Source organism: Bacillus sp. PDNC022 (assembly GCF_016919285.1).
In the GTDB taxonomy this organism is placed as follows: domain Bacteria; phylum Bacillota; class Bacilli; order Bacillales; family Bacillaceae; genus Bacillus; species Bacillus safensis.
The window spans coordinates 2,300,408-2,358,078 of the sequence record NZ_CP070345.1 but is presented as its reverse complement, the minus strand read 5'-3'; the positions used below and the strand labels follow the sequence as shown (position 1 = coordinate 2,358,078).

The 57,671-nt window shown below is 41.9% G+C and carries 59 protein-coding genes and 2 riboswitches (2 of these 61 running past the window's edge); of the genes, 50 read left to right on the top strand and 9 right to left on the bottom strand.

Annotated elements, in window-relative coordinates; all coding sequences use genetic code 11:
* The 14 genes from JVX94_RS12250 to JVX94_RS12180 form a co-directional block, all read left to right on the top strand.
* Nucleotides 1–124 carry the final stretch of a DMT family transporter gene (locus JVX94_RS12250; RefSeq protein ID WP_205183284.1) on the top strand. 809 nt of this gene lie to the left of the window's left edge, so the window shows 124 of its 933 coding nt (coding positions 810–933); its start codon lies beyond the left edge, outside the window; the stop codon is at nucleotides 122–124.
* Nucleotides 125–224: 100 nt separating this feature from the next.
* The gene (locus JVX94_RS12245; protein WP_205183282.1) at nucleotides 225–1,280 is read left to right on the top strand and encodes a tartrate dehydrogenase; all 1,056 of its coding nucleotides are present in this window, start codon (nucleotides 225–227) and stop codon (nucleotides 1,278–1,280) included.
* Nucleotides 1,281–1,352: 72 nt separating this feature from the next.
* On the top strand, nucleotides 1,353–3,542 hold the full coding sequence (locus JVX94_RS12240; protein ID WP_144472992.1) for a DNA topoisomerase III: 2,190 nt from the start codon (nucleotides 1,353–1,355) through the stop codon (nucleotides 3,540–3,542).
* Between the two features lie 196 nt (nucleotides 3,543–3,738).
* Nucleotides 3,739–4,821 carry a glycosyl hydrolase family 8 gene (locus JVX94_RS12235; protein ID WP_203129299.1) on the top strand — a complete coding sequence of 361 codons (1,083 nt, stop codon included), beginning with the start codon at nucleotides 3,739–3,741 and terminating at the stop codon, nucleotides 4,819–4,821.
* Nucleotides 4,802–5,653: a GGDEF domain-containing protein gene (locus JVX94_RS12230; protein ID WP_095407781.1), complete on the top strand. Its 852-nt coding sequence runs from the start codon at nucleotides 4,802–4,804 to the stop codon at nucleotides 5,651–5,653. Before JVX94_RS12235 ends, JVX94_RS12230 begins: the two co-directional genes overlap by 20 nt.
* Nucleotides 5,643–7,355 (top strand): DUF2334 domain-containing protein, encoded by a 1,713-nt coding sequence (locus tag JVX94_RS12225; RefSeq protein ID WP_205183281.1) that lies wholly within the window; start codon nucleotides 5,643–5,645, stop codon nucleotides 7,353–7,355. The genes JVX94_RS12230 and JVX94_RS12225 overlap by 11 nt, the downstream gene beginning before the upstream one ends.
* Before the next feature lie 37 nt (nucleotides 7,356–7,392).
* Nucleotides 7,393–8,616, top strand: coding sequence for a glycosyltransferase family 2 protein (locus tag JVX94_RS12220; protein WP_411810480.1), 1,224 nt, complete (start codon nucleotides 7,393–7,395; stop codon nucleotides 8,614–8,616).
* A 4-nt stretch (nucleotides 8,617–8,620) separates the two neighbouring features.
* Nucleotides 8,621–10,708: a cellulose biosynthesis cyclic di-GMP-binding regulatory protein BcsB gene (locus JVX94_RS12215; RefSeq protein WP_205183279.1), complete on the top strand. Its 2,088-nt coding sequence runs from the start codon at nucleotides 8,621–8,623 to the stop codon at nucleotides 10,706–10,708.
* A 69-nt stretch (nucleotides 10,709–10,777) separates the two neighbouring features.
* A riboswitch (cyclic di-AMP (ydaO/yuaA leader) is annotated at nucleotides 10,778–10,922 on the top strand.
* Nucleotides 10,923–11,034: 112 nt separating this feature from the next.
* A complete protein-coding gene (locus JVX94_RS12210; protein ID WP_203129302.1) occupies nucleotides 11,035–12,861 on the top strand; it encodes an APC family permease in 1,827 nt (608 codons plus the stop codon).
* Between the two features lie 67 nt (nucleotides 12,862–12,928).
* The gene (locus JVX94_RS12205) at nucleotides 12,929–14,650 is read left to right on the top strand and encodes a pyruvate oxidase (protein ID WP_203129303.1); all 1,722 of its coding nucleotides are present in this window, start codon (nucleotides 12,929–12,931) and stop codon (nucleotides 14,648–14,650) included.
* Between the two features lie 231 nt (nucleotides 14,651–14,881).
* Nucleotides 14,882–16,588, top strand: a complete 1,707-nt coding sequence (locus tag JVX94_RS12200; protein WP_240193758.1) for a T7SS effector LXG polymorphic toxin — start codon at nucleotides 14,882–14,884, stop codon at nucleotides 16,586–16,588.
* The gene (locus JVX94_RS12190) at nucleotides 16,578–17,024 is read left to right on the top strand and encodes a toxin-antitoxin system YwqK family antitoxin (protein ID WP_197197467.1); all 447 of its coding nucleotides are present in this window, start codon (nucleotides 16,578–16,580) and stop codon (nucleotides 17,022–17,024) included. The genes JVX94_RS12200 and JVX94_RS12190 overlap by 11 nt, the downstream gene beginning before the upstream one ends.
* Before the next feature lie 13 nt (nucleotides 17,025–17,037).
* On the top strand, nucleotides 17,038–17,739 hold the full coding sequence (locus JVX94_RS12185; RefSeq protein ID WP_095407851.1) for an endonuclease V: 702 nt from the start codon (nucleotides 17,038–17,040) through the stop codon (nucleotides 17,737–17,739).
* An 82-nt stretch (nucleotides 17,740–17,821) separates the two neighbouring features.
* Nucleotides 17,822–18,046, top strand: coding sequence for a hypothetical protein (locus JVX94_RS12180; protein ID WP_144472972.1), 225 nt, complete (start codon nucleotides 17,822–17,824; stop codon nucleotides 18,044–18,046).
* 40 nt (nucleotides 18,047–18,086) lie between these two features.
* Here the strand turns inward: JVX94_RS12180 and JVX94_RS12175 are convergent, their stop codons facing one another.
* The 4 genes from JVX94_RS12175 to JVX94_RS12160 all read right to left on the bottom strand — a co-directional run bounded on the left by JVX94_RS12175 (nucleotide 18,087) and on the right by JVX94_RS12160 (nucleotide 20,850).
* Complete coding sequence (locus JVX94_RS12175; protein WP_008346966.1) at nucleotides 18,087–18,350, bottom strand: hypothetical protein; 264 nt, start codon at nucleotides 18,348–18,350, stop codon at nucleotides 18,087–18,089.
* A 98-nt stretch (nucleotides 18,351–18,448) separates the two neighbouring features.
* A complete protein-coding gene (locus JVX94_RS12170) occupies nucleotides 18,449–19,018 on the bottom strand; it encodes a GNAT family N-acetyltransferase (protein ID WP_048240316.1) in 570 nt (189 codons plus the stop codon).
* Nucleotides 19,019–19,089: 71 nt separating this feature from the next.
* Nucleotides 19,090–20,367 carry an Nramp family divalent metal transporter gene (locus JVX94_RS12165; protein WP_111927709.1) on the bottom strand — a complete coding sequence of 426 codons (1,278 nt, stop codon included), beginning with the start codon at nucleotides 20,365–20,367 and terminating at the stop codon, nucleotides 19,090–19,092.
* Between the two features lie 222 nt (nucleotides 20,368–20,589).
* Complete coding sequence (locus JVX94_RS12160; RefSeq protein WP_024427360.1) at nucleotides 20,590–20,850, bottom strand: GlsB/YeaQ/YmgE family stress response membrane protein; 261 nt, start codon at nucleotides 20,848–20,850, stop codon at nucleotides 20,590–20,592.
* Between the two features lie 156 nt (nucleotides 20,851–21,006).
* Here JVX94_RS12160 and JVX94_RS12155 point away from each other — a divergent pair, with 156 nt between their 5' ends.
* A complete protein-coding gene (locus JVX94_RS12155; RefSeq protein ID WP_073203922.1) occupies nucleotides 21,007–21,837 on the top strand; it encodes an EcsC family protein in 831 nt (276 codons plus the stop codon).
* Between the two features lie 25 nt (nucleotides 21,838–21,862).
* On the opposite strand, the gene JVX94_RS12150 is transcribed toward JVX94_RS12155, so the two are convergent.
* The gene (locus JVX94_RS12150) at nucleotides 21,863–22,960 is read right to left on the bottom strand and encodes a DctP family TRAP transporter solute-binding subunit (protein ID WP_144472968.1); all 1,098 of its coding nucleotides are present in this window, start codon (nucleotides 22,958–22,960) and stop codon (nucleotides 21,863–21,865) included.
* Between the two features lie 67 nt (nucleotides 22,961–23,027).
* On the opposite strand from JVX94_RS12150, the gene JVX94_RS12145 reads away from it, so the two are divergent.
* From JVX94_RS12145 to JVX94_RS12110, 8 genes are all read left to right on the top strand, one after another.
* Nucleotides 23,028–24,647, top strand: coding sequence for an ATP-binding protein (locus JVX94_RS12145; protein WP_404841150.1), 1,620 nt, complete (start codon nucleotides 23,028–23,030; stop codon nucleotides 24,645–24,647).
* A complete protein-coding gene (locus JVX94_RS12140) occupies nucleotides 24,644–25,327 on the top strand; it encodes a response regulator (RefSeq protein ID WP_197197466.1) in 684 nt (227 codons plus the stop codon). Before JVX94_RS12145 ends, JVX94_RS12140 begins: the two co-directional genes overlap by 4 nt.
* Before the next feature lie 124 nt (nucleotides 25,328–25,451).
* Nucleotides 25,452–26,720, top strand: a complete 1,269-nt coding sequence (gene dctP / locus JVX94_RS12135) for a C4-dicarboxylate transporter DctP (protein ID WP_095407792.1) — start codon at nucleotides 25,452–25,454, stop codon at nucleotides 26,718–26,720.
* A gap of 197 nt (nucleotides 26,721–26,917) precedes the next feature.
* The gene (locus JVX94_RS12130; RefSeq protein WP_024425375.1) at nucleotides 26,918–27,940 is read left to right on the top strand and encodes an AI-2E family transporter; all 1,023 of its coding nucleotides are present in this window, start codon (nucleotides 26,918–26,920) and stop codon (nucleotides 27,938–27,940) included.
* Nucleotides 27,941–28,003: 63 nt separating this feature from the next.
* Nucleotides 28,004–28,137, top strand: a riboswitch (cyclic di-AMP (ydaO/yuaA leader).
* Between the two features lie 76 nt (nucleotides 28,138–28,213).
* On the top strand, nucleotides 28,214–29,455 hold the full coding sequence (locus tag JVX94_RS12125; RefSeq protein ID WP_205183277.1) for a dicarboxylate/amino acid:cation symporter: 1,242 nt from the start codon (nucleotides 28,214–28,216) through the stop codon (nucleotides 29,453–29,455).
* Nucleotides 29,456–29,582: 127 nt separating this feature from the next.
* Entirely contained in the window at nucleotides 29,583–30,494 is a 912-nt protein-coding gene (locus JVX94_RS12120) for an ABC transporter ATP-binding protein (protein WP_144472952.1), read from the top strand.
* Nucleotides 30,487–31,254: an ABC transporter permease gene (locus JVX94_RS12115; protein ID WP_095407795.1), complete on the top strand. Its 768-nt coding sequence runs from the start codon at nucleotides 30,487–30,489 to the stop codon at nucleotides 31,252–31,254. The genes JVX94_RS12120 and JVX94_RS12115 overlap by 8 nt, the downstream gene beginning before the upstream one ends.
* Nucleotides 31,255–31,371: 117 nt before the next feature.
* Entirely contained in the window at nucleotides 31,372–31,707 is a 336-nt protein-coding gene (locus tag JVX94_RS12110) for a hypothetical protein (RefSeq protein WP_024427366.1), read from the top strand.
* A gap of 98 nt (nucleotides 31,708–31,805) precedes the next feature.
* On the opposite strand, the gene fbpB is transcribed toward JVX94_RS12110, so the two are convergent.
* The gene (gene fbpB / locus JVX94_RS12105; protein WP_065215285.1) at nucleotides 31,806–31,955 is read right to left on the bottom strand and encodes a Fur-regulated basic protein FbpB; all 150 of its coding nucleotides are present in this window, start codon (nucleotides 31,953–31,955) and stop codon (nucleotides 31,806–31,808) included.
* A 315-nt stretch (nucleotides 31,956–32,270) separates the two neighbouring features.
* Nucleotides 32,271–32,591: a thioredoxin family protein gene (locus JVX94_RS12100; RefSeq protein ID WP_205183276.1), complete on the bottom strand. Its 321-nt coding sequence runs from the start codon at nucleotides 32,589–32,591 to the stop codon at nucleotides 32,271–32,273.
* Nucleotides 32,592–32,775: 184 nt separating this feature from the next.
* On the opposite strand from JVX94_RS12100, the gene JVX94_RS12095 reads away from it, so the two are divergent.
* The 7 genes from JVX94_RS12095 to JVX94_RS12065 all read left to right on the top strand — a co-directional run bounded on the left by JVX94_RS12095 (nucleotide 32,776) and on the right by JVX94_RS12065 (nucleotide 40,214).
* Nucleotides 32,776–33,858 carry a D-alanine--D-alanine ligase gene (locus tag JVX94_RS12095; protein ID WP_048240325.1) on the top strand — a complete coding sequence of 361 codons (1,083 nt, stop codon included), beginning with the start codon at nucleotides 32,776–32,778 and terminating at the stop codon, nucleotides 33,856–33,858.
* Between the two features lie 80 nt (nucleotides 33,859–33,938).
* Nucleotides 33,939–35,303: a UDP-N-acetylmuramoyl-tripeptide--D-alanyl-D-alanine ligase gene (locus JVX94_RS12090; protein ID WP_205183274.1), complete on the top strand. Its 1,365-nt coding sequence runs from the start codon at nucleotides 33,939–33,941 to the stop codon at nucleotides 35,301–35,303.
* A gap of 18 nt (nucleotides 35,304–35,321) precedes the next feature.
* Nucleotides 35,322–36,014, top strand: coding sequence for an alpha/beta hydrolase (locus JVX94_RS12085; protein ID WP_095407798.1), 693 nt, complete (start codon nucleotides 35,322–35,324; stop codon nucleotides 36,012–36,014).
* Between the two features lie 127 nt (nucleotides 36,015–36,141).
* Nucleotides 36,142–36,480, top strand: a complete 339-nt coding sequence (locus tag JVX94_RS12080; RefSeq protein WP_095407799.1) for an avidin-fold protein — start codon at nucleotides 36,142–36,144, stop codon at nucleotides 36,478–36,480.
* Between the two features lie 165 nt (nucleotides 36,481–36,645).
* Nucleotides 36,646–38,136, top strand: a complete 1,491-nt coding sequence (gene cshA, locus JVX94_RS12075; protein WP_058214406.1) for a degradosome RNA helicase CshA — start codon at nucleotides 36,646–36,648, stop codon at nucleotides 38,134–38,136.
* A 112-nt stretch (nucleotides 38,137–38,248) separates the two neighbouring features.
* Complete coding sequence (locus tag JVX94_RS12070; protein ID WP_024425383.1) at nucleotides 38,249–38,728, top strand: PH domain-containing protein; 480 nt, start codon at nucleotides 38,249–38,251, stop codon at nucleotides 38,726–38,728.
* Nucleotides 38,718–40,214, top strand: coding sequence for a PH domain-containing protein (locus JVX94_RS12065; protein ID WP_205183272.1), 1,497 nt, complete (start codon nucleotides 38,718–38,720; stop codon nucleotides 40,212–40,214). Before JVX94_RS12070 ends, JVX94_RS12065 begins: the two co-directional genes overlap by 11 nt.
* A 53-nt stretch (nucleotides 40,215–40,267) precedes the next feature.
* On the opposite strand, the gene JVX94_RS12060 is transcribed toward JVX94_RS12065, so the two are convergent.
* On the bottom strand, nucleotides 40,268–40,873 hold the full coding sequence (locus JVX94_RS12060) for a rhomboid family intramembrane serine protease (RefSeq protein ID WP_205183270.1): 606 nt from the start codon (nucleotides 40,871–40,873) through the stop codon (nucleotides 40,268–40,270).
* A 94-nt stretch (nucleotides 40,874–40,967) separates the two neighbouring features.
* Here JVX94_RS12060 and acpS point away from each other — a divergent pair, with 94 nt between their 5' ends.
* The 14 genes from acpS to JVX94_RS11990 all read left to right on the top strand — a co-directional run bounded on the left by acpS (nucleotide 40,968) and on the right by JVX94_RS11990 (nucleotide 51,952).
* Nucleotides 40,968–41,333 (top strand): holo-ACP synthase, encoded by a 366-nt coding sequence (gene acpS, locus JVX94_RS12055; RefSeq protein WP_205183266.1) that lies wholly within the window; start codon nucleotides 40,968–40,970, stop codon nucleotides 41,331–41,333.
* 160 nt (nucleotides 41,334–41,493) lie between these two features.
* Complete coding sequence (locus JVX94_RS12050; protein ID WP_095407802.1) at nucleotides 41,494–42,510, top strand: LolA family protein; 1,017 nt, start codon at nucleotides 41,494–41,496, stop codon at nucleotides 42,508–42,510.
* Between the two features lie 139 nt (nucleotides 42,511–42,649).
* Entirely contained in the window at nucleotides 42,650–43,816 is a 1,167-nt protein-coding gene (alr, locus tag JVX94_RS12045) for an alanine racemase (RefSeq protein ID WP_095407803.1), read from the top strand.
* Nucleotides 43,817–44,109: 293 nt separating this feature from the next.
* On the top strand, nucleotides 44,110–44,391 hold the full coding sequence (locus JVX94_RS12040; protein WP_003214273.1) for a hypothetical protein: 282 nt from the start codon (nucleotides 44,110–44,112) through the stop codon (nucleotides 44,389–44,391).
* Nucleotides 44,392–44,395: 4 nt separating this feature from the next.
* Complete coding sequence (gene ndoA, locus JVX94_RS12035; RefSeq protein ID WP_024425388.1) at nucleotides 44,396–44,746, top strand: type II toxin-antitoxin system endoribonuclease NdoA; 351 nt, start codon at nucleotides 44,396–44,398, stop codon at nucleotides 44,744–44,746.
* Between the two features lie 117 nt (nucleotides 44,747–44,863).
* Nucleotides 44,864–45,694 (top strand): RsbT co-antagonist protein RsbRA, encoded by an 831-nt coding sequence (locus JVX94_RS12030; RefSeq protein ID WP_024427375.1) that lies wholly within the window; start codon nucleotides 44,864–44,866, stop codon nucleotides 45,692–45,694.
* A gap of 4 nt (nucleotides 45,695–45,698) precedes the next feature.
* Nucleotides 45,699–46,067 carry an RsbT antagonist protein RsbS gene (rsbS, locus tag JVX94_RS12025; RefSeq protein WP_003214235.1) on the top strand — a complete coding sequence of 123 codons (369 nt, stop codon included), beginning with the start codon at nucleotides 45,699–45,701 and terminating at the stop codon, nucleotides 46,065–46,067.
* 2 nt (nucleotides 46,068–46,069) lie between these two features.
* Nucleotides 46,070–46,471 (top strand): anti-sigma regulatory factor, encoded by a 402-nt coding sequence (locus JVX94_RS12020; protein WP_024427376.1) that lies wholly within the window; start codon nucleotides 46,070–46,072, stop codon nucleotides 46,469–46,471.
* Nucleotides 46,472–46,481: 10 nt separating this feature from the next.
* On the top strand, nucleotides 46,482–47,489 hold the full coding sequence (locus tag JVX94_RS12015; protein ID WP_095407804.1) for a PP2C family protein-serine/threonine phosphatase: 1,008 nt from the start codon (nucleotides 46,482–46,484) through the stop codon (nucleotides 47,487–47,489).
* Nucleotides 47,490–47,548: 59 nt separating this feature from the next.
* Nucleotides 47,549–47,878, top strand: coding sequence for an anti-sigma factor antagonist (locus JVX94_RS12010; RefSeq protein WP_017358393.1), 330 nt, complete (start codon nucleotides 47,549–47,551; stop codon nucleotides 47,876–47,878).
* The gene (gene rsbW / locus JVX94_RS12005) at nucleotides 47,875–48,363 is read left to right on the top strand and encodes an anti-sigma B factor RsbW (protein WP_048240335.1); all 489 of its coding nucleotides are present in this window, start codon (nucleotides 47,875–47,877) and stop codon (nucleotides 48,361–48,363) included. The genes JVX94_RS12010 and rsbW overlap by 4 nt, the downstream gene beginning before the upstream one ends.
* The gene (gene sigB / locus JVX94_RS12000) at nucleotides 48,329–49,117 is read left to right on the top strand and encodes an RNA polymerase sigma factor SigB (RefSeq protein ID WP_024427378.1); all 789 of its coding nucleotides are present in this window, start codon (nucleotides 48,329–48,331) and stop codon (nucleotides 49,115–49,117) included. Before rsbW ends, sigB begins: the two co-directional genes overlap by 35 nt.
* Complete coding sequence (locus JVX94_RS11995; protein ID WP_205183263.1) at nucleotides 49,117–49,716, top strand: PP2C family serine/threonine-protein phosphatase; 600 nt, start codon at nucleotides 49,117–49,119, stop codon at nucleotides 49,714–49,716. Before sigB ends, JVX94_RS11995 begins: the two co-directional genes overlap by 1 nt.
* A gap of 76 nt (nucleotides 49,717–49,792) precedes the next feature.
* Nucleotides 49,793–51,952, top strand: a complete 2,160-nt coding sequence (locus tag JVX94_RS11990; protein WP_144486169.1) for a Tex family protein — start codon at nucleotides 49,793–49,795, stop codon at nucleotides 51,950–51,952.
* A 19-nt stretch (nucleotides 51,953–51,971) separates the two neighbouring features.
* On the opposite strand, the gene cmpA is transcribed toward JVX94_RS11990, so the two are convergent.
* Nucleotides 51,972–52,106 carry a cortex morphogenetic protein CmpA gene (gene cmpA, locus JVX94_RS11985; protein ID WP_008346893.1) on the bottom strand — a complete coding sequence of 45 codons (135 nt, stop codon included), beginning with the start codon at nucleotides 52,104–52,106 and terminating at the stop codon, nucleotides 51,972–51,974.
* A gap of 99 nt (nucleotides 52,107–52,205) precedes the next feature.
* On the opposite strand from cmpA, the gene JVX94_RS11980 reads away from it, so the two are divergent.
* The 6 genes from JVX94_RS11980 to JVX94_RS11955 form a co-directional block, all read left to right on the top strand.
* Nucleotides 52,206–52,679 (top strand): SprT family protein, encoded by a 474-nt coding sequence (locus tag JVX94_RS11980; RefSeq protein WP_111289827.1) that lies wholly within the window; start codon nucleotides 52,206–52,208, stop codon nucleotides 52,677–52,679.
* A gap of 200 nt (nucleotides 52,680–52,879) precedes the next feature.
* Nucleotides 52,880–53,857: a thiamine pyrophosphate-dependent dehydrogenase E1 component subunit alpha gene (locus tag JVX94_RS11975; protein WP_144486171.1), complete on the top strand. Its 978-nt coding sequence runs from the start codon at nucleotides 52,880–52,882 to the stop codon at nucleotides 53,855–53,857.
* 19 nt (nucleotides 53,858–53,876) lie between these two features.
* Nucleotides 53,877–54,914 carry an alpha-ketoacid dehydrogenase subunit beta gene (locus tag JVX94_RS11970; protein ID WP_095407808.1) on the top strand — a complete coding sequence of 346 codons (1,038 nt, stop codon included), beginning with the start codon at nucleotides 53,877–53,879 and terminating at the stop codon, nucleotides 54,912–54,914.
* Nucleotides 54,915–54,931: 17 nt separating this feature from the next.
* Nucleotides 54,932–56,077: a dihydrolipoamide acetyltransferase family protein gene (locus JVX94_RS11965; RefSeq protein ID WP_205183260.1), complete on the top strand. Its 1,146-nt coding sequence runs from the start codon at nucleotides 54,932–54,934 to the stop codon at nucleotides 56,075–56,077.
* Nucleotides 56,078–56,093: 16 nt separating this feature from the next.
* Nucleotides 56,094–57,473 (top strand): dihydrolipoyl dehydrogenase, encoded by a 1,380-nt coding sequence (gene lpdA / locus JVX94_RS11960; protein WP_205183257.1) that lies wholly within the window; start codon nucleotides 56,094–56,096, stop codon nucleotides 57,471–57,473.
* Nucleotides 57,474–57,576: 103 nt separating this feature from the next.
* Nucleotides 57,577–57,671, top strand: the beginning of a protein-coding gene (locus JVX94_RS11955) for a sigma-54-dependent Fis family transcriptional regulator (RefSeq protein WP_205183255.1). The gene runs 1,753 nt beyond the window's last position; 95 of the gene's 1,848 nt are visible here — the first part of the coding sequence; its start codon is at nucleotides 57,577–57,579; its stop codon lies beyond the right edge, outside the window.

The following is a 57,671-nucleotide window of genomic DNA, read 5'->3' as shown; positions in this document are numbered from 1 at the left end:
GACCTTCATGTCTGCGCTTGGAACGGCACTGACCTTAGGAGGTTTGCTGCTTTCAGATAAAAAAGGTGCGGGAAGAAAGAAACAGAAGTCCCCGATACTGGTGCAGGATAAAAAGGCGCTTTGATCAAAAAGCGTCTTTTGTCCATTGTAAGAACAGGCACTCTTTAGTAAACTCAAATTAAATACGGTCGACGGTCGACCGATAACAAAGGGGGAAAAAATCAATGAAGCATGTTTCAATTGCAGCGATACCAGGAGACGGAGTTGGAAAGGAAGTTGTGCCTGAAGCCATTCGAGTTTTGAAAGCGATATCAGAGGTGCATGGCGGTCTATCTTTCACCTTTCAGGATTTTCCGTGGAGCTGTGAATATTATTTAGAGCATGGCGAAATGATGCCAAAGGATGGATTGGAACAACTAAAAGCCTTTGACAGCATTTTCTTAGGGGCCGTCGGAGATGCCAATTTAGTGCCGGATCATGTATCACTTTGGGGATTGCTCATTAAAATTAGACGTGAATTTGAGCAGGTGATTAACGTTAGACCTGCAAAACAGCTGATCGGCATTCGCTCCCCGCTTGCTCAGCCAAAGGATTTCGATCTTCTTGTTGTAAGAGAAAACGGTGAAGGTGAATATAGTGAAATCGGAGGCCGCATCTATCAAGGGGAAGATCAGCTTGCCATTCAAAATGCTGTTTTCTCAAGAAAAGGGACAGAGCGAGCCATGCGTTTTGCCTTTCAATTAGCAGAAAAAAGACGAAAGCATGTGACAAGTGCAACCAAATCAAATGGAATCGTTCATACAATGCCATTTTGGGATGAAGTGTTTCAAGACGTAGCAAAGGATTATCCAGAGGTGACAGCAGACTCGCAGCACATTGATGCGCTCTCGGCCTTCTTTGTGACAAGACCAGAGAAATTCGATGTGATTGTTGCCAGTAATTTATTTGGCGATATTTTAACTGATCTTGGGGCTGCCATTATGGGAAGTATTGGCGTGGCGCCTGCCGCCAACATCAATGTAAATGGCAAATATCCATCCATGTTTGAGCCTGTACACGGATCAGCCCCAGACATTGCAGGAAAAGGAATCGCTAACCCAATCGGTCAAATTTGGACCGCTAAACTCATGCTTGATCATTTCGGAGAGGAAGAACTGGGCACACACCTGCTCGAAATCATCGAGTCAGTCACAGCTGACGGCTTTTTAACGGCAGACATCGGCGGGGCTTATCAAACACAAGAAATCACAAATGAAATCATTAAGCGCTTGAAGAAATAATCCGTCATTAGAACCACATCTCCACGTCTGCTATAATAAAAGGATGGATAGAAGAAAGAGATGTGAAATCTAGTGTCAAAAACAGTTGTATTAGCAGAGAAACCTTCAGTAGGACGTGACTTAGCGCGTGTGCTGAAGTGTCATAAAAAAGGAAATGGTTTTTTAGAAGGAGATCAATACATTGTAACGTGGGCGCTTGGCCATTTGGTCACACTGGCTGATCCAGAAGGCTACGGAAAAGAATTTCAATCCTGGCGTTTAGAAGATTTGCCGATCATTCCAGAGCCGCTCAAGCTTGTCGTCATGAAAAAGACAGGTAAACAATTTCAAGCAGTGAAAGCGCAGCTCGCAAGAAAAGATGTAAAAGACATTGTCATCGCAACAGATGCTGGACGTGAAGGAGAGCTTGTCGCAAGATGGATTCTTGAAAAAGCGCACGTGAAAAAGCCGCTAAAACGACTATGGATCTCATCTGTTACAGATAAAGCCATTCAAGAAGGCTTCAAACGATTAAAAGACGGCAGAGAATATGATAACCTGTATCGCTCGGCAGTTGCACGTGCAGAGGCAGACTGGATTGTAGGGATCAACGCAACAAGAGCGCTGACGACCAAATTCAATGCACAGCTTTCCTGCGGACGGGTACAGACACCAACGATTGCCATGATCGCCAAACGAGAAGAAGACATTCAGCAATTCCAGCCGAAGCCATTCTATGGATTGACTGCACTAGTAGATGGACTTACGTTGACCTGGCAGGATGCCAAAACAAAGCAAAACCGCACATTCCAAGAGAATGTCATAAAAGAGCGCTTAGCAGGCTGCAAAGGAAAACCAGCAGTGATCGATGCATTGAAAAAAACAGCGAAAAAAGCTTTTGCTCCAGGGCTGTACGACCTGACTGAATTGCAGCGTGATGCGCATAAACGCTATGGCTTCTCGGCGAAAGAAACATTATCTACGCTTCAACGGTTGTATGAGCAGCATAAGCTTGTGACATATCCGCGTACAGATTCACGATTTATTTCAGCGGATATCGTTCCTACATTAAAAGATCGATTAAAAGGAATGAACGTCAGACCGTACGCACAGCATGTGAACCGCATTTTACAATCAGGCGTGAAAGCGCACAAAGGGTTCGTCAACGATGCAAAAGTGTCAGATCACCATGCGATCATTCCAACCGAGGAAGAGCTGTATCCTGGTGCATTAAGTGATAAAGAGCGTAAATTATATGATCTAATTGCCAAACGATTCCTTGCTGTACTTATGAATCCTTTTGAATACGAGGAAACCACGGTGATCGCCAAAATAGGCAGTGAAACATTCACAGCAAAAGGAAAAATCGTGCAATCAGCCGGCTGGAAAGCCGTGTATGATGAATCCTATGAAGACGGCGAGGAATCAGGCGAAGCAGATCAGCATCTGCCGGTACTCTCCGAAGGGCAATCACTTGAAGTACGCCAGCTGAAAGAAACAAAAGGAGAAACGAAGCCTCCTGCTCGTTTTAATGAAGCAACGCTGCTATCTGCTATGGAGAACCCAGCGGCATTCATGCAAGATCAGGAAAAGGATTTAGTGAAAACTCTTGGTGAAACAGGCGGACTAGGGACAGTAGCTACAAGAGCCGATATCATTGAAAAACTGTTCAACAGCTTTTTAATCGAGAAAAAGGGCAAAGACATTTTCATCACATCAAAAGGGAAGCAGCTGCTCTCCTTAGTGCCTGAGGACTTAAAGTCTCCAGCGTTAACAGCGGAATGGGAACAAAAGCTTTCTAAAATCGCAAAAGGACAGCTAAAGGCTGCTCAATTCATGAGTGAAATGAAGTCCTATGCAAAACAAGCCGTATCTGAAATCAAACAGACGAACCAAACCTTTAAGCATGACAATGTCACTGGCACCCATTGTCCGGACTGCGGAAAACTTATGCTGAAAGTGAACGGAAAACATGGCACCATGCTTGTGTGCCAAGACCGAGAATGCGGCCACCGTAAAAATGTGGCGAAGAAAACAAACGCACGCTGCCCGAACTGTCATAAAAAGCTCGAGCTGCGCGGAGAAGGCGATGGCAAAATCTTTGCTTGTGTGTGCGGCCATAGAGAAAAACTGTCTGTTTTCGAAAAACGCAAATCACAATCCAATCAAAAGAAAGCCAGTAAGCACGATGTGTCTAAGTATATGAAGAAACAAAAGAAAGTGGAAGAACCAATCAATAACGCACTGGCAGAGCAATTGAAGAAATTAAAATTAGATCAATAGTAGTGTAAAAACCCATGTGGAAACACATGGGTTTTCCAATGCAATCAAGCATATCGGCATACTGTTTTTCTGAAAATGGGAATACCTATGCGAAAAGACTCGTAATTTGGTATAAAATATTTATTTAAATTTAAACAGAAACACTCTATAATAAATCGTTGGATGCAAAGAGCACGGGAGTTGAAAGGGGACACGAATGGATACACCCATACATCGCATGGCTATTGTTTTACTCATTGTCATTCTACTAGGCGGATGTACCTGGAAACAGCAGAAGGAATCAGCTAATCCAGTATCACCACAGCCTGTATTGCCTGGAGAATATTTTATCACTCACGACTTAATGACAGATCAAGGCATGATTCGCACCTCATTTGCAGAGCAGCACATCTACTTATCTGAATCACTTGGACTTTGGATGGATTATCTTGTTCGAAAAAAAGATCAGAACTCTTTTGACCAACAATTTGGTGTCCTGCAAGATCAATTTTTACTAGACGATCATCTTCTCAGCTGGCAAATCGAATCTGATCAAAAAAGTAAGGCCAATGCCTTAGTTGATGATTTACGGGTAGTGGCGGCACTACAAAAAGCAGGTCGTTTATGGAAGAATTCAGCATATCAAACCACAGCAAAAGAAATCGCACAAGCGTTAAAAGACAAAAATATGTATAGAGGCATCTTGTCCGATTATTATGATGCATCAACAAATCGAACTTCACACACAATCACACTCTCATATATAGACCCAAAAGCAATCAAAGAATTGGAATCCCTCAAAATATTCACGAAACAAATGACGAGTAATCAATTGTCCATTCTAAAACAAGCACCGAGAAAAAAAGGATTCTTTCCTAAATCCTATGACATAAAGAAAAAAGCCTATTCATTTGATCGAGAAATCAATATGATTGATCAACTCTATACGGCACTACATGCCGATCGTGCAAAGGTGAATACGTCCGCGATCATGAAATGGCTTAAAACAACTTTTGCAAAAGAAGGAAAATTGTACGGTAGATATAAACTGAGTACATTGCAGCCAGCAGTGACGTATGAATCGCCTTCTGTATATGCACTGGTCATCTTGTATGCTCTTAAACGAAACGAACCGGAATTCGCAAAAGATGTGTATGACCGCATGAAAGAATTACAAATTCAAGATCCTCTCAAGGATTATTATGGAGGGTATATGAATGAAAAAGACACACACTCATTCGATAACTTGTTGCCTCTAATTGCAGAAAGGGAGCTTTTTAATGAATCGGTTATTCAGTAATACGTATCGTTTGTATTATTCTCTGCTCCTCACGTTTGCAGGTCTTATTTTGTTTATGGGCTACCTAAGCGTACAGGATGCGGAGAGCTTTATGATGATCACACTGACTTTTGTCGTGTTAGGATGCGGGATTTTATTTGGCATCTTACCAGCATTAATTTTTACTTTGCTGATGTTGTTCTTTATAGGAAGCACTATGTTCTTTACAGAGCTTGGTCAGACAAACTCTTTCTTTTCCAATCAAACATTGCAAGATGTGGTGATTTGGGCTGTAGCCCTCCTCTTTTTTGCGATTTCAGCAGGAAGCTTGCATGAGCGGATCAAGACGATGCGTCACACCATTGAACAACAAAAGCAGGCTATGAAACAATTTGTGGCGATAGACTCGACAACAGGGTTTGACAATGCAGAGCGGATGAAACTGGAATTGTCCGAGGAAATGAAACGGGCAGAACGCTACAAACAGCCATTTGTTTTTATTCTTCTTCATATCCATTATGCAGCGGAATTCAAATCGTTATATGGAGAAAAAGAAATGAAACACCTATTTCAGCAATTAAGTATCAAGATCCGTGAAAGTGTCAGAGAAACCGATAAGAAATTTCGATTATCTGAAGAACGAATAGGCCTGCTGCTTACTCATACACCAGAAGAGAATGTCTCTGTCGTCCTTGAGAAGCTAAAGGATAAATTGCAAAAGCATGTGCTGTTAAATGGCCGTGAAGTCACCTTGACATTTCATGTCTGTCATTTAACAAGCAGTTCGGATTATCGTACGCCAGAGCAATTTTTAGAAGAACTAGAAAAAGAGATGATGATGAATGAACTTTAATTCTTTAATGAAATGTTGTTTGATGATCGCTCTTTTTTTGATTCTTTCGTTTCAATACATGGCTCCAGCCGACGCTCTTGCTAAGCCAAATACCCTCATCGTTTATTCGACAGAATCGGGAGAAGCGACTCCAGCTGTGCATATGCTGGATCTACTTTCCGGACATTTTTCCAAACAGCCGACGATTGTATCTGATGAACGTTTGGCTGAAAAGAGAATCAGTGAATTTCAGCAAGTCATTTATCTAGGTGAAATGAAGAAAACTTTACCGAAAAAAACAATTCGTGCGATGAACGAATCACAGAAGGTAATAGCCATTGGGTACAATGCGGAACAGCTTCGCCCATTCTCCAAGTTTACTTTTCACAAACAAGATCACACGAGTCAAATCAAATATACAGATGATCAAGCTTACCGTCAGCTAGAGAAAAGGATCAGTGCGTTAACGGTTCAAGGGCCAGACTTGCAAAGTGAATTTCTCTTGAAGAAGCATGAAGCTGATCTTCCATTTGTGGTTCAAACGAAAGAAGGTGCGGCTTATATCGGAATCTTAGATGTTGTTCAGCACAGCGAGCTTCTTGCAGAAGTGCTAGAAAAACACCTGCCTTCTTCTGATCAGCTGACCACAAAATATTTAAAGCTTGGGAACATCAGTCCTGTCACTGACGAGAAGAAGCTGCTTGAGCTTGGACAATACGTATCGACTCGGCATGTTCCGTTTCTAATAGCTGTAACCCCTGTTTGGGTGGATCGAACAACAGGTGATGAAGTGACACTGAGTGACCGCCCGAAGCTCGTAAAAGTGTTAAAACAATTGCAAAGCGATGGAGCCAGCATCATTCTTCATGGATTGAGCCGAACGTATCGAACGGAGGATTCTGGTCAGGACTTTGAGTTCTGGGATGCAAAGAATGATCAGTCCATTACGTCAAATGATCCAAAAAAAGCCGAGAAGAAGCAAAGTGCAAGCCATTTCTCGAATGAAAAAGACTTCCATGCTTATACGAATTCGATTAAGCAGCAAGAAATCATCTACACAGAAGAAAAACTGACAAAAGGCATTGAGCTTCTTGCGCAGCAAGGTCTATATCCACTGGCATTCGAGGTGCCGCATGATGCTATATCTCAACAAGGCTATGAAGTGATATCAAGGCATGTGTCCAGTCTGTTTGGACAGGTACAGCTGTCGGAGCATACTTGGAAAACGGCCGGTGCTCCGCCACTCGTGACGAAACCCGCCATGCTACATGGCATGACCTTATACCCTCAGAAGTCAGTAGTGACAGTAACTGACGAAGAAGGTTCAAATGTTTTAACAGAACAGAAAATTCAATCCATCCAGCATCTTCAATCAGCCGCAATTGGGCTTTCCTATGATGTGGAATCGGGAATAACTGGACTGCAAAATCTGATCACACAGATGGATGCAATTCCTTCTAGTGAATGGCTGGATTTAAAGAAAACAAAACAAACAGTCCAAACATCACATGTACAGATCAAAACATCAGGGAATGGACATATTCAAGTAGAACAATCCAATAGAGCGGAAACCACAACAGTCAAACGAAGCGGTATGGAAAATATGCTGCGAATTCTCACAGTCGTGGTGATGCTGTTTATTGCGGCATTTGCTTTTTACACATTGTATTTAAGACTGACAATGAAAAAACGAATTTTTAAGGAGAGAAAATTAGGTGGCTGATGTCTTATTTTATCTTTCATTAATACTGATTTGGATCATGCTCCTTTACCACATGTTTCTCATGCAGGGCGGCTTTCAGCACTACCTGACCTACGAAAAAGTGCTGCCTGAATGGACGAAACAAGGGAAGGAACTGCCGACCGTCAGCATTCTGATTCCTGCTCATAATGAAGAAGTTGTCATCCGGCAAACGCTAAAAGCGATGGTCCAGCTATCCTATCCTAAACATCTCCTTGAAATCATTGTGATTAATGACAATTCTTCCGATGGCACAGGAGACATCGTGCAGTCTTTCAGTGAGCAATATGATCATGTTCATATGATTGAAACGAAGCCGCCATTTGCAGGAAAGGGAAAATCCACTGCACTGAATGAAGGTTTAAAGGCTTCAACAGGAGAAGTCATCTGCGTATACGATGCAGATAACATGCCTGAACAAAAGGCCGTCTATCATTTGGTTCTTGGTTTATTGAATGACCCAAAGGCAGGCGCTGTTGTCGGGAAATTCAGGGTCATCAATGCAGCCAAAAATCTGCTGACCAAATTTATTAATATTGAGACCATCTGCTTCCAATGGATGGCGCAAGGCGGAAGATGGAAGTGGTTTGGCATTGCAACAATACCAGGCACCAACTTCGCCATCCGCCGGCACATTTTAGAAGAGCTTGGCGGCTGGGATGTTCATGCATTGGCTGAGGATACCGAATTAACGATTCGTGTCTATAACCTTGGCTATGTCATTCGATTTTTCCCGGCTGCGATCACATGGGAACAAGAGCCTGAGACGTGGAAGGTCTGGTGGCGTCAAAGAACGCGCTGGGCTCGAGGCAATCAATATGTTGTGCTCAAATTTTTAAAGCAGTTTATGAAGCTGAAAAGAAAACGAATGATTTTTGATTTGTTTTATTTCTTCTTTACGTATTTCTTATTTTTCTTCGGTGTCCTGCTCTCAAATGGCATCTTTATCGTGAACCTATTTGTTGACCTTCACTTATCTGTAGGAGGTGTTGCGCTGATCCTGTGGGGATTGGCCTTCTTCCTCTTTCTAACAGAAGTGATGATTACATTAAGCATTGAGAAAACAGAGCTCACCAAACAAAATATACTCATTGTGGCACTCATGTACTTCACTTATTCTCAAGTATGGATTGCGCTAGTCGTGTACTCCTTATGTGTAGAGGCAAAGAGCCGATTATTCAAACAAGAAGTGAAGTGGTACAAAACCGAGCGTTACGATCAACAACAAAAGAAAAGCGGGTGACAAATTGAAATCGGTAAAATGGATGATTTTTATATTGGTGATATCCCTTGCCATTCAGCCTTTTTTCATGGCAGGTCAAGCAATGGCGCAATCAAATCGAGTACAGGTGAAAGATGACTGGATTCGCTCATCTAAAGGAAGCCAGACAGAAACGCAGCATTTATCAGAAGATGTAGTGACCTTGTATGGACAAGAAGACCGCACTGAATTTTCCTATCAAATAGAAAAAGAAAAAGTAGAGTCTAGCACCCTTACATTGAATATAGAGGCTTCACCATTACTCATTTCGCCATCTTCGTTCACAGTCATGATCGATGGAGAGATTGAAAAGACCATTCCCGTATCAGGGAAAAACCAAAAGAAATCGATTCAAATCAAATTGAACAAAGCGCAATTGAAAAAAGGATCTCATCAAATTCAGCTCGCTTTTTATGGCGTGTTAAAAGAAGGTGTGTGTATCAACCAAGATACACCTGCCAATTGGCTGAAAGTATACCCTGAAAGTGAGCTGGATTTCAAAGGGACTCAAACGAAAGACGTGACGTTAGACAGCTTTCCTTCACCTTTCATTCAAACAGGTGATCAGAAAGAACAAACAGATATTGTGATTCCAAATTCACCGGAAGCATCTGAATTAGAAGCGGCTATGAAAGTATATCGTACGTTGAAAAACAAAGACCGAGAGGCAGACCTCAAACTTGTCCAAGAAAAGGACCTCAAGCAAATCGCGCATCCAACCATTGCTGTAGGAGCAAAAGGAAACTGGGATGGACGAATGAAATCGATCGAGCAAGCTGCGAAGATGAAAACAGCAAGCAATCAACTCACATTAGCGGTGAGAACCTTGACAGGAAAGAAAAAAGAACAGCCCATTTTATTTGTCACTGCTGAACAGCCCAAAATAATTGCCGAAAAAATCAATGTCTTGACTCAACCAGAACTGACCGATCAGCTCACTGGGACTGATTTACTCCTTCAAAAGGTTACGGCTAAAGCATCAAAACCATCACATCAAATTCGTTTAAAAGATTTTGGTGGTGATGATGTTACGGTTGGAACCAAAAAGACGGCATCTGATCATTACTATTATCCAAAGGCATTGATCGCTAATCAGAAATCAGGTGCAAAACTAAATCTATCATTTAAAAAATCTGATACAGCGAACAAAGCGGAACGCTTAACAGTCATGATCAATAACGAACCACACGATGTACCGTTAACAAAACTAGGAAACAAAGATGGGAATGGATTCTATCATGTGTCAATTCCAGTAGATTCACAAGTACTTCAAAAGAACGAATATATTGATCTACAATTTGTCACTACCGGCTTTAAAAACATGGAAGCCTGCAGACATACGGATGAAGAAGGCTGGATTTACATTGATAAGAACAGCTCTCTTCAAATACCAGAAGGGACGACTAGTGATACACCAGATTTAGCTTCATGGCCGCTTCCTTTCACATCAAAAACGCAGCAAGGAAAAACATTGATCATCTTGCCACATCAAATCAAGCAAGAAACGATCAATCAAATGGCGATGCTGACAGAATCATTTAGTCAGCCGGAAGCTGCTCAATATCAGTTGATCAAAGCATCAAATGTGACAAATGATCAATTGAAAAATCACTCTCTTATTTTCATCGGGGGCATCCATACGTTCTCTCTTTTAAAAGAAAAAGCAGACGATCTCATCGTTCCAGCGAAAAAGGATCAGTATGATGTATCCTCCTTTGGCATGATCAACGAAACGACTGCTCGTATTGTATGGACGCAGCCATCTGTATGGAATAAAGAACAAACAATGACCGTCTTTTCAGGAATGAATGCAGCCGACGCTGATCTTTCACATGAAGTGATTCATTTCCTGCAAACAAATACGGAAACGGCAACAGTTGCAATCGAGAGCAAAAACAAGGACATGTTCTCTAATCATCAAACAGTCAGCAGCACAACAAATGATCTTCAAAAAGGTGAAAAGCAAGGCGTTGGTGATTCTTGGATTTACTTTGCATGTATCGCTGTGCTAATTATTTTTGTGGTCGTGATGATTATTTATTTCGTACGAAAAAACCGCAAAAAGACTGATTGATAAACGATCAAAAGACCTTGAAAAAATGTCTTTACTTTGGTGTCAAACGGGAGTATGATCTCTTTTATAAAAGACCAATCGCTGAATCATTTCGATGAGCGGGGGAACCATTAGTAGTGTAAAGCACTACATGGGGTGAATCCTTTTTAGGTAGGGCAAAATCTCATGCGCCCGAATCCGTCAGCTAACCTCGTAAGCGTTAAAGAGAGCAAAGACCAACCTGTGATCTAAACAATAGACGCAGGGGCATTCTATTGCCTCTGTGTCTTTTTGGCGATCCATCTTTTGTAACTTAAATCGTTTGACACTAAAGGAGCGGGCATCACATGTACAGTTTGATGAAGCGTATTTTAATTGGGAAACCATTAAAATCACAGGCAGCAGGAGAACAAAAACTATCAAAAATCAAAGCGTTGGCATTATTGTCATCAGACGCATTGTCATCCGTTGCATACGGTACGGAACAAATCTTGATTGTTCTTTCAGTCGTTAGTGCAGCAGCATTTTGGTACTCACTCCCGATTGCAGGTTGTGTATTAATTCTTTTAATGGCGTTAATTCTATCTTACCGCCAGATTATTTATGCTTATCCAGAAGGCGGCGGGGCCTATGTCGTCTCTAGCAGAAACTTAGGTGAAAAACCAGGACTGATCGCAGGCGGATCATTGCTTGTAGATTATATTTTGACTGTAGCAGTGAGTATATCAGCGGGTACCGATGCCATCACATCGGCTTTTCCGGCACTATACCCATATCATGTGCTGATTTCAATTGTATTGGTCATTTTAATCATGGTGCTTAACCTTCGTGGATTGACAGAATCGGCATCTATTTTGGCTTATCCCGTATACTTGTTTGTCATATCACTCCTTATTTTAATTGGAGTCGGCGGCTTTAAATTATTAACAGGAGGCGTGCCTCCAGCACCTGAGCATACAGCGATAGGCACACATGTACCTGGCATTACATTATTTCTTTTATTAAAAGCATTTTCGTCTGGCTGTTCTGCACTAACTGGGGTAGAAGCCATTTCTAATACCATTCCATCCTTTAAAAAACCAGCTGCACAAAATGCAGCGAGAACATTATTGATGATGGGTGGATTACTAGCCGTATTATTTGTTGGCGTGACATTGCTTGCGTTTGGTTTTGGCATCTCACCAAAGCCAGAAGAAACGGTAGTATCACAAATTGCATCAGATACATTTGGACGTTCATTTTTCTATTATGTCATTCAGGCTGTCACAGCTTTAATCTTGATATTAGCGGCAAACACCGGCTTTTCCGCCTTTCCTTTATTGGCGGTCAACTTAGCAAAGGATAAATATATGCCGCGCATGTTTACAGTAAGAGGGGATCGACTCGGTTATTCTAATGGCATTATCTTTTTAGGTGTAGCTTCCATGCTGCTCATTTGGTTGTTTGATGGGAAAACGGAACACCTCATCCCGCTATATGCTGTCGGTGTATTTATTCCATTTACCTTGTCACAGACCGGCATGTGTGTGAAATGGATTCGTGAAAAACCGCAGGGCTGGAAAACGAAAATGCCTATCAATATAGTTGGAGCACTGATTTCTTTCACGGTTCTCATGATTCTCATTTTGACCAAGTTTCATCTTGTATGGCCATTATTTGTTTTCATGCCAATTGTGCTATTGATTTTTCATTCCATTAAAAAGCATTATCTGTCTGTTGGAGAACAACTGCGTTTAATGAATGAAACAGAGCCTGTTGAGATTAAAGGAAATGTGGTCATTGTGCCAATTGCTGGTGTAACACGTGTCGTTGAACAATCTGTTCAATATGCAAAATCCTTATCAGAGCAAGTCATAGCAGTTCATGTATCCTTTGATAAAGAAAAAGATAAGAAAATTGAAGCGGATTGGGAAAAATTGAATAGCGGTGTGCGGCTTGTGATGCTGCATTCGTCTTATCGAAGCCTTATTCATCCGCTTGATAAATTTCTTGAAACGGTTGAGGCAAAAGCAAATGCACATCAATATAAAGTGATGGTGCTCGTGCCTCAATTTATCCCTAAAAAAAGATGGCACACGATCTTGCATAACCAATCTGCCTTTTTATTAAGATTCCGTCTATTATGGAAGCGGGATATAGTGGTCGCCACCCTTCCATATCATTTTAAAAAGTAGCAGCAAGTTGAAACGTTTGATCAAAAGGATGCGGTGGTATGGAGTAAGAAAAAAGGAGTTTTCTCACATGCCGCAAAGAACCGCAGGAAAAGAAGTAACAGCGCTACTGGAAGAGTGGGGCGTAAAACATATTTATGGAATGCCCGGCGATAGTATAAACGAATTGATTGAAGAGCTTAGGCATGAATCAAGCCAAATACAATTTATACAAACGAGACATGAAGAAGTGGCGGCACTTTCAGCGGCGGCTGATGCCAAACTAACAGGTAAGCTCGGTGTCTGCTTATCCATCGCTGGACCAGGTGCTGTCCACTTATTAAATGGACTATACGATGCAAAAGCAGATGGGGCACCCGTATTAGCAATTGCAGGGCAGGTTGCGTCGACTGAAGTAGGGAGAGACGCCTTTCAAGAAATCAAATTAGAGCGCATGTTTGACGACGTCGCTGTCTTTAATCAGCAGGTACAAACAGCAGAAGCTCTGCCTGATTTATTGAATCAAGCCATTAAAGCAGCTTATACCCACAAAGGTGTGGCAGTTCTCACCGTATCGGATGACTTATTTTCTCAAAAAATTAAGCGTAAGCCAGTTTATACATCTCCTCTTTATGTTGAGGGAGAAGTACGGCCAAAGAAAGATCAACTGTTAAAAGCGGCACAGCTGATTAACAATGCGAAGAAGCCAGTCATCTTAGCAGGTAAAGGATTAAGAAATGCAAAAGAAGAGCTTCTGTCGTTTGCAGAAAAGGCTGCTGCACCTATTGTTATTACACTTCCTGCAAAAGGGGTTGTGCCAGACAGGCATCCATACTTTTTAGGGAACCTAGGTCAAATTGGAACGAAGCCAGCATATGAAGCGATGGAAGAGTGTGATCTCTTAATTATGCTTGGCACTTCCTTCCCATATAGAGACTACTTACCTGAGGACACACCTGCCATTCAACTGGATATTAAACCAGATCAAATCGGCAAAAGATATCCAGTAGACGTAGGAATCGTGAGTGACAGCAAGAGTGGTTTGCATGAACTGACCTCCTACATTGAATATAAAGAGCAGCGTGGTTTCCTTGAAGCATGTACAGAGCATATGATGAAATGGCGAGAAGAAATGGATAAGGAAAAATCCGTTGCCACATCACCGCTTAAACCTCAGCAAGTCATTGCTAGATTAGAAGAAGCAGTCGAAGACGATGCCATTCTTTCTGTTGATGTAGGGAATGTGACCGTATGGATGGCGCGACATTTCGAAATGAAACAGCAGGATTTCATCATTTCCAGCTGGCTTGCCACAATGGGCTGTGGATTACCTGGAGCGATCTCTGCTAAGTTAAATGAACCGAATCGTCAAGCAATTGCTGTCTGTGGTGATGGTGGCTTCACAATGGTCATGCAAGACTTTGTGACAGCGGTAAAATATAAGCTTCCGATCGTTGTTGTGATCTTAAACAACAGCAACCTTGGAATGATTGAATATGAACAACAAGTAAAAGGAAACATCAATTATGGCATAGAGCTTGAAGATATTGATTTTGCTAAGTTTGCAGAAGCATGTGGCGGCAAAGGAATCTCCGTGTCATCGCATGAAGAACTAGCTCCGGCTTTTGATACAGCCCTTCAATCTGATAAACCCGTCATTATTGATGTTGCTGTCACCAATGAACCGCCGTTACCCGGGAAAATTACGTACACACAAGCAGCTGGTTTTAGTAAGTACTTACTGAAAAAATTCTTTGAAAAAGGCGAGTTGGATATCCCTCCACTCAAGAAAAGTTTAAAACGCTTTTTCTAAGCAAAATGTAGTCGGTCCTCTCAAAAGAGGACTGACTTTTTTTGCTGAAAGGAAAAAATATTTCAATTATCACTTGTTTTATTCCCTCTAAAAATATTTGGAAATCATTTTTGTAACTTAAAGCCTATTTTTCCAATTCGCTGAGAAAGGTAAAATAGACTTTATGATCAATAATGGAGGGAGTGACTTCTTCTGGGTAAGATACTTGATGCAAAAGCACTAACCAGTGCCATGGATACAAGGGCAAAACACTATCAGGAACTCCGCGAACAAATGGTAGATTTAAAAAAGGCATTACAAGGTGTTGCCAATCTTGGTGATGATTTCACTGGGAAAGGTGCCGATAACATTAAAAGCTTTTATAAAGAGCTTGCTGGAAATGTAGACATGTTTATTAGCTTCATTGATAAGCAAAAAGCCTTTCATGAAGGTGTTTCTGGGACACTGGATGATACGAGCTTTGGCGGCGATACCTTTATAGAGGAACACTTTTTAGACAACGCAGTACATATGGGCATCAAAAACGCCAAAAGCATTGTAAAGGATCAAAAAAAGGCACTCAAAACCATTTTTCAAGACATTGATGACCTCATTTCTCTAGAGGTATTTGATAGTCAAACCTTTGATGAAAAAATAGAAGATGCGGAAGATGAACGAAAAAAGACGGTCAAAGATCTAAGAGAGCTTGATCAAAATTTAAAAGATGAATATGCTTTGTCAGAGACGGAACAGCAAGCTACAATGGCATTGTACGCTGAAATGATGAATGCGACAAATGACGGAAAAGCGATTTCGCCTATGAATTTTGACAAGAAAGCGTATCAAAATAGCGAAATCTACAAGGCAAAAAGCGATATTGAGAAGCAAACTTCTGAATATCTGAAAATCAAAAAAGAACAAGAAGAAGCCCGCGAGATCGCAAAGGAACAAGAAGCCCTCGCCAACCGCCCTTGGTATGAAAAAGCGCTCGATTATGGTGGAAACATCGTGAATGAACTGACTGGTGTGAACGATGCAAAACGTGCCGCAACAGGCGTTGATCCAATCACAGGGGAAGAGCTCACGGCAGGACAGAGAGTCGCCGCAGGAGGCATGGCAGCAGCAGGCTACATTCCAATCGTCGGCTGGGCAGGCCGCATTTTCAAAGGCGGAAAAGCTGTCTATAAAACCACCCAAGCCACATCAGCCGCAGTAAGGGCGGTCGATATCTACAAGACATCGCAAAAATCTTTTGACGCCCTGAAAACATCTCAAAAAGGCTTATATGGCCTCACCGCCACCAACGGTTTCAGCGAAGCGATCACAGGCCGAGACATGTTTGGAAATAAGATCTCGAAAGAACAGCAAGAATCGAGTATGAATGCGGCTCTGGGGATGCTTTTGCCGTTTGGGGTGAAAGGGTTTCATGGGAAGATGGGGGTTAAAGAGAACACGAAAAGTCGAATTGATTATTTGAGAAATAAATATGGAAAGATCGATTCAAAAGAATTAAATGAAAGAATTAATTTACGCGGAGAAACGGTGAAAGAACTAAATAAATTAAAAGAAACTGGCATTAGCAAGAAGAAAATGGGTCCTGCCTTTGCTGGAGTTTATGATAAGCAGACTGGAAAATATTCGTATGCAATAAATGATTATGATGGGAAGTTACCAGATTTCCATCCCTTAATAAATGCCAAATATGATAGAATGCCAAAAGAGGTTATAGATTCATATACATTTACAAAAGGTGCGGGGTCACATGCAGAAGTGATCGCCTTGAATAAGGCCTTAAAGGCTAATCCAGGTGCTAGTTTGGATAATTTTATTTTGAATGTTGTTAGGACAGGTCAGAGTAGAGTGAAACCGGCTGGAATGATGTTTCCAAGGTGTCCTCATTGTGCTTATCTTACAGATGGATCTAAAATTATCACGGAGGTTCCTAAAAATGTTAAATGATATATTGCAAAAAGATTTTATTTTAGAGAATGGCACTGAGTTTGAAGAATGTTTAGAATATGGAGGCCCTTACGAACTAGCAATAGTGGAAATTACCGAGGATGGTAAAGAAGAGCTGTTTACGGGATTAGCATATGATATATATGAAAATGGGAATATTGAGAGTTATTTCTATGTTGAACAAGGGGTTAAACAAGGTAAGTATGTTGAATTCTATTCAAATGGAAATATTAAGAAAATAGGTCATATGAGTAAAAATGCAGCCGATGGCTATCAAGTTGAGTTTTTTGAAAATGGAAATAAAAAGTATGAATCTGAATGTGTTGCTGGTCGAGAGATGACTTATATAAAGTATGATGAAAGTGGAAATATTGTAGAGAAAAAGGCAGAACCTAATGAATCCGATTTGAAATATGCCGAAAAATTCAACAGCTAATCGTGTGGATCTTATGAATAATGATGAAATAAATGATTTATTAGAAAAATTTAAAAGTGAACAAAAAGCGCTCTTGCCTAAAGTGCAATTGAAAAATAATTTTCAACTTGAGAACATAAGGTTTATTGCAGGTGTAGATGTAGCTTATTTTGATATGCATGGAAAAACGAGCGGTGTTTGTTGTATCGTCGTCTATGATTTGATAGAAAAAAAAATCATAGAAAAAGTGCATAGCCATGGAGAAATAAGGATTCCTTATATAGCAGGTTTTCTTGCTTTTCGTGAAATGCCATTAATTAAAGATGCAGTAAAAAAACTGACGAGACAAGTAGACGTCTATATGTTTGATGGAAATGGTTATTTACATTATAGACACATGGGCATTGCTACACAGGCGTCTTTCTTCTTAAATAAACCTACCATTGGAGTCGCAAAAAGTTATTTGAAAATTAATGGTATAGATTTTACCATGCCCCAAAATAAAACAAATGCATACACAGATATTATTATAAATAACGAAATATATGGAAGAGCCCTCAGAACCAGAGTGAATGTTAAGCCTATTTTCATTTCATGTGGGAATTGGATTGATTTAGATACAACTACAAAAATTATTATGAAACTTATTGATAAAAACAGTAGATTACCAATACCCGTAAGGTTTGCAGATATTGAGACACATGCTATTCGAAAAGAGTTATTAACAAAAGAATAGGGGAAGTGTAACATAGCACATTTTTTAGCTGTATTGAAAAGGGCTAACGACATCCAATCAAACAATAAAAGGAGATAAAACCATGCTATGGATTTTCACACAAAACCAGCAAAGTTTCGTTCATGTTCATGAAGTCACTGTAGCCGGCAAAAAGATTGAAGGGATGATCGCAGGAAGCGATACTTGGGTGAAGACGCTCGGCAAGTATGATTCAAATGATCGAGCATCAGAGATCCTTGAAGACATTGTGAAAACAATTGAAGCCAATCAAGATGCCACCGTGACTTACAGAATGCCAAATCAATAAAAAAGAAACCACCTTTCCATTGAGAAAAGGTGGTTTTTGTTTATGACGGTGTTTTTGTAAAGGCTAAAAATAAAGGGATGCCTGTGCCGACAAGGGTTGTGGCAAATAGGAACATACCGCAAATGAATAGAAAATGGCTGGCTGAAAAGACAAGTGCCAGAATGAGAAAAACGATGCTGAGTCCTGCCATGCTATATGATGGGACAAAGCGGCGTTTGTATGTGGCTTTCTTTGTTAAGAATGAGAAGAAAATGCCAAATAATAAAGGGACAATCCATAAGTAAAATAAAATAATAAGAGACATACTTCATACCTCGATTTTTCCTTCTATTTTATCAGATGCTGATCGCAACGGATACTACAAAGCTTCACTTTGTAAAATAATTCATGCAATCGACACAATTAAGTGGGCTGATTCATAGAATGCGTTTTTTCTTCCATATATTCAGGCTGTAAAAGGGCGTATACACAATGATCCGTAAAGCGGTCTCCCAGCCATTCACATTGTCTCAAAATGCCTTCAAGCGAAAAGGATAATCGCTCTGCGATGCGTCTGCTCTTCTGGTTATCGACAGCAGCTCTGATTTCAATGCGGTGCAGTCCACATTCTTCAAATAAATAACGAATGACTGCTTTGCACGCTTTTGTCATGATGCCTTTTCCTTGATAGCCTTCTCCGAGCCAATAGCCAATTGAAACAGTCCTGTCGATCCAATGAATTTGGTGGGTGCCGATGATCCCGACAAGCTCTCCATGTGACCAGATGCCCGCTTGAAAACCGTTGTTCTGCATGGCTTGCTGCATTGCGCCTTGAATGAACGCCATGCTGTCTTCTTCTGTTTTCGTTGAATCCACCCAAAGCATCCATTCACGTAAATGCTTTCTTGACCGCTGGATGAGCAAATATAGACTTCTTGCGTCTCTTGGCTCAAGCAGCCGCATGGCTATCTCTTGATCCTGATAAAAAAACATGTGCCCACATCCTCTCAGGGGAATTTTACCATAACCATATGAAAAGAAAAAGACAGCATCACGACTGTCTTTTACATAAACGTATCCACAATTAAAAAGAGATTGAGTGCGACAACAAGAGCTGCTATCACCCAAGATATTCCTGTTACCCAGCGGGCATTCGTCAATTCGCCCATAATTCGTTTTTTACTTGTAAATAAAATGAGCGGAATTAAAGCAAAGGCAATACCAAAGGATAAGACCACCTGACTCATCACAAGTGCGGATGTCGGATTCACCCCAGATGCAATGATCACAATAGGGGGAATAATAGTAATCAGCCGGCGGACATACAGCGGAATCCGGTATTGAATAAAACCCTGCATAATGATATCGCCTGACAATGTACCGACAGAAGAGCTTGATAGTCCGGCTACAAGCAGGCCTACACCAAATAAGATAGCTGATACAGGGCCTGCTAGTGTGCTAAAATGCTGGAACGCAACATCCAGATCTTCAACAAAGAGACCATTTTTATAAAATAAAGCGGCTGCTACAATCAACATACTGGCATTGATGGCTCCAGCGACTAGCATCGCAATGAGGATATCTAAAAACTCAAAGCGGAAAATCTGTTTTTTCTCCTTTTCCGTTCTGCCGACGACTCTCCTTTGGGTTAAAGCTGAATGTAAATAGATCGCGTGCGGCATCACAGTGGCACCTAAAATTCCAGCTGCAAGCAGCACACTATCTGCGCCATCAAATTTTGGAATGAAAAGCCCGCCTGCGACACTTGCCATATCAGGCTTGGCGACAAAGGTTTGCACAGCGAAAGCAATCACGACAACGAACAGCATGCCGGTGATGCCGGCTTCTAATGCGCGATATCCCCGTCTTTGCAATTCTAAAATCGCAAATGATCCGATAGCTGCAATAATGGATGCTTCAAGCAGCGGGATCCGAAAGAGCAAGTATAAACCAAGTGCTGCCCCGATAAACTCGGCTAAATCTGTGGCAATAATGACGAGTTCGCCCTGAATCCATAAACCGATGGAGACGGGTTTTGGAAACTCTTCACGTGCGATTTCAGGTAAGTTTTTACCTGTCGCTATTCCAAGCTTTGCGGACAAGGATTGGATGAGCAAAGCCATGAGATTTGATATGAGAATGACCCATAAGAGGAGATATCCATATTTGGAGCCAGCCGCAATGTTGGTGGCAAAATTTCCTGGATCAATATATGCAATGGCAGCGATAAAAGCAGGGCCTAGAAAAGGAAGAAGCCTTCTAAATCCTTTGACCTTTCCTTCAAGTGCACGCTCAGCTGCCGCTGACATGTGTGCTTGTGCCTCGATGTATTTGTTTGTCATATGTCATCACCTAGATTCTACAAAGTTTTGCTTGGGCACAAAAAGTTTCCTTCATGCAATTTTTTATCATCATATGCCCATCTTCATGAAAAGTCAACTATCTGAACTAATAGGTTTGTTTATCATATGTAAGTGAAAAAAATAGATACCTTGTCAACGCGCAACATAAAAAACACCGCCCCTTAGACGGTGTCCCTACTGCTTCCTCTGTTATTTGTTTTTTTAAGATACCCTTGATCCCACGCTGCGGAAGATCAGGCTTAAAATAATGACAAAGATTGCTGCTCCTAAGATCGCTGGAATGATCGCAAAGCCTGCCAGACTAGGACCCCACGTTCCAAGTAATCCATGACCAATCCAAGCACCTACAAACCCGGCAATCATTGAGCCGATCCATCCTCCTGGTACACTGCCTCCAGCGAGTGCACTCCCAATGAGACCAATGACAATCGCCACAACTAATGAAATTAGAAATCCTAACATGTTGATCACTCCTCTTTTGTTTGTTTATTAAGCAATAACCGTTTTGAAAAAGATTAAAACCTTTCGGAACCGCTTCAATGTTCTATACGTATGATGGACAAGGATTGTGTATAATAACAGACAAATACTTCAGCGGCATCTAAGGAGGCATATGGCATGGAGGAAAGAGAGTGGCTAAAAGCACAATTAAAGGAGATCGAAAAGTGGGAGAAAGACCAGCAAAAGGTATGGTTCTGGGAGAAACTCAGCCGCCTTCCATTTCAAATGCTGGACAAGCTGACGCCTGCTTTTATTCAGAAAAAAATCGGTGTGCTGCTTGATGAAATGGGTCATTACATTCAATCTGGCGGTGCCTATTTGACATCGGAAAAAGGCATCATTCATCAATTTCAAAAGAAGTGTGAGGGCGAATCCATTCAGCGTATAGAGGATATTGGAAAGGCACCAATCGAAATGATGGATGCCATTAGTGAACATATGGGGAAAAACAGAACGAATCTCGCGACGGTGCAAGGGGCGACAACTGGTGTCGGCGGAATGTTTACACTAGCTGCTGATATTCCTGCGGTACTGGGCCTCTCCCTGAAAACATTACAGGATATTGCCGTCACCTATGGCTATGACCCTAAAAACAAAGAGGAGCGGGTCTTCATCATTAAATGCTTGCAGCTGAACTCTGCTGATGTCGTTGGAAAGAAATCGATTCTAAAAGAGCTGAAAAGCTATCATGCATCCGAAGGGAAGCATGAAAACATGATTTCCCAAATCCAAGGGTGGCGTGAGGTCGTCTATAATTACCGGGATTCGTTTGGCTGGAAGAAACTGTTTCAGCTTGTGCCCATCGCTGGGATTTTGTTTGGTGCAGTTTCGAACCGCTCCCAATTAAAAGGAATTGCCGAAACAGGCATGATGCAATACCGAAAGCGAAGAATTTTAACAAGATTAGAAGAGCTCACGCAGCAAGAACAGAGTGAGTCCGGCGCATAAAAAAATCCCTCATCAAAGGGATTTTTTATTTGCTCTCATTCTCTTCCTGAAAAGCATGGATAGGTGAGTGTTCATAACGTGCACGCAGTTCGCGGATCTGTTTGATGAGGGTGGAGCCAATCGTTTTTTCGGCTTCATCATACAAAGGGTCAAGGGCTTTCATCCATTTTTGTCTTTCAGCATGCGTCAATTCATGAATGGAAATCGGTGATTCACGTTTAATGTCCTCCAGCTGATCTTTGTTCATCTGTTCTGCATGCTTTTCATTCCAAGCCGTAGTTTCTTCCATGGCCTCAAGTAAAATCCGTTTCGTTTCGGGTGTCTGGCGGTCAAAGAAGGATTGATCTGTTAAGACCACATAGCCTAAATACCCGTGATTGCTGATCGTCATATAGTCTTGTATATGATAGAATTTTTTTGAATAAATATTTGAAATGGTATTTTCTTCACCGTCTACTTTTTTTGATTCTAATAGCTGAAACGTTGAATTAAATGATTCCTGATAGGGCTTTGCGCCAAGAAGTTTGAATTGTTTTTCAATCATGTCGCTTTGCATAATGCGGAGAGACTGGTTTTTTAAATCAGCCGGCTGTTTGATTGGCCCTTTATTAGAGGTAATTTGTTTAAAGCCATTTGTCCAATAAGCCATTCCCTTTAATCCATCTTTTTGCAGCGTGCCAAACAACCTTTGTCCAATTGCACCGTGCAGGCCTTCTTGAACAGCGTTGTAATTTGAAAAAGCAAAGGGAAGGTCAAGTGCCAGCCACTCAGGAGACAGCATGCCGAGCTTCGAGGTAGACGGAGCGATAAATTGAACTTGATTCTCTTTGAGTGCATTAATCTCTTCAATATCAGAATAAAGGCTTCCGTTGGAGAAAATTTGAATGCTGATTTTACCATCGGATTTTTCTTGCACGAGCTCAGCAAATTTCTTTGCGGCAAGTCCTTTAGGTGTATTGTCTGCCACGACATGGCTGAATTTGAACACAAGCTGGTCCTTCAGTCCAGTCTGTTCATCATCAAAGGTTGTCGCTGATTTTGGCATCATATGATAAAAACCAAAGTATAAAGCGGTTACAAAACCGATCATGAGCAAAAGTGTATAAGCGAGTAAATTCTTCATGCGTCAGATCCCCCTTATGTCAAGCATACTTGACAGAGGAAGAATTCGTAAAGATACAGGTGAAAAAATGATGAGAAATCGATTGAAATTACAACAATTATCTATTAGATGGAAGCTTACCATCCTCACATATTTCGTTGTCATTTTCGCCCTTTTAATCGGAGGAATTGTCCTTGTTGGGGGAATTCAGCAAACAGAGGAACGGGAGCTTCGAAAAAGACTCATGAACACGGCGAGAACCGTGGCTGAAATGAATGAGGTGAAGCAGGCGTTAGCTGATCAGACAAAGGAACGTGATCGATTACAGCATGCTATCGAAGAGATTCGGATTATTCAAGACGCTGACTACATTGTCGTGATGGATATGGATCATGTGAGATTAACGCATCCAGTGAAAACGAGGATTGGCCAGCGCTCAGAAGGAACAGATGAAGAGCCGGCTTTTGCAGAGCATATTTATTTCTCAGAAGCAGAGGGAGAGCTTGGAACAGCCATCAGAGCTTTTTATCCAGTGAAGGATGATCAATTTAATCAAACAGGGGTTGTGCTTGTAGGAAGAACCCTGCCAAGTATGGCAGATATTTTAGGAGAAATGAAGCGCGATATCCTCATGATTCTCCTGCTGACGCTCAGCTTTGGGCTTGTGGGTTCATTTTTACTTGCTCGTCATATTAAACAGCAAATGTTTAAGCTTGAGCCGCATGAGATTGTAAGAATGCTAGAGGAACGCACTGCAACCTTTCACTCTATTAATGAAGGGGTCATCGCCATTGATAATCAGCACATGATCACCATTTTTAATGAGAAGGCGAAGCAGATTTTTGGCGTGACGGGTGATGTCGTGGGCCTGAATATTTGGGATGTGCTGCCTGACACAAGACTTCCTGAAATCATTGATCGCGCAGAACCCGTCTACAATGAAGAAATTCATATGAGCGGAAAGCGGATCATGAGCAGCCGGATCCCGATTGTGATGAAAAAGAAGATCATCGGAGCAGTCGCCATTTTCCAGGACCGGACGGAAGCGGCAAAATTGGCGGAGGAGCTAACAGGGGTTAAAAACTTTGTGGACGGTTTGCGGGTGCAAAACCATGAACATATGAATAAGCTTCATACGATCGCCGGGCTGATTCAGCTTGGTAAAGCCGATCAGGCGCTCGATCTAGCCTTTCAAACGACAGAGGAGCAGGAACATGTGACGGACTTTCTTCATCGCGTCATTCAGCATGATGCTGTCGCAGGATTATTGATGAGCAAAATCAGAAGGGGCAAGGAGCTTGGCATCAAGGTCGAAGTAGATGAACATAGCTGTCTCCGTGATTTCCCAGAACGGCTTGATCAGCATGATATGACGAAGCTGCTTGGAAATCTCATTGAGAATGCCTTTGCCTCGTATGATACTGTAGAAAGAGACACAAAAGTCATTTCCATTAGTATCGATCAAACGGAGGATGTTCTTGCGATTTTAATTGAAGACAATGGCTCCGGGATCGAAGAGGAACTGATTCCTTATATTTTCGATAAAGGCTTCACACACGGCAAAGAGGGCGGAACAGGCTATGGCCTGTATATTGTAAAAACGATTATCGACAAAGGGATGGGAAATGTAGAGGTCACATCAAGCATCGGCATTGGTACCACCTTCTCAATCGAATTCCCAATGACAATAGAGGAGAGAGACAGATGACTCAGATTAAGGTGCTGTTAATTGAAGATGACCCGATGGTGCAAGAAGTGAATAAAGAGTTCATTATGAGTGTTCCTGGCTTTCAAGTTGCAGCTGTCGCTGGGAACGGGGAGCAGGGCATTCAGCTGGTCAAAGAAATTCGTCCAGACCTCGTGGTACTTGATGTGTATATGCCAAAAAAGGATGGCGTCAAAACGCTGCAAGACATCAGAAAACAAAAGATGCAAGTGGATGTGATTGTCATTTCAGCAGCGAAGGACAAAGAGACCATCGGCGTCATGCTTCAAAATGGCGCGCGGGATTATATTATTAAACCATTCAAATTTGAACGAATGAAAGAATCACTTGAAAGCTATAAGGCGTTTAAATCAAAAATTCGAACAGCAGCAGAATTTTCTCAAGAGATGCTGGATGATATCATACGAAAGCCTGCTGTTAAGCAGGAAGATACTTGGCTTCCTAAAGGGCTGAATGTGCATACGATGAACGAAATTAAAGCGTATATGGGCTTGCAGGAAGGCGCGCAGTCTGCAGAAGAAGTCGCCAATGCACTTGGCATTGCCCGCGTCACGGCACGCCGGTATTTAGACTTCCTCGTAAAAGAAGGCGAGCTAAAATTAGATATGCAATATGGCGGGGTAGGACGGCCTGTGAATAAATATATCGTACATTCTGACTAAGAGACCAAAAAGACCAAAATGTACGATATGTCCATAAGCTTCACAGCCTTTGATGAAATCGCTATCATTTATCTACAGATACTAGTTAAGCGTTTACATCAAAGGGTGAGGGAGTTGATTTTTTATGAAAAGGATTTTGAAGAACCTAACATTTCAGGTGATTGTAGCTGTCATTATCGGGATCATTGTCGGGATGGTTTGGCCAAACGTCGGAAAAGAAATGAAGCCGCTTGGTGATACCTTTATCAATGCCGTTAAAATGGTCATTGCACCAATTATTTTCTTAACCATTGTTCTTGGTATTGCCAAGATGGGAGATATGAAAAAGGTTGGAAAAGTTGGGGGAAAAGCATTTATTTATTTTGAAGTCGTCACGACACTTGCTCTGGTCATCGGTCTTTGTGTTGTGAATATCATGAAGCCAGGTGCAGGTCTTGACTATAGCAAGCTTGAAAAAGGGGATGTCTCACAATATACCCAAAATGGCGGACAGGGTATCGACTGGATGGAATTTGTCACGCACATCGTGCCATCTAACATGGTTGATGCTTTCGCAAAGGGTGATATTTTACAGGTCTTATTCTTCTCTATTTTATTCGGTGTTGCGCTCGCTGCTCTTGGCGAGAAGGGGAAAGGCATCATCGAATGGCTCGATAAGCTGTCACTTGTTTTCTTTAAAATCATTGGATATATCATGCGTGCTGCGCCTCTTGGTGCATTTGGGGCGATGGCTTATACAATCGGACATTTTGGGCTGGCATCGATTAGACCGCTGGGAAGTCTGATGCTCTCCGTTTATATGACGATGTTCCTGTTCATCTTCATTGTACTGAACATTATTTGTAAAATGTATGGCTTCAGCTTGTTCAGCTATCTGCGATTTATCAAGGATGAAATTTTGATTGTTCTTGGCACAAGCTCTTCAGAATCCGTGCTGCCAAGAATGATGGATAAAATGGAACGCTACGGATGCTCTAAGTCTGTTGTTGGTCTTGTCATTCCAACAGGTTATTCCTTTAACTTAGACGGAACTTCAATCTATTTATCGATGGCCGTCGTCTTCTTGGCGCAAGTGTTTGGTGTAGACCTGTCGATCGGTCAGCAGATCACCATTATCCTTGTTCTGATGCTTACATCAAAGGGAGCAGCTGGGGTGACAGGAAGCGGATTTATCGTGCTTGCATCTACTCTTGCGGCACTTCAGGTCATTCCATTAGAGGGTCTTGCACTGCTGCTTGGGGTTGACCGCTTCATGAGTGAAGGAAGAGCAATTACAAACCTCATTGGAAATGGAATCGCAACAATTGTTGTCGCGAAGAGTGAAGGTGAATTTGACGAAGCGAAGAGCAAAACAGCACTTCAGGAAATGCGGAATATGAAGCAGGCTGTTTAGTATAAAAACAACCAAAAACCGAAACCTTATGTTCTACATGGGTTCGGTTTTTTTGTGTAAAAAAGAAAAACCAATAAATTTAATACAAATCGTAAGACCTCTTTGACCTTTTATTATATAATTTACAGAAAGATCCGATATAATGTATATCAGATACGATGAAAAATAGACTTTAGTCCTGGCAGGTGTGTAACGTAATGACGGCATTTTTAAAATTGTTCGAAAAACCCGGTGTTAAGCGGTTTTCAGTATTTGTAGTATTAGCCACAGCATTATATCTATTAAGAGGAATGATGAATTTAATTCTTTTGACCTTCATTTTCACCTTTTTGATGAATCGGTTGGAAGAGGTCATTAGAGGCTTTTTAAATCGCTTCCTGAAAATAGGACAGAAATCGGTCATTACCATTTTGTATATTCTCCTGGCTGGTGGATTGACATTTGGCGGATTCGTTTTTGTGCCAATCATCGCTAAACAGGTGGAGCAGCTATTTCATTTAGGAAAGAAAATTGCAGATCACCCACAAGATTTACCCTTCTTTGACGTCATCACGAACGTATTCGGAGATTTCAAAATATCAGCTTTCTTTGAGAAAGGGTTTAATTTCCTCTATACATACATTACCGATTTTAGCACGTTCAGTATCCAGGTCATTATGTCCTTAATTTTAAGCATGTTCTTCCTGTTCGAAAAAGAACGCCTCATTCAATTCATGAACAAGTTCAAAACGAGTAAAATCTCCGTGTTCTATCATGAAATTGCCTTCTTTGGACGTAAATTTTCCCGAACGTTTGGAAAAGTACTCGAAGCACAGTTTATTATTGCAACCGTTAACTGTGTGCTAACGACAATTGCGCTAGGCATTATGGGTTTCCCGCAGTTATTTGGATTAGCGGTCATGGTCTTTTTACTAGGCTTAATCCCAGTAGCAGGTGTAGTTATCTCTCTTATTCCACTCAGCATCATTGCGTATACACTCGGAGGCGGAATGTATGTCCTGTATATAGTGCTGGTGATTGTCATTATCCATGCCATTGAAGCATACTTCTTGAATCCGAAGCTCATGTCAGCTAAAACAGAACTCCCTATTTTCTTCACGTTTATTGTGCTGATCTTCTCTGAACACTATATTGGCATTTGGGGACTTATTATTGGTATCCCAATCTTTGTGTTTATTTTAGATATTCTTGAAGTGACAAATAGGGAAGAAAGTAATTAAAAAGTTCATATGAACCTGTTTACAATTTTCTAAAAATAAGGTATAAATGGTATGAAAATATCATATTACCACACGCTTAATCCTTCTAAAGGAATGGGGGACCCATGTTTTTGGGGTGAATTTTTCTTATCTGAGAAAAAAGGACATCTCTTCGTCCTAACCCGTCAGCTAACCTCATCAGCGTGAAGAGAGTAGACAGTGGTACACGTATGGACACGCAGGCCCACGAGAAAACTCTCTCGTGGGCTTTTTGACGAGGAAGGGGAGATTTTATTGAAGCTGGCTACAAAAATTATTATTGCCCTTATTGTAGGTGCAATCACGGGACTTTTGCTTAACATTTTCGCTCCAAATGTATTCAAAACGTTAGACCCTTATCTATTCACACCTCTAGGTCAAATCTTTTTAAATCTAATCAAAATGCTAGTTGTACCGATCGTCTTCTTTTCCATTACACTTGGTGTGGCAGGCCTCGGCGATCCAAAAAAGCTTGGCCGAATTGGCGCAAAAAGCATCTTATATTTTCTACTGACCACAACATTCGCTATTATCATTGCGATGTCTTTGGCATTATTGATCAAACCAGGTTCCTTTGGTTCATTCGATACGAAAGGGGCAGAATACAAACCTCAAGAAGCACCATCTACGACCGACACTTTATTAAACATCATTCCATCAAATCCAGTTCAATCTTTAGTCGAAGGAAATATGCTGCAAATCATTGTATTCTGTGTTTTTTTAGGACTAGGAATTGCAGTGCTAGGTAAAAAGACAGAAGGATTACTCAAAATATTAGAACAAGGCAATGAACTCATGATGTACCTTGTAGGTGTGGTCATGAAATTTGCTCCATACGGAACATTCGGTTTAATTGTGACGGCGATTGGGAGTCAAGGTCTTGATGCCATTAAAGCCATGGGACTTTATTTTACAGTGGTGTTAGTAGCGCTATTGGTGCATTTCTTTCTCACTTACGGCTCAACGTTGGCTATATTTGCAAAAAGGAATCCATTTACATTCTTTAAAGACTTTTCACCTGCCATGGTTGTAGCCTTTAGTACGTCCAGCAGTAGTGCAGTTCTCCCTGTATCAATGGAAACCGCTCAAAAGAAATTAAAAGTACCTGAGCCAATCTCTAGTTTCGTACAGCCGTTAGGCGCTACGATCAATATGGATGGGACAGCGATTATGCAAGGGGTTGCAACCATTTTTATTGCTCAAGTGTTTGGTGTGGAGCTAACGCTGATGCAAATGCTCACAGTTGTATTAACGGCAGTATTAGCCAGTATCGGGACAGCCGGTGTACCAGGCGTTGGCTTGATCATGCTTGCGATGGTCTTGAATTCAGTTGGACTTCCTGTCGAAGGCATTGCGCTTATTCTTGGAATCGACCGCCTACTAGATATGGCAAGAACCGTAGTGAATATTACAGGTGACGCAGCATGTGCTGTGATTGTGACAGAAACTGAGAAAAAACATGAGAAAGATATATCATCACCTAACTTATCACTGTAATAAGCAAGAAGGGCTGACTGGATCAGCCCTTTTTTTCATGGATTGACTTGTCTACCGTGATATACTTTTTACAGGATGAGCGGTCGTAACTGCCGCCATAGGCTTTACATCAGAAGGAGGAACCACTTTGCAGTCTGCTGTTTTAAAAGTAGAGAAAGTCGATAAACAAATTGGCCGGAAAATGATCTTGCAAGATATTTCTATAGACATTGGGCGAGGAGAAATTGTCGGATTACTTGGTCCCAATGGATCTGGCAAAACAACCTTGATTCGTTTGATCGTTGGCTTGATGAAAAAAAACAATGGCCAAATCATGATCAACGGATATTCACAAGATGAGGATTTTCTCCAGGCGATGTCATCTGTTGGTGCGATCATAGAAAACCCAGAATTTTATTCGTATTTAACAGGCTTTGAAAACCTTGAAATGTATGCAGCGATGCACAACGGGGTGACGGAGGAACGCATTCAGGAAGTAGTGGAAAGAGTTCGTCTTGAGGATGCCATTCATCAGAAGGTCAAAACGTATTCACTAGGGATGAAACAAAGGCTTGGGATTGCACAAGCTATTTTGCATCGGCCGAACCTGCTCATTTTAGACGAACCGACAAATGGACTGGATCCTGCAGGAATGAAGGAATTCCGGGAGCACTTGCAAATGCTTGTACAAGAAGAAGGAACCTCCGTGCTATTTGCGACGCATTTATTGCATGAGGTAGAGGAGCTATGTGACCGCATGATCATCATTCAAAAGGGTCAGATCAAAGCTAGCACTCATCTCCGTGATATGGAAGGGAAAGAACAGGTGCTGATGAATATTCAGCCAGTAGAAAAGGCGGTTTCATGGCTTGACGAACACGAGTATACATATAAACGAAATGGAGAGCGTGTATTGCTTCAACTGAACAAAGAACGTGTGCCAGAGCTGAACAAACAGCTTGTGCTGGCGGGGTTTGATGTACTTGAAATGGTGCCTCAAAAGCAGTCAATTGAAGAGGCGTTTATGAAATGGACGGAAGGCGGGACGACAGATGCTTAACCTCATCAAGAATGAGCATAAGAAAATCATGAGGAAAAAGATCACATTCATTGCTCTTTTATTGATCGTTGTATTTCAACTGGCAATGGCTCTAACTTTGAAACGAGTCATATCAAGCTTTGGTGGACAAGACACAGTCGCAAACTATTTTGCTTATTCCACGAACGTCGTGTTTATTTTACAGGTGTTAGCTGTCGTTGTTGGCGCGACCTTGATCTCAACAGAGTTTCAGAAAAGAACAATCAAGTTTTTATTGATCCGGCCAAAAACAAGACTGCACATTTTTCTGTCAAAATACATCACACTTTTGCTGACAGTCATTTATTTGTTTGTTTTTTATTATGTTTTGGCCTTTCTATTTGGTCTTATTTTCTTCGGTACTGATTTTGATGAAAGAACGGGGCAATTATTTCAGCATACGTTTGCCGTCATTGGATCTCAGTGGGTGGAAGTGGTCATGATGGCAAGTTTTGCTTTTATGTGTTCCAGTTTGTTTAGAAACAGTCTTGTTGCACTTGTGACTTCGTTTTTTGTTTTATATGCGGCGAAATCACTTGTACCCATCATGTCTCTCTTAGAAAATCAGTGGGGGAAAATCCTCCTTTTTGCGAATACAGACTTTACTCAGTACAGCTTTCAAGGACCGCCGCCTTTTGATGGGATGAGCATTTTGTTTTCTCTATTTATAGTGGGGGCGCATTTTGTGTTCTTTGTTGGATCGGCTTGGATTCTTTTTTGGAAACGTGATGTAAATGTGTAAAAATTGTGTCAAATAACAAGAAAAATTCGTGACATCTTTGTGAAAACGAGTCTGTATTTCACGATAACCTGCTGATTTTGTCTTATAATAAGAAGGAGTCATGGAGGTGGCACTATCGTGAAAAATTTCATTACGGCTTTACCAATTTTGTTGCTGCTGTCGTTTTCGTTTGTGTCTTTTGCCTTCCAGTTTGATCACCTTGTTTATTTCAGACTAGCGCTGGGGATCTTTTCGTTAGCGGGTCTTTTCTTTCTGTATACACTTAAAAGAAACATGAAATGGTTCATGGTCTATTTATATGCGAGCTGGATCGTTCTTGCTGCCGTCACGACATTTGAGGAACCAGTCTTTTCTCAATTTTTCTTCGGTGGTTTAACGATGACAATGGGTTATCTCACATATATGCTCATTTATTTAGGAATGAAGCAGGATCGTGTAGCGAAAGCAAATTAAAACAAAAGCCGATAAAATCGAATAACAGATTTTATCGGCTTTTTTCATTTTATTGAAGCAGACAAAAGAGCAGCCAGCGATGACTGCTCCTCTTGTACTTATGATTCACGCCCAGCAGCTGCAAGCTGCTTCTGATGTTTTTTGTCGATGGTTTCGTATATACTTTCCATCATTTGAGGATCGCGCATGATGGCCTTTTTGTTCTCTTCAATTAATTGCTGATAGGTTTTAATTTTCTTCTTAGACATGTGACTTATCGCTCCTTTATTAGAATGGACGTCTATAGGATTTCACATAGATGAAATTGATAATCATTTTCAATTAGCAACTCCATTATACAAAGACAAATGTCAGAAGTAAAGATTCAATTCAGAAAATTCACGTAACCGACATATTCCAAGCTGTATCGACGCTGCATTCTTTCCCAGGAAATAATCTTGTCATTACTTGTCGTAGTGAAACATCTATTTGAAACGTTTTGGCTGCGCAACTCGTCTTATGAAGAGATTTGAAAAGAAAAAAGAACATCAGCAAGTGTTTGCTGATGTCCTTCGTTTAATCAATTAAGAAACGTGTTCTTGAAGAAACTCTGTCACTTCTTCAGGCGATTTTGCATTTGCACTGTGTAAATGACCTGTTTTTTCACCTTTTTTGAAAATTAACAGGCTTGGTATGCCCATTACCTGATACGTTTCAGCTAATTCAGGGAAATCATCTTTATTTATTTCAAACCATTCATGGTGAGCATAAGCTTCTAGGATGTCTGGAATGAACATGTCCATTCTTGTGCAGTCAGGACACCATGTTGCAAAGAATTTAACGATGACTTCTTTGTCTGATTGGATAATTTCATTGAATTGTTCAGTACTTGTGATTTTTTTCAATTTGTCACAACTCCTTTTCAATGTCATTTTAATATAAATTACAGGCGAATGACATACAAATGCTCGGGAGGCGCTTACAACCTTTACAAATCATTTCAATTACGTAACAACAAAAATTAATTAGAGCATTTTTGCTTGAAAGTGATAAGATAGTAAAGATGAATTTTAGTGGGGGGAGTATCCATTGAAAATAAGTTTAGGATTGATTTACGGCGGAAAGTCAGCCGAACATAATGTATCACTGCAAACAGCCCTTGCAGTTACAAAAGCACTTAACACTGAGAAGTTCGATATACATCCAATTTATATTACAGAAGAGGGTGAATGGTTAAGAGGAGAAAAACTCACTGAACCAGTATCAAACGTCAAAATGCTTCAATTTGAACAGAACGCAAAGACGTTTTTACCAACTTCTTTAAATGAAAGCATGTTTCCGCAGCCTGCATCGGCTGATGAGAAAATTGATGTTGTCTTCCCGTTGCTGCACGGACCAAATGGAGAAGATGGTACAATGCAAGGATTACTTGAACTGTTAAATATCCCGTATGTCGGCAACGGCGTTCTCGCGTCTGCTGCGGGTATGGATAAAGTCATGATGAAAGATGTTTTTGCACAAGCAGGACTTGCACAAGCAAAGCACCTTTCTTTCAATAAAAAAGACTATGAGAAGGCGACACCAGCCAGCTTAGAACAGGTGGAACAAGTACTTGGCTATCCATGCTTTGTGAAACCTGCCAACATGGGATCAAGTGTTGGAATTAGCAAATGCCGCAGCAAAGAAGAGCTGCAGACTGCATTTGACCTCGCTTTCCAATATGATCGTCGTGTGGTCGTAGAAGAAGGCGTCGTTGGAAGAGAAATCGAGATTGGTGTATTAGGCAACGATGAGCCGAAATGCTCTGTCGTTGGTGAGATTGCACCTAAAACAGATTTTTATGATTACAAAGCAAAATATGAAGATGGCGATACAGATTTGATCATTCCTGCGAGTGTGTCAGAGGATGAATATAAGACGATTCATGACATGGCGATTAAGGCATTTAAAGCCCTCGATGGATCTGGCCTCGTACGTGCAGACTTCTTCCTTACTGAAAAAGGTGAAGTGTTGATCAATGAAGTGAATACAATGCCTGGATTCACACCATTTAGTATGTTCCCATTGCTTTGGAAGCACACTGGTGTAGAGTATCCAGAGTTGATTGAAAAGCTGGTGTCACTTGCAATTGAACGCCATCAAGAAAAACAAACCATTAAAACAACTTTTTAATGTGAGCAGCAAGCAGACACTATCCTTAGGTAGTGTCTCTTTTCCTTCAAACGTGAAATGAGAAAGAGAGGCGAAAAATCATGATCAAACGTACAGTGAAACAAATCGCCCAAATGGCTGGTGGAACCCTATCTAATCAAGCTTTTGGCGAAGAGCAGATTCACGGAGTGACAACAGATACACGAAAAGTATCAGACGGCGCACTGTTTATCCCGCTTATTGGAGAACATTTTAATGGTCACACATTTGCTTCGAAAGCAGTGGAGCTTGGAGCATCAGCTGTTCTTTGGAATCAAAAAGAAGCCAATCCGCCAGAAGGCGCTCCGGTTATTCTTGTAGAGGATACATTAACTGCGCTTCAACAGCTCGCGAAATCATACTTAAAAGAAGAAAATCCTCGTGTTGTCGGTATTACAGGAAGTAATGGGAAAACCACAACGAAAGACATGATTCATTCCGTCCTGCAAACAGCGTATCAAGTTCATAAAACAGACGGTAACTTTAATAATCATATCGGTCTTCCGCTCACCATTCTTGCAATGCCAGAAGGAACAGATATTGCGGTTTTGGAGATGGGCATGAGTGCAAAAGGCGAAATCGAATTTTTATCAGATCTCGCTGAGCCGGATGCAGCAGTCATCACAAATATCGGGGAATCTCATATGCAAGATTTAGGATCAAGAGAAGCCATTGCTGATGCCAAATGTGAAATCGTCAAAGGGTTAAAAGAAGACGGTATCTTTTATTACTTAGGTGATGAGCCCTTGCTCCGCGAAAGAGCAAGTTCACTCTCGCAGCGTGTAAAAACCTTTGGAGAAGCAGAGGACTGTGATATCAAAGTAACGCACATCAACCAGCTTGCAGAAGGAACAGAATTTCAAGTCGAAGGGTATGCCCAAGGTTTTCTCATTCCTGTATTAGGGAAACATAATGTGAAGAATGCACTTGCGGCTATTGCCATAGGCCAGCATTTTGGGCTGAATGAAAGACAAATTGCCCAAGGACTGATGCAAACGAAGTTGACGGGAATGCGTCTTGAGCTGTTTAAAACAGACAAAGGAATCACTGTCATTAATGATGCGTATAATGCAAGTCCTACTTCTATGAAAGCAGCCATTGATCTTGTGGGGGATATGGACGGCTTCGCCAATCGTATTCTTGTACTTGGAGACATGCTCGAAATGGGCAGCGAAGAAGAAACGTATCATTATGAATTAGGCCGTTACATCAAGCCGGAATTTATTGATCATGTCATGACGTATGGCCGTCTAGGTGCATTCATTGCTGAAGGAGCGAAGAAATCATTCGGCGCTGAACGCGTGTGCTCCTTTATGGACAAAGAGGACTTGAAGAAAAAACTAGCTGAAGTGGCAGGGCCTGACGATGTTGTGCTTGTCAAAGCCTCACGCGGTATGAGATTGGAAGAAGTCATTACTGCACTATAAAAGTGAGAAGGTGACAGAATGATCGGCTGTTTATGTATCCACGGTTTTACGGGTGCCCCTTATGAAGTAGAACCGCTGGCGCAATATTTAAAACAGGCGGCAGATTGGAATGTGCAGTCTGTCACGCTTCCGGGGCATGGGAATGAACTTCAGTTAAAAGGCATTCTTTATCAAGAATGGATAGCGACAGCTGAACTCGAACTTCTATCCCTTTATCGAACTTGTGACACCGTGTATTTAGTCGGCTTTTCTATGGGCGGAATGATTGCTTCTTACTTAGCAGCAAAGTACCCAGTTGCCCGTCTCGTTCTTTTAAGTGCTGCGGCCAAATATGTGAACCCAAAACAAATAATGCAAGACACAAGGCAGATGGTGAAGGAATCCCTGTCTGGGTTAATTGATACAAACCCTTTGTATGATCGATATCGTCATAAGCTCACAAGCACACCGCTGTCAGCTGCGATAGAATTTATGAAGCTCGTAAAGCAGACGAAGAATTCGCTTGAGAAGCTTCATCTGCCTGTGTTAATTGTTCAAGGTGAAAGTGACGGGATTGTGCCTGCTTCAAGTGCGGAATTTATTTATCATAAAGTCCCGTCTCGCCAGAAAGAAATGTTTTATTTGCCGGATTGTAAACATCATGTTTGTCATGAGCCATGTGCCCAGCAATTGTTTGAGAAAGTAGAACATTTTTTAAAAAAAGCAATTTAATATATAGAAAAGCAAAAATGTGGCTAAACTAATATAAATTGAATCCCACTTGTTAAAATTTGCATCATTTTTGTCGAATGAGTGACAAGCCTATGGTACAATAGGAAAGAAAAGGTGGTTGATTCGGTTGTTTCAATATGACGGAAAAACCTTTGTCCCGCAGTCTAATTCGAGTAACGGAGAAGTATCGGTAGGAACCATATTTCAATATCGTCAGGACGGGAATATATTAACGGGCACATATCAAGGCGGCAGTATCGTATCTGGTGTACTTGTAGGAACTGTGAATGAGGATGGAACACTTCATTTTAGATACCACCATGTCAGCAAAGACGGCAGCATGAGAAGCGGGTCTTGCAATTCTACACCTAAACAGTTGGATAACGGAAAAATTCAACTGTTCGAAAAGTGGAAATGGATGGACGGAGATCAAAGTGAGGGTGAATCTGTCATTGTGGAACAGTAGATATATCCATTTCTGTCTTGTTGAAAAACAAATAGTGTAATGGTAAGATATAAGGTAGGGTAATTCGGGCTTTGTATATAATGGACCTGTCCTTTCGGAAAAGGACAGTTTTTAATGATCATTCACGAGATTACTGAAACAGCAATTAGAAGGAGTTTGAATAATTTGACTATAACGTTTCAAGATTTTCAATTAAGCGAAAGTCTCATGAAAGCTATTAACCGCATGGGATTTGAAGAAGCAACACCGATTCAAGCGGAAACAATTCCTCTCGGTCTTCAAAATAAAGATGTCATTGGACAAGCACAAACAGGTACAGGAAAAACTGCAGCATTTGGTATTCCTCTTGTAGAAAAAATTGACCCAGCTTCTCCAAACATCCAAGCGATTATCATTGCGCCAACAAGAGAATTAGCGATTCAAGTATCTGAAGAGCTATATAAAATTGGCCAAGACAAGCGTGCGCGCGTACTTCCGATTTACGGCGGACAAGATATCGGCCGTCAAATCCGTTCGCTCAAGAAAAATCCTCATATCATCGTAGGGACTCCAGGACGTTTACTCGATCACATTAACCGTCGTACAATGCGTCTTCAAAACGTTGAAACAGTTGTGCTAGATGAAGCAGACGAAATGTTAAACATGGGTTTCATCGAAGACATTGAATCGATCCTTTCAAATGTACCAAGTGAACACCAAACACTTTTATTCTCTGCGACAATGCCTGCACCAATTAAGCGCATTGCAGAGCGTTTCATGACAAACCCAGAACACGTAAAAGTAAAAGCGAAAGAAATGACAGTCTCTAATATCCAACAGTTCTACTTGGATATTCACGAGCGTAAGAAGTTTGATACATTGACTCGTCTTCTTGACATTCAATCACCTGAGCTTTCAATTGTCTTCGGCCGTACGAAACGCCGTGTTGACGAATTGACTGAAGCACTTAACCTTAGAGGTTATACAGCTGAAGGAATTCATGGTGACCTGACACAAGCGAAACGTATGGTTGCGCTTCGAAAATTCAAAGAAGGTTCAATCGATGTGCTTGTCGCAACAGACGTTGCAGCACGTGGACTTGATATCTCAGGCGTAACACACGTGTATAACTTTGACGTACCACAAGATCCAGAAAGCTACGTTCACCGTATTGGACGTACTGGACGTGCTGGACGTACAGGTATGGCGATGACATTCATCACACCACGTGAAAAAGATATGCTTCGTGCGATTGAGCAAACGACTAAACGTAAAATGGATCGTATGAAAGAACCAACACTAGATGAGGCAATCGAAGGACAACAGCAAGTAACCATTGATCGTCTGCGCACAATCATCAGTGAAAACAACTTGAACTTCTACATGACAGCTGCTGCTGAATTGCTGGAAGATCATGATTCTGTCACAGTGGTTGCGGCTGCCATCAAAATGATGACAAAAGAGCCAGATGCAACGCCTGTTCGTTTGACAGATGAAGCACCAATGATTTCAAAACGCAATCGTAACAACCGCAGCTCTTCTAAACGTAGAGACGGTGGCGGCGGAGGCGGCTATCGCGGGAAAAGCCGTTCATCTTACGGTGATAAAAAGCGTTCTTCAAATGACCGCAATCGTTCTTCTAACGATCGTCGTCAAAAGAAATCTTATAACAACTAATTCTAAAGCGAATCCTTTGCAGGGTTCGCTTTTTTTAACAGGTTAAAATTGAAACTTTTTAGGCTTTGTTTCGTAATATATTGATAGAAAAGTAAGAGAATGGGGGAAGAATGTGAGAAAACAGCCGCAACGTCAAATTAGTTTAAATGGTTTAAAGGTATGGCGTCTTCAAAATGGAATTATCTCATTGATTTTCTTACTCATCATCATTGGGGTATTTGTTGCTAGCTACTATTTTCAATGGCCATATTGGATTGGAGCAATTCTTTCTGGTTTATGGGTCTTACAGGTCATTTTCGGTATTTGGCTCATACCGAAAATCCGACATCATATCTGGCGCTACGAAGTATTTGAAAATGAAATTGAAATACAGCATGGGCTCATTCGCGTCACACGTGTGATTGTGCCGATGGTGCGTGTTCAGCATGTTGATACTTCTCAAGGGCCGCTTTTAAGGCGCTACCGTTTGGCATCTGTTCAAATTTCGACTGCTGCCACAGTTCATGATATACCGGCGCTAGAATTAGAAGAGGCAGATGAGCTTCGTGATTACATATCTCGTTTAGCAAGGGTGACGGAAGATGATGTCTGAACCAAAACGTGTACATCCCATCTCGATGTTCATTGATTTTATATCAGATGCTGTATCCATGATCAAAAACTTCATTATCCCTTTTTTCGTGTTGATTTTTGTGAACTCGAATTCGAGCATTCGTTTTTATGCATTTATCATTCTCGGTGTGCTGCTTTTATGGAAAGCTGTGTTTACCATTTTAGAATGGAGACGATTCACTTACCGGATGGAAGACGATGAATTTCGCGTGGAATCGGGTGTGATCACGAAAAAGAAAAAATATATCTCGTTAGAACGAATTCAAACGGTGAATACAAGTGAGGGGATTTTCCAACGGATTTTCGGTTTAGTGCGGGTCCAAATCGAAACCGCAGGCGGAACGGATGGTCCAGAAGTGAGCCTGACCGCGATTACAAAAGCAGAAGCGGAACAATTAAAGCAGTCGATTTTCAACCGGAAGAAAAGCTTGCAGGAAGAAGAAATGACGGATGAAGCAGGAGATCTGCATGGCCATTTGACTGTGCAAAAACCTGTGCAGGAAGAAATCAATGTCTCCTATCGTATGGGTGTGTCAGAGCTGCTTTTGGCTGCGACCACTTCCAGCGGTATCGGAGTCATTATATCTGGGTGTCTCGCCATCTACACGCAAATAGATGAAATTCTTCCACTGGATGGTTTCTTCAAGCAGTTCTCTTTTTTAAGCCATGCGAGCGTTGAAATCTATGCAATTTTGATATTTCTTGCCGTATTGATTGCGTGGATCCTGAGTGTCGGGGTAACAGCACTTCAGTATGCGAATTTTGCTGCAAAGCGAAAAGGGAATGACATCATCATTACAAGAGGACTCATTGAGAGACATCAAATGACCATTCCACTTGCGAGAATTCAAGCAGTGAAAATCAAAGAAAATATTATCCGTGAGCCTTTTGGTTTTGCGACGGTGATGCTGGTTAGTGCAGGAGGTTCAATTACAGAGAAAGAAACCTCTTCCGTCTTATTTCCGCTCATTCGGAAGAAAAAGATCAATGAATTGCTGTCCCAATTCACCGACCATTATCATGCAGCACCAGAAACAGAGCTGAAAAAGGTGCCAAAGCGTTCACTGAAACGCTATTTGATCTCTTATGGCTTTGTACCGTTACTTGTAGGTGTCATCCTGTCGGTACGCTTTCCGCCATGGGGATATTTAGGACTTATTCCGTTACCGCTTGCTCTATTCTTTGGCTATTTAGCTTATAAACAATCAGGATATACAATCAAAGATTCATTGATTCAAATGACATCAAGAGGCATTGGCAAGACCACTGGCATTGTCTTGAGAAAACGGATGCAAAACTATACGATGACGCAATCTTTTTTCCAAAAGAAAGGCCGGGTCGCAAGTATTCACACCTTTGTGAAATCCTCTGCGCTGCTTGATTCCTTTAGTGTACATCACCTTGAGGAAGAAGATGCAGCGCGTGTATTTGATTGGTATTCGTATGAAAAAAATCAATCGTCTTAAACGAAAAATGTCGATCAGCTCCTATTTAAGGAGGATCGACATTTTTTATGAGATTAATATCGTCTTTTTTTCGAATGGAAGAACAGCGTAATAGGTGCTAGAATCATACCGCCGATCAATCCAAATAAGTGAGCCATGATATTGATGTTCGAATTGACGAACGTCATGATGACAGAAACAGCAAGAATCGTTAAAATCACTTGTGAATTGCCGCGGTCCATCATGTGCGGTTTAAATAGGACAAGGTATAAATAAACCCCAAACAAACCGAAGATCGCACCAGAAGCGCCAACGTGTACATACTCCAAAGGCTCCACCCAATAGGTTCCGAGATTGCCAATGAACCCTGCACCAAGATAAATAATCAGAAATCGAATCTTCCCAAGCAAATGTTCAAGCGCTGGGGCGAATAAGAAAAGGGACATGGAATTAAATAAAATATGTGTGAGACTTCCGTGCAGAAAAATAGGTGTGACGAGCCGCCACCATTCCCCAGCTGCTACACCATAATTGAAACCGACGAGATGATCCTGCCCAAGCTGTATAATAGGGACAGGAATCGCAAATATAAGCCACAGGCCGATTTGTAAAGCAAGGATCGCTGTTACGATTGGATACGATCTAATAAATTGTTGAAAGCTCTCCGTTCGAATAAACATAACAAACCCCTTTTGACTAGATAATGGTAAGTTTATAGTAACACGTTTATGAAGCGAACACTCAAATTAGTACGAGTATCATAGGAGGTACCTCATGATCAAAGGAATAGGCATTGATATTGTAGAGATCGACCGGCTCTCGCGAGTGCTCAGCAGGCAGCCCCGTTTACCGGAACGAATTTTGACTTTAAGTGAACAGGACGTCTTTCGTACACTCAGTGAAAAAAGACAGCTGGAATTTTTGGCAGGACGCTTTGCGGCAAAGGAAGCTTTCGCTAAAGCATACGGAACGGGAATCGGTCAGCATTTAAGCTTTCATGACATAGACATTCAAAAAGACGTTAATGGAAAACCCTTTATCAAAAGCGAGAAAGCGGAGGGAGATCAGGTTCATGTGTCCATTACCCATACAAAGGAATATGCTGCGGCACAAGTTTTAATTGAAAGGTTGTCAAGCTAGTCTGCATATTGTTTGTCCCCCCTTCATATATTGGGTAGTGCGATAAGGAAGGGCGAGTTGCTAACAGGCTTTGATGGTTCGCGGTACGCAGTTAACTCTTGAGGCGTACTGTTAAAGTCAAACAAGCGGTTTCTTCCTTTTAACACAATTAACGAAGGGGTTGAAAAGGGTGAGAAAAAGCTTTGTTTTGCTTGTAACGGGAATCCTTTTTGTACTGATTCTCTCCGCATGCGGTCAAAAATCTCAGAAGGATATCGTTGGAGATTTAAACAAAAAGGCAGAGGAAATGACATCATACAAAGCCAAAGCAAAAATGACCATTGAGACAGGAAATGACCCGCAGGAGTACCAGGTAGAAATTTGGTACAAGAAGCCGGAGCTTTACCGTGTCTATTTAGAAAATCCGAAAAAGGATCAGAGTCAAGTCATTTTAAGAAATGGCAATGGTGTATTTGTGCTGACACCTTCATTGAACAAGAGCTTCCGTTTCCATAGTGATTGGCCGAATAATAGCAGTCAGGTCTATTTATTCGAATCACTCGTGAAGGACATTAAAAATGACAGTGCAGCTCAGTTCAAAGCGAAAGAGTCAAAGTATGTGTTCGAAACGAAGACCAATTATCAGCACAACCAAATGCTGCCTACCCAAGAGATTACCTTTCATAAGAAAACAATGGCGCCTGCCAGTGTGAAAGTGCTGGATAGCGACAAAAAGCCAATGGTGAAAGTGGAATTCTCTCACTTTGAATTCAATAAATCCTTTGACAAAGATGCATTTGATGAGAAGAAAAACATGACACTCTCTCAAATGGATGTTGCCACAAGTGCAGACCCATCTGACAGCTTCGCGGTGAAAACACCAGTTGATATGCCAGAAGGCGTGAAGAAGATGGAAGAGAAAGAAATGACGACAGATGCTGGGAAGCGTTATGTGATTACGTACGGCGGCAAGAAATCCTTCACACTCATTCAGGAAAAAGCGAGAGTAGCCGAAGCATCTACGCCTGTCACGATGAATGGCGAGCCGGTCGATCTTGGCATGACAGTAGGGGTTCTGACAGATCAATCTCTCTCATGGACATCTGACGGAGTTGACTATTTAATTTCCTCAAGTGATTTATCGAAGGAAGAGCTGTTGATGGTCGCAAACAGTGTAGAAGGCCAGTCAGCTAAATAAATGAAGTTCTCAGGCGAAAGCCTTGAAAATGAAGCATCAGCCCTGTGTAAGGGCTGATTTTCTTTGATTTGTTTCACATTATTGTTGATTTTTAGTATCATATGAGGGGATTGAATCATTCAATAGGGAAGTGTGACTGATGGACACAAATGCCTTTTATAGAGACACATGGGCAGAAATTAATTTAACAGCAATCAAGCATAATGTTTCACATATGAAAGATCATATCGGTCAAAATGTTCAACTGATGGCTGTTGTGAAAGCCAATGCATATGGACATGGAGATATAGAAGTGGCAAGAACTGCCCTCGAAGCAGGTGCAGACTTGTTAGCTGTAGCCTTTTTAGATGAGGCCATTTCTTTAAGAAATCAAGGCATCAAAGCACCGATTCTTGTACTCGGCGCTGTACCGCCGGAGTATGTCAAAACTGCCGCTCTATACAATGTGGTCATGACCGCTTACTCCACCAGTTGGCTGAGGGAAGTCGTCCATATGGGACAACCTATTCGTTTTCATTTGAAAATAGACAGCGGAATGAACCGTTTAGGTGTGAAAACGTTGGAGCAAGTCAGCGAAGTAAAGAAGCTTGTGAGCGAGCATTCTTATTTACAGCTGGAAGGTGTATTTACTCACTTTGCGACAGCCGATGAAAAGGATGAGGACTATTTTGAGCGGCAAGTCGACACCTTTCAAACCCTGCTTCAGCCGCTTCATACGGACGAACTGCTCGTTCATTGTGCCAATAGTGCAGCAGGTTTAAGGTTTAAAGAAGTGTTGTTTAATATGGTTCGCTTCGGCATCAGTATGTACGGGCTGTCACCGTCAGAGGAAATCAAAGATGAACTCCCTTTCAAGCTGGAAGAAGCCATGTCTCTTCATACAAAGCTCGCCCATGTGAAGCTCATTCAAAAGGGTGAGAGTGTCAGCTATGGGGCGACGTATACCGCCAATCAAGATACATGGATCGGTACGGTACCAGTCGGCTATGCAGACGGGTGGATCAGGAAGCTGGCAGGCACGGAAGTACTTGTTGGCGGAAAGCGCCGGAAGATTGCCGGAAGGGTATGTATGGATCAATTCATGGTTGAACTGAAAGAGAATTTTTCAGCAGGGGAGCCAGTCGTTTTGATTGGTGGACAAGGTGAAGAAATGGTATCAGTCGATGAAATTGCAAAAAGGCTTGAAACCATTAACTATGAAGTCACTTGCTCAATTGGCCACCGCGTCCCAAGAGTATATATAGAGGACGGCAAAAGGGTGCATGTACGGAATCCGCTGCTTCAAGGCGGGCCAAGCTTTTTCTAAACAGCTTTCTCAGGAACGATCGTCAAACTGACATCGTTCCTTTTTATTCTACAAAGAAGGGGTAAACATTCTCCCTTTTTTAGAGATTTTGGAAATACCGTATGATTTTCGGAAAAAAGCGTATAATGTGAAAGAGGAACTCCATTATCATCTTGATTTACGGGTGGCGAGCCGTTTCATGTTCTAATAAGAAATCATGAAAAAACAGCTTTGCTTGCGCATTGAATAATGGTATGATTAGTCTTGGAATGGATCGATACGGTATCCGTAAGTTTTGTGGAGGTGTATGTTTTTTGTCTGAATCCAGCGCAACAAACGAAATGAAGATTCGACTGCCGGAGGCTTTAATGTCTGAGATCGAACGAGTAGCAGAGCAGGATAAGGTAACAAGAAATGAATTGATCTACCGAGCGACAAAAACGTATATTCGTGAACGTAATATTCGACAAAATCGTGAATCGATGAGACGCGGCTACATGGAGATGGCGAAAATTAATCTGAATATCTCTTCAGAGGCACAATACGCAGAGTTTGAGGCTGAGAATACAGTTGAGCGATTAGTCAGCGGGGGTTAAACATTTGATTGTTAAACGCGGTGATGTTTACTTTGCTGATTTATCTCCTGTTGTTGGCTCCGAGCAGGGCGGGGTTCGCCCAGTATTGGTGATTCAAAATGACATTGGAAATCGCTTCAGCCCGACTGCTATCGTTGCAGCCATAACAGCCCAAATACAAAAAGCGAAATTACCGACTCACGTCGAAATTGATGCAAAGCGCTACGGCTTTGAACGAGATTCTGTCATTCTTTTAGAGCAGATTCGTACAATCGATAAACAAAGATTGACAGATAAAATCACACATCTTGATGATGAGATGATGGAGAAGGTTGATGAAGCCTTACAAGTTAGTTTGGCTCTTATTGATTTTTAATATGGTGATATTTGGTTGCTCTGTTGAGAGCAACTTTTTTTTGTGTTCAATTTTTTTTAACGTTATAATGAAGAAAGACTAAAAAGAAGTGCTGTTTATGTACGTAGGGGGTAAAACATGTCGAATCAAATCGTGTTAGCTTTTGCAAGAAAGCATCAAGAGGAATTACAAAAAGAGTGGACGGACATTTTAAGACGACTCGGAGAAAAAGAAACGGACATGATGCTGAACGACAATATGTATGAAACCATCTGTTCGGAATATGTTCAATTAATCATTACATCTCTTTCAGAAGGGTATGCAGAAGATTTTGAAGAAAAAGTGCAAACTTTTGCTTTAAAAATTGTTCAAATGGGTATATCACTTAAGTTACTGGCAAATGGTCTAACAGAAATCCGTTCACATTTATATCATAAAATGAACGATGACAAAGATACAACAGAAGAAAGTCATGACCTCATCTGGCAAATCGATCGATTCATCACACCGATTCATAACGAGATCTTAAACCAGTATTCCATCTCATGGGAGAAAACAGTCAACCTTCAAAAAATCGCGCTGCAGGAACTATCTGCCCCGCTGATCCCAGTATTTGAGCACATCACCGTCATGCCGCTTGTTGGAACCATTGATACAGAACGTGCGAAAAAAATTATGGAGAACCTGCTCAATGGTGTCGTCAAACATCGCTCGCAGGTCGTCTTGATTGATATTACGGGTGTACCTGTCGTTGACACAATGGTCGCGCATCATATCATTCAAGCATCAGAGGCTGTGAGATTAGTAGGTGCGAAGTGCTTGCTTGTCGGTATTCGCCCAGAAATAGCCCAAACCATTGTGAACCTTGGAATTGATTTATCTCAAGTTACAACAAAGAATACCCTTCAAAAAGGAATTCAAACTGCTTTGGAAATGACAAATCGAAAAATTGTTTCATTGGAGGGATAACCCAGTGAGAAATCACCCGAAGATTCCAATCTTAAAACTATATAACTGTCTTCTGATTTCGATACAGTGGGAGCTTGATGATCAAACAGCTCTCCACTTTCAAGAAGACTTACTGAATAAAATTCATGAAACAGGAGCAAACGGTGTTGTCATTGACCTCACATCCGTCGATATGATTGATTCCTTTATCGCAAAGGTATTAGGCGATGTGATTACCATGTCCAAGCTCATGGGGGCAAAAGTTGTATTAACAGGAATACAGCCGGCAGTCGCTGTGACGCTGATTGAACTTGGTATATCGCTTGAAGAAATTCAGACAGCACTAGATCTTGAACAAGGGCTTGAGACACTGAAGCGGGAATTGGGGGAATAGATATGAAAGACCAATCCTGTGTAAGAATATTGACGGAATGGGACATAGTCGCAGCAAGACAATTGGGGCGCAATGTTGCAAAAGAACTTGGATTTGGAACAGTTGACCAAGCAAGAATTACGACGGCCATTTCAGAATTAGCTCGAAACATCTATTTATACGCTGGTAAAGGTCAGATTTGTATAGAAGAAGTGATGGAGCGAGGAAAGCGTGGACTCAAAGTGATCGCAGCCGATGAGGGGCCGGGTATCATGGATATACGTAAAGTAATGGAAGACGGATTTTCAACATCAGGCGGACTCGGAGCAGGTCTTCCGGGTGTCAGACGACTGATGGATGAATTTAAATTAGATTCTGCACCAGAACAAGGAACGGAGATACAAGCTGTTAAGTGGCTTCGCTAGGAGGGAAACCATGGATTTTAAGGAGGTAATGGAGCAGCGGTACCATCAGCTGCTCAGTCGTTATATCAGTGATTTAACTGAAACATCGCTTTATCAAGCTCAAAAATTTAGCCGTAAAACCATTGAGCATCAAATACCTCCTGAAGAAATAGTGAGTGTTCACCGAAAAGTGATTCAGGAGCTTTACCCTGATTTGCCGGAAGATGTTTTTCATTCACTAGACTTCTTAATTGAAGTCATGATTGGGTACGGACTTGCCTACCAGGAACATTTAACACTCAGAGGCATCCAGCAAGAAATAAAATCTGAAATCGAAATTGCTGCAAATGTTCAGCAAACCCTTCTGGAAACGAAAATTCCAGAAGGAGATACCTTTGATATTGGTGCAATTAGTGTACCGGCAAAACAGATGAGTGGAGATTATTACCACTTTGTAACTGATCACGATACAATCAATATCGCGATCGCAGATGTCATTGGAAAGGGAATCCCGGCTGCGCTCTGTATGTCCATGATTAAATATGCGATGGATTCCTTGCCTGAGTCAGGGAGCGGCCCAACAAAGGTGCTGAAAACCCTGAATCGTGTAGTCGAGCAAAACGTAGACCCAAGTATGTTTATCACGATGTTCTATGGCAGCTATAATAAAGAAACGCATGAGTTTAAATACGCATCGGCTGGTCATGAGCCGGGCTTTTTCTATTGCAGAAAAGAGAACACATTTTACGATTTAGATGCAAAAGGGCTTGTCCTTGGGATCGCACCAGACTTTGACTACAGACAGTACGAGAAGCATTTGGACGCAGGAGATATGGTCATTCTATTCTCTGATGGTGTCACAGAATCTAAGTCAGAGGACGGTTTCTTAGAGCGGGAGGATATCAAAGCGCTCATATCAGAGCATCTATCCTACTCAGCTCAAGAAATGGTGGATGCCATCTACGCCAGCTTACTCAAACTGCAGGATTTTCAGCTGCACGATGACTTTACTTTACTTGTTCTCAAAAGAAAGGTTTAGAAAGTGAACATGCGGGTATATAAAACTTTAGGAAACAAGAATTTCGAGGTGAATGCATAATGAATATGTCTGTAAAAGAGCATCAAATAGATCAAAAAACGAAAATCAGTGTCAGCGGGGAAATTGATGTGTACTCCGCTCCTCAGCTAAGAGAAACGCTCATGCCTAAAGCAGAGGCGGGAGAGCATCTTGAAATCTGTCTAAAGGATGTTACGTATATGGATAGTACAGGTTTAGGTGTATTCGTTGGGCTGTTTAAAGCGGCTCAAAAAGCAGGTGGCACATTAAAGCTTGAGAACTTGTCAGAACGGCTTGTAAGGTTGTTTGAAATCACTGGATTAAAGGACATCATTGACATTTCTGCAAAGTCAGAGGGTGGGGTACAATGAACGAATCAGTAGATCTAATCGAGATGAAAATACCGGCGAAACCAGAATATGTAGGCATCATTCGTTTGACTCTTTCAGGCGTAGCGAGCCGGATGGGCTATGTCTATGAAGAGATTGAGGACTTAAAAATTGCCGTCAGTGAGGCCTGTACAAATGCAGTTCAGCATGCCTACAAAGGTGAAGACGGCGAAGATGGAGAGGTGGCTGTTCGCTTTCTTGTCTACGAGGATCGTCTAGAAATCGTTGTCGCTGACAAAGGTGGCAGCTTTGACTTTAAGCAAAAACAGGAAGACTTGGGACCGTACACATCTGCTCATACGGTGGATCAATTGGCAGAAGGAGGTCTTGGTTTATATTTAATGCAAACATTGATGGATGAAGTCGAGGTGCAAGCAAACTCCGGAGTTACCGTGGCGATGACAAAGTTTTTAAACAGGGAGCGAGTTGACCATGACACAACCATCCAAAACTATGAAACTAACTAAAGATGAAGTAGACCGCCTCATCCAAAGCTATCAAACCAATCAAGACGAGCAGGCGCAGCTCACGCTGGTCGAATGCTATACAAACTTGGTTGATATGCTGGCGAAAAAATATTCTAAAGGAAAAAGCTTTCATGAGGACCTCAGACAAGTTGGAATGATTGGTTTACTTGGCGCCATTAAACGATACGACCCGCTCGTCGGTAAATCATTTGAAGCCTTTGCCATTCCAACCATCATCGGGGAAATCAAACGCTTTTTACGAGATAAGACATGGAGTGTCCATGTACCAAGGCGGATCAAAGAGCTTGGACCGAGAATCAAAATGGCAGTCGATCATTTGACAACAGAGACACAGAAATCACCTAAAGTCCAAGAAATTGCAGAATACCTAGATGTAACAGAAGAAGAAGTACTGGAAACCATGGAGATGGGCAAAAGCTATCAAGCACTGTCTGTTGACCAAGGCGTAGAGGCTGATTCTGAAGGAAGTACTGTGACGATTTTAGACGTTGTTGGCTCACAGGAAGAGGGCTATGAGCGTGTGAACCAAAAAATGATGCTTGAGAGTGTGCTTCATGTGCTGTCGGATAGAGAAAAAGAGATTATCAATCTGACTTACTTGCAAAATAAGAGTCAGAAAGAAACAGGCGATTTGCTTGGTATATCCCAAATGCATGTATCGAGACTGCAGCGAAAGGCAGTGAAAAAACTGCGAGATGCATTATCAGAAGATGCGTCTATGGAGCTAGGGTAATGAAGCAGATTGAACAGCATGAGCATGTAAACGCCATTATTTATCAATCGAATAAAGAAGGAAAAGCATGCTGCGGGGACAGTTTTTTTATTAAAGCAGATGATGAAGAACTAATTTGTGCTGTAGCAGACGGATTGGGCAGCGGCCAGTACGCCAATGAATCATCTTCTTTAGTCAGCGAAATTGTCGAAGAATATGGACATGAGGATGTGACGACCCTCATCGACAGATGCAATCAGGCCATGAAAAATAAACGCGGGGCCACCGTGGCCATATTAAAGGTGAATTTTTCCCAGCAGCAATTTACCTATTGTTCGGTTGGTAATATTCGGTTTATCTTGAATGCACCTTCTGGCGACTATATTTATCCACTTCCGACATCAGGATACTTATCAGGGAAACCTAGAAAATATAAAACGTACACCTATTCCTACGAAAAAGGATCGATATTCATTATGTATTCAGACGGACTGAATGTGCCAAACATGCGCATGTGTTTAAAGCATGGACATTCAGTTGAAGACATCGCCAAACAGCTTGAAACATACACACAAGACAAAAAGGACGATCTCACCTATGTACTTGGTCAGCTCATGTAAAATAGCTGACCTTTTTTCTGTTTTGCCGGTTTTTTTGATACACTAAATAAGAAGACACAGTGAGAGGATGCAAAGTATGAAGACATCTGACTTTTTATTGAAACAAATTGCAACTGAATTAAAGCTTTCAACGAAACAAATTGAAAGTGTGATCAAGCTTTTAGAGGATGGCAACACCGTCCCGTTTATTGCCCGTTATCGGAAAGAGCAGACAGGCTCACTGGATGAGGTGCAAATTCAAACCATTTCAGAGCGCTATACATATATCCAAAATGTCACGAACCGAAAAGAAGAAGTCATTCGCTTAATTGCTGAACAAGACAAACTAACCGATGAATTAAAACAGAAAATTGAACAAGCTCATAAACTGCAAGAGGTCGAAGATTTATACCGGCCATTCAAACAAAAGCGCAAAACAAAGGCGAATGTAGCCAAAGCAAAAGGGCTGGAGCCGCTGGCGGAATATTTACTCACGCTGCCAAGCGATCAGATCGAGAAGAAAGCAGCTGCTTTTATTAACGAAGAAAAAGAAGTGGCAAATGTAGAAGAGGCACTTGAGGGTGCGCAGCACATCATTGCTGAACAGCTGGCAGATGATCCCGATATGCGAAAATGGATTCGCAGTGAAACGTACCAAAAGGGCAGTCTGGTCACATCAGGAAAAGACGTCGAAAGCGATGAGAAAAATGTCTATGAAATGTATTACGATTATCAAGAGCCAATCAAAAAGATTGTCCCGCACCGTGTATTAGCGGTCAACCGCGGGGAGAAAGAAGGCATTTTAAAGGCAGCCATCGAACCACCTGCTGAAAATATTCGCTTCTATCTCGACAAACAAGTTCTAAAAGGCAAACAGACGACGGCGAGACCGTTTATTGAAGCGGCAATTGATGATGCATATAAACGCCTCATTCAGCCTTCCATCGAACGTGAAATACGAAAAGAGCTGACAGAAAAAGCAGAGGAACAAGCGATTCATATTTTTGCTGAAAACTTAAGAAAACTGCTGCTTCAGCCGCCAATGAAAGGGAAACGTGTACTTGGAGTCGACCCCGCATTTCGGACAGGCTGTAAATTAGCTGTCGTGGATGATACGGGAAAAGTCCATCATATTGGCGTTATTTACCCGCACCCGCCTGTGCAGAAAAAAGCGGAAGCGAAACAAAAAGTGAAAGAGATCATTCAATCATCAAACATTGAAGTTATTGCGATTGGAAACGGAACAGCCTCAAGAGAGACTGAACAATTCATTGCAGACTTGATTCAAGAGCTGGATCAGCCAGTGTCCTATTTAATCGTGAATGAAGCAGGAGCAAGTGTATACTCCGCATCTGCACTTGCGCGAGAAGAGTTTCCAGATCTGCAAGTCGAAGAACGAAGCGCCATCTCAATCGCTAGAAGATTACAAGATCCTTTAGCAGAGCTCGTGAAAATTGATCCGAAGTCTGTCGGTGTGGGCCAATACCAGCATGACGTGAGTCAAAAGCAATTAAACAGCTCGTTAACCTTTGTCGTTGAGACAGTCGTCAACCAAGTTGGTGTGAACGTCAATACAGCCTCACAGGCGCTGCTGCAATATGTATCAGGCCTTTCAAAAACCGTCGCTGGGAATATCATCAAAAGGCGCGAAGAGATTGGGAGATTCACAAGCAGAAAAGAATTGAAGGATATCCCAAGGCTCGGTGCTAAGACATATGAGCAGTGTATCGGTTTCCTTCGCATTACAGACGGACAAGATCCGCTTGACCGTACAGGCATTCACCCCGAGAGCTATAAAGAAACAAAACAGTTTTTACGCATGATCAACATGACGCCAGACGATCTTGGCACAGAGCAGTTAAAAGAGAAAATTGCTGAAGTGAAACTGGACGAAGCAGCCCAGCAGCTGGACATTGGGACAATTACACTTCAAGATATCATCGATCAGCTGACAAGACCTGAGCGTGATCCGCGGGATGAAGTACCAAAACCGCTGCTCAAAACAGATGTGTTGAAATTGGAGGACTTGAAGCAAGGAATGGAGCTGCAAGGAACGGTGAGAAACGTTGTAGACTTCGGCGCATTTGTTGATATTGGCGTAAAGCAGGATGGGCTTGTGCATATTTCTAAACTAAGCAACCGTTTTGTGAAGCATCCGCTTGATGTTGTATCAGTTGGTGACATTGTGACCGTATGGGTGGACTCCGTTGACCAAGCAAAAGGCCGCGTTGCCCTCTCCATGCTGAAACCAGAGTAAACAAAAAACGAGGCGCACCTTAGGATGGGGTGTGCCTTGATGTGACTGAATGTTTTTTTCTATAAAAGTACCAGCATTGATTCAGCAATTTGATTTGATAATGATTTTTCTCATAAAATGCCTTCTGCATCTGATTTTTCAGCCAATTGGGCATCGCCCATTCCTCCTTTGATCGAAACAGTGGATGTACCTTCAATGTATGCATAGGGGAAATTGTCCCGTTCGAGGTTTTTATAGAAAGGAACGATCTTGATTGAACGAGAGAGAGTTACAGCAGTTAACAGAACACATTTCCCAACATTTCTTTGGCAAGACATTCCGCCATCAGGCTATTTTTAATGACCGGCTAAAAACGACAGGCGGGCGATATTTACTTGGTACACACAATATTGAACTGAACCGCCGATATCTAGAGGAGCATGGACGAGAAGAATTAATCGGGATCATCAAGCATGAGCTGTGTCATTATCATCTGCACCTTGAGGGAAAGGGCTATCAGCATCGCGACCGTGATTTTAAAGCGTTATTAAAACAAGTAGGAGCCCCGCGTTTTTGTACACCGCTAAAGACCGTACGAAATAAGCGGCGTGCGGAGAAACGCCATGAATATGTCTGCACAGGATGCGGCAGGTCTTTTATAAGGAAAAGACGGTTTGATACCTCTCGTTATGTATGCGGCGTCTGCAAAGGGAAATTAAAGTGGGAGCGTACAACCGATTCATTGTGAAAAGCATTTCCTCTAAGGAGATGCTTTTTTTGTTCCAATAGATGTGTGAACATATTGAGACAAAAAGAGACGCATGTCTCATTTTGTCTCTTTTTTCATCGGTGTGATTCGGTCAAAGCATAAGTGTTCATGGGTCGTCATGTTGGCATGATTTTTGCTTGTATATAAGTGCAAGCAAAAAAGATAGGAGGTTTTACTAAATGGAAATGGCATTGACTAAAGAAAAAGCCGTATGGATGTATCAAAAGATGCAGGAAATCCGCCAATTTGAAGACCGAGTGCACACGCTTTTTACAAAAGGAATTTTGCCGGGGTTTGTCCATCTTTATGCTGGCGAAGAAGCTGTTGCCGTAGGAGTCTGTGCTCATCTGAATGAAAAAGACAGTATTACAAGTACCCACCGGGGCCACGGCCACTGTATAGCGAAGGGCTGTGATCTAAAAGGGATGATGGCAGAAATCTATGGAAAAGCCACAGGTCTCTGTAAAGGCAAAGGCGGATCCATGCACATTGCAGATTTTGATAAAGGAATGCTTGGTGCCAACGGAATTGTTGGAGGGGGCTTTCCTCTTGCGTGCGGGGCAGCCCTCACAGCTAAATATAAAAAGACAAAAAATGTAAGCGTTTGCTTTTTTGGGGATGGTGCAAACAATCAAGGGACTTTCCACGAAGGAATTAATCTCGCGGCCATCTGGAAACTGCCCGTCATTTTCATTGCAGAAAACAATGGGTACGGGGAAGCGACACCATTTTCCTATGCTTCAAGCTGCAAATCAATCGTAGATCGAGCGGCCGGTTATGACATTCCTGGGATTCAAGTAGATGGAAAAGATGTGATGGCTGTTTATCAAGCCGCAGAACAAGCAATTGAACGAGCAAAAAATGGAGAAGGTCCGACATTAATTGAATGCATGACATATCGAAATTATGGCCATTTCGAAGGAGACGCCCAGCGTTATAAAACCAATCAAGAAAAAACAGAACACCAAGAAGAGAGAGATGCGATCGCTCTTTTTAAAAATGAATTAATCAAGCAGCAGCTGCTGACGAATGGAGAGCTATCAAATATTGAAGCGGCTGTAGCAGAAGCGATAGATGAAGCCGTTACATTCAGTGAAGAAAGTGAATATCCAGATCAGACCGAATTATTGACCGACGTGTATGTTTCGTATCAATAAATCAAAGGGGGAGAGGAAAATGACAAGAGAAATCAGCATGTCTAGTGCATTAAATGAAGCGATTAAACTTGCCATGAGAAGAGACGAGGATGTCATTTTAATGGGGGAAGATGTTGCTGGAGGCGCTCATGTCGATCACTTACAGGATGATGAAGCATGGGGTGGTGTGCTTGGTGTAACGAAAGGAATCGTTCAGGAGTTTGGACGTGAGCGAGTTCTTGACACACCGATTAGTGAAGCTGGCTATGTAGGTGCGGCCATGGCAGCAGCTTCCACAGGGCTAAGACCAATTGCAGAACTCATGTTTAATGATTTTATCGGCACCTGTCTGGATCAAGTGCTGAATCAAGGAGCAAAATTCCGATATATGTTTGGCGGAAAAGCAGAGGTGCCGATCACGATTAGAACGACACATGGAGCGGGTTTTAGAGCAGCTGCTCAGCATTCGCAAAGCTTGTATGCGCTATTTACAAGCATCCCTGGATTGAAAGTAGTGGTGCCTTCTTCACCATACGATGCCAAAGGATTGCTGCTGGCAGCCATCGAGGATCAGGACCCTGTCATCTTTTTTGAAGACAAAACGCTTTACAATATCACAGGAGATGTTCCAGAGCGATACTACACGCTGCCGCTTGGCAAAGCAGATGTGAAAAGAGAAGGCTCAGATGTGACCATTTTTGCAGTAGGCAAACAAGTTCATACAGCACTCGAAGCGGCAGAGCAATTGGCTGTCCAAGGAATTGAAGCAGAGGTGATTGATCCAAGAAGCTTGTCACCGCTCGATGAAGAGGCCATTCTAACTTCAGTAGAAAAAACAAATCGGCTTGTCATTGTAGATGAAGCAAATCCGAGGTGCGGAATTGCCGCAGATATTTCTTCTCTGGTTGCGGATAAAGGGTTCGATTTACTTGACGCTCCAATCAAAAAAGTGACGGCTCCTCATACACCGGTTCCGTTTTCACCACCGCTTGAAGATATCTATTTGCCGACACCTGATAAGGTTGTGAACACCGTCTTAGAGATGGTTGGAAAGAGTCATGACAAGATCTTGAACTAAAGAAAGGAGAGAGGGAGATGGCTGTCGAGGTTGTGATGCCGAAATTGGGCATGTCAATGAAAGAAGGAACGGTATCTGTCTGGAATAAAGAGATCGGAGAGACTGTAAATAAAGGGGAAAGCATTGCAAGCATCAACTCTGAAAAAATTGAAATGGAGATCGAATCACCTGCTGAAGGAACCATATTGGATATAAAAGTGCCTGAGGGAGAAGGTGTACCGCCTGGCACTGTCATCTGCTATATCGGTGAAGGAAATGAACAGGTCGAGGAAAAGAAAGAAAAAGGCCTGCCGCCAAAACAAAAGAAAGAGAGAATTAAAATCTCCCCTGTTGCACGTAAGATTGCTCAAAGTGCTAATCTGGATATTCATACACTAGTGGGAACAGGTCCAGATGGGAGAATCACGAAAGCGGATGTGCTTCGGGCACTTCCTGATGAAAAAGAAAAAGAAAAACAAAAACAACAAAATGAACCAACAAAGCATCAGCCAGTCAGCATGATGCGGAAAACCATTGCCTCGCGAATGATGGAAAGCCTGCAAACAAGCGCACAATTAACAATAACGATGAAAGCGGATGTGACAAAGCTGACAGCATTACAGTCTGAGTTGAACGAAACAGCTGGAGCACGACACGATATGAAATTAACCATGACTGATTTTGTAGCAAAAGCAGTGATTCTTTCCCTGCTAGAGCATCCTGCAATGAACAGTCAATATCAGAATGATAGAGTCGAAACTTTTGAGTATGTTCATCTTGGAATCGCTGCTGCTTTAGATCACGGGCTGGCAGTGCCTGTTATTCGGCATGCGGAAAAACTTTCACTTATTGAGCTGGCGAAGAGTATCAAATCGTATGGTAAAAAAGCACGTGAAGGTAGACTTCTCCACGATGAAATTGAAGGCTCTACCTTTACAATCACTAATCTAGGCGCCTATGGTGTGGAACATTTCACACCGATTTTGAATCCACCGGAAGCAGGTATTCTTGGTGTTGGCAAAGCGGATCACATGCCTGTTTATCATGGGAATGAATTATGTAAAGGGACGATCCTGCCACTCAGTCTGACCTTTGACCATCGCGTGCTGGACGGAGCGCCGGCATCACAATTTTTATCAACTATTAAAATGTATTTAGAAAATCCAGTATCCATTCTTTTATAGGAAGAAGGTGAAATGAATGACGCTTGTCATTATAGGAGGCGGGCCAGCAGGATATGTGGCGGCAATAACAGCCGCCCGTTTTGACAGAGAGGTTGTACTAATCGACCAAGGCCTGTTAGGAGGTACCTGCCTGAATGAAGGCTGTATTCCAACGAAAGCACTTTTGCAAAGCGCCGATATGTATGAGCATGTGAAATCAGCTGGACACTTTGGAATTGAGCTTCCAGGGAAGGAGCCTGTCATTCATTGGGATGCCGTTCAAAAGCGGAAGCGGTCAGTCGTCAAGCAGCTGACTGATGGCGTTCGTTATTTGATGAATAAAAACAAAATCAGCGTGTTAAATGGGAAGGCATCATTTCTTTCAGCACATGAGCTATTGATAGAAAGTGAAGGGAAATCTGAAATCATTCAGGCAAAACAAATCATTATTGCTTCAGGATCAGAACCTGCTGCTTTACCTTTCGCCCCATTTGATAGAGAGTGGGTCATTGATAGTAAGGATGCGATGACGCTCCCTTCAATACCAGATTCACTTTGTATCATTGGTGGAGGGGTGATCGGCTGTGAGTTTGCAAGCATCTTTAGCAGAATGGGGTCAAAGGTTGTCATGGTGGAACAGGCAGCACACATTTTACCTGAAGAAGATCACGATACAGCTAACTGTCTTCACGATCAGCTTCAAAAAGCAGGTGTAGAGATTTTGACATCATCAGCAGTCAAACAGCTTGATGCAATCTCAAAAAAAGTGGTGGTTGAGAAGGATCATGGGGAGCGCTTTGAAATCGAGTCCGATCATTGTTTAGTGGCCATTGGCAGAAAGCCGAGGCTGGGAGAGCTGAATCTTGAGCAGATCGGCATTGAATTTGATAGAAACGGCATCTGCGTGAATGAGCATATGCAAACCAATCTCCCGCATATCTATGCGTGCGGTGATGTGACAGGCGGCGTTCAGCTTGCTCATGCTGCTTTTCATGAAGGAACGATTGCGGCATCACATGCATCAGGTGAAGATGTAAAAGTCAATGAACACGTGATTCCAAGGTGCATCTACACGTCTCCAGAAATCGCTAGTGTCGGTTTAAATGAAGAGAATGCTAGAAAACAATATGGGGAGATTCGAATAGGGAAATTCGCATTCTCTGCAAATGGAAAAGCATTAATTTTAAATCAGCCAGCTGGTCAAGTAAAGGTCATTGTCGAACCGCAATATCAAGAAATTTTAGGTGTATCCATCATCGGGCCGAATGCAACAGAACTGATTGGACAAGCGGCAGTGATGATGCATTCAGAGTTGACAGCTGATACATTAGAGCAGTTTATTGCGGCACATCCGACACTCTCTGAGGCGATACACGAAGCCTTGCTGCAAACAAATGGACGAGCGGTGCACTGCTGATAGAGAAACTTTCTATCCGAATGACTTCCTGGGTCAGCCAATAATTGAAAGCGCTTTTATAATTATCTATAATGGATAAAAAGCCCCCAGAGGAGAGGATGGAATGAATCCGACGCCTTGCTATTTAAATACTTGGAAACGTTTTGTTCGTGAAGGTTTGCTTGATAGGTCTCGTCTGGATAAGAGAGTGATGGAGTC

Bases quoted from the DNA above. Each gene is read 5' to 3' on its own strand.
- JVX94_RS12245 (WP_205183282.1), top strand. From the start codon at position 225: ATGAAGCATGTTTCAATTGCAGCGATACCAGGAGACGGAGTTGGAAAG.
- JVX94_RS12235 (WP_203129299.1), top strand. From the start codon at position 3,739: ATGGATACACCCATACATCGCATGGCTATTGTTTTACTCATTGTCATT.
- JVX94_RS12230 (WP_095407781.1), top strand. From the start codon at position 4,802: ATGAATCGGTTATTCAGTAATACGTATCGTTTGTATTATTCTCTGCTC.
- JVX94_RS12225 (WP_205183281.1), top strand. From the start codon at position 5,643: ATGAACTTTAATTCTTTAATGAAATGTTGTTTGATGATCGCTCTTTTT.
- JVX94_RS12220 (WP_411810480.1), top strand. From the start codon at position 7,393: ATGCTCCTTTACCACATGTTTCTCATGCAGGGCGGCTTTCAGCACTAC.
- JVX94_RS12210 (WP_203129302.1), top strand. From the start codon at position 11,035: ATGTACAGTTTGATGAAGCGTATTTTAATTGGGAAACCATTAAAATCA.
- JVX94_RS12205 (WP_203129303.1), top strand. From the start codon at position 12,929: ATGCCGCAAAGAACCGCAGGAAAAGAAGTAACAGCGCTACTGGAAGAG.
- JVX94_RS12200 (WP_240193758.1), top strand. From the start codon at position 14,882: ATGGATACAAGGGCAAAACACTATCAGGAACTCCGCGAACAAATGGTA.
- JVX94_RS12190 (WP_197197467.1), top strand. From the start codon at position 16,578: ATGTTAAATGATATATTGCAAAAAGATTTTATTTTAGAGAATGGCACT.
- JVX94_RS12185 (WP_095407851.1), top strand. From the start codon at position 17,038: ATGAATAATGATGAAATAAATGATTTATTAGAAAAATTTAAAAGTGAA.
- JVX94_RS12180 (WP_144472972.1), top strand. From the start codon at position 17,822: ATGCTATGGATTTTCACACAAAACCAGCAAAGTTTCGTTCATGTTCAT.
- JVX94_RS12175 (WP_008346966.1), bottom strand. From the start codon at position 18,350: ATGTCTCTTATTATTTTATTTTACTTATGGATTGTCCCTTTATTATTT.
- JVX94_RS12170 (WP_048240316.1), bottom strand. From the start codon at position 19,018: ATGTTTTTTTATCAGGATCAAGAGATAGCCATGCGGCTGCTTGAGCCA.
- JVX94_RS12165 (WP_111927709.1), bottom strand. From the start codon at position 20,367: ATGACAAACAAATACATCGAGGCACAAGCACACATGTCAGCGGCAGCT.
- JVX94_RS12160 (WP_024427360.1), bottom strand. From the start codon at position 20,850: ATGTTAGGATTTCTAATTTCATTAGTTGTGGCGATTGTCATTGGTCTC.
- JVX94_RS12155 (WP_073203922.1), top strand. From the start codon at position 21,007: ATGGAGGAAAGAGAGTGGCTAAAAGCACAATTAAAGGAGATCGAAAAG.
- JVX94_RS12150 (WP_144472968.1), bottom strand. From the start codon at position 22,960: ATGAAGAATTTACTCGCTTATACACTTTTGCTCATGATCGGTTTTGTA.
- JVX94_RS12145 (WP_404841150.1), top strand. From the start codon at position 23,028: ATGATGAGAAATCGATTGAAATTACAACAATTATCTATTAGATGGAAG.
- JVX94_RS12140 (WP_197197466.1), top strand. From the start codon at position 24,644: ATGACTCAGATTAAGGTGCTGTTAATTGAAGATGACCCGATGGTGCAA.
- dctP (WP_095407792.1), top strand. From the start codon at position 25,452: ATGAAAAGGATTTTGAAGAACCTAACATTTCAGGTGATTGTAGCTGTC.
- JVX94_RS12130 (WP_024425375.1), top strand. From the start codon at position 26,918: ATGACGGCATTTTTAAAATTGTTCGAAAAACCCGGTGTTAAGCGGTTT.
- JVX94_RS12115 (WP_095407795.1), top strand. From the start codon at position 30,487: ATGCTTAACCTCATCAAGAATGAGCATAAGAAAATCATGAGGAAAAAG.
- fbpB (WP_065215285.1), bottom strand. From the start codon at position 31,955: ATGTCTAAGAAGAAAATTAAAACCTATCAGCAATTAATTGAAGAGAAC.
- JVX94_RS12090 (WP_205183274.1), top strand. From the start codon at position 33,939: ATGATCAAACGTACAGTGAAACAAATCGCCCAAATGGCTGGTGGAACC.
- JVX94_RS12085 (WP_095407798.1), top strand. From the start codon at position 35,322: ATGATCGGCTGTTTATGTATCCACGGTTTTACGGGTGCCCCTTATGAA.
- JVX94_RS12065 (WP_205183272.1), top strand. From the start codon at position 38,718: ATGATGTCTGAACCAAAACGTGTACATCCCATCTCGATGTTCATTGAT.
- JVX94_RS12060 (WP_205183270.1), bottom strand. From the start codon at position 40,873: ATGTTTATTCGAACGGAGAGCTTTCAACAATTTATTAGATCGTATCCA.
- acpS (WP_205183266.1), top strand. From the start codon at position 40,968: ATGATCAAAGGAATAGGCATTGATATTGTAGAGATCGACCGGCTCTCG.
- alr (WP_095407803.1), top strand. From the start codon at position 42,650: ATGGACACAAATGCCTTTTATAGAGACACATGGGCAGAAATTAATTTA.
- JVX94_RS12030 (WP_024427375.1), top strand. From the start codon at position 44,864: ATGTCGAATCAAATCGTGTTAGCTTTTGCAAGAAAGCATCAAGAGGAA.
- JVX94_RS12020 (WP_024427376.1), top strand. From the start codon at position 46,070: ATGAAAGACCAATCCTGTGTAAGAATATTGACGGAATGGGACATAGTC.
- JVX94_RS12015 (WP_095407804.1), top strand. From the start codon at position 46,482: ATGGATTTTAAGGAGGTAATGGAGCAGCGGTACCATCAGCTGCTCAGT.
- JVX94_RS12010 (WP_017358393.1), top strand. From the start codon at position 47,549: ATGAATATGTCTGTAAAAGAGCATCAAATAGATCAAAAAACGAAAATC.
- rsbW (WP_048240335.1), top strand. From the start codon at position 47,875: ATGAACGAATCAGTAGATCTAATCGAGATGAAAATACCGGCGAAACCA.
- sigB (WP_024427378.1), top strand. From the start codon at position 48,329: ATGACACAACCATCCAAAACTATGAAACTAACTAAAGATGAAGTAGAC.
- JVX94_RS11995 (WP_205183263.1), top strand. From the start codon at position 49,117: ATGAAGCAGATTGAACAGCATGAGCATGTAAACGCCATTATTTATCAA.
- JVX94_RS11990 (WP_144486169.1), top strand. From the start codon at position 49,793: ATGAAGACATCTGACTTTTTATTGAAACAAATTGCAACTGAATTAAAG.
- cmpA (WP_008346893.1), bottom strand. From the start codon at position 52,106: ATGCCCAATTGGCTGAAAAATCAGATGCAGAAGGCATTTTATGAGAAA.
- JVX94_RS11975 (WP_144486171.1), top strand. From the start codon at position 52,880: ATGGAAATGGCATTGACTAAAGAAAAAGCCGTATGGATGTATCAAAAG.
- JVX94_RS11970 (WP_095407808.1), top strand. From the start codon at position 53,877: ATGACAAGAGAAATCAGCATGTCTAGTGCATTAAATGAAGCGATTAAA.
- JVX94_RS11965 (WP_205183260.1), top strand. From the start codon at position 54,932: ATGGCTGTCGAGGTTGTGATGCCGAAATTGGGCATGTCAATGAAAGAA.
- lpdA (WP_205183257.1), top strand. From the start codon at position 56,094: ATGACGCTTGTCATTATAGGAGGCGGGCCAGCAGGATATGTGGCGGCA.